The organism is Bradyrhizobium canariense (genome assembly GCF_019402665.1).
GTDB classification, from domain to species: domain Bacteria; phylum Pseudomonadota; class Alphaproteobacteria; order Rhizobiales; family Xanthobacteraceae; genus Bradyrhizobium; species Bradyrhizobium canariense.
In genome coordinates, this window is record NZ_VSST01000003.1 from 1 (window position 1) to 56435 (window position 56435).

General features: G+C 65.0%; 51 protein-coding genes and 1 tRNA gene. 26 read left to right on the plus strand and 26 right to left on the minus strand.

The window, feature by feature from the left end:
- Positions 1 to 132: 132 nt before the first annotated feature.
- From FXB41_RS01075 to FXB41_RS01090, 4 genes are read left to right on the plus strand one after another with little or no spacing between them, the layout of a single operon-like run.
- The gene (locus FXB41_RS01075; protein WP_219678797.1) at positions 133 to 618 is read left to right on the plus strand and encodes a GNAT family N-acetyltransferase; all 486 of its coding nucleotides are present in this window, start codon (positions 133 to 135) and stop codon (positions 616 to 618) included.
- Positions 615 to 1232, plus strand: a complete 618-nt coding sequence (locus FXB41_RS01080) for a DUF2585 domain-containing protein (RefSeq protein ID WP_219678799.1) — start codon at positions 615 to 617, stop codon at positions 1230 to 1232. The genes FXB41_RS01075 and FXB41_RS01080 overlap by 4 nt, the downstream gene beginning before the upstream one ends.
- Before the next feature lie 51 nt (positions 1233 to 1283).
- On the plus strand, positions 1284 to 2588 hold the full coding sequence (gene hslU / locus FXB41_RS01085) for an ATP-dependent protease ATPase subunit HslU (RefSeq protein WP_007598430.1): 1305 nt from the start codon (positions 1284 to 1286) through the stop codon (positions 2586 to 2588).
- Between the two features lie 28 nt (positions 2589 to 2616).
- Entirely contained in the window at positions 2617 to 3741 is a 1125-nt protein-coding gene (locus tag FXB41_RS01090) for a hypothetical protein (RefSeq protein ID WP_007598428.1), read from the plus strand.
- Between the two features lie 27 nt (positions 3742 to 3768).
- Here the strand turns inward: FXB41_RS01090 and FXB41_RS01095 are convergent, their stop codons facing one another.
- Together FXB41_RS01095 and FXB41_RS01100 are read right to left on the minus strand one after the other, a co-directional pair.
- A complete protein-coding gene (locus tag FXB41_RS01095; RefSeq protein ID WP_007598426.1) occupies positions 3769 to 4986 on the minus strand; it encodes a CaiB/BaiF CoA transferase family protein in 1218 nt (405 codons plus the stop codon).
- Between the two features lie 174 nt (positions 4987 to 5160).
- Positions 5161 to 5586, minus strand: coding sequence for an organic hydroperoxide resistance protein (locus FXB41_RS01100; RefSeq protein ID WP_007598424.1), 426 nt, complete (start codon positions 5584 to 5586; stop codon positions 5161 to 5163).
- A 154-nt stretch (positions 5587 to 5740) separates the two neighbouring features.
- Between FXB41_RS01100 and FXB41_RS01105 the strand changes: the two genes are divergently transcribed.
- Complete coding sequence (locus FXB41_RS01105) at positions 5741 to 6202, plus strand: MarR family winged helix-turn-helix transcriptional regulator (protein ID WP_007598419.1); 462 nt, start codon at positions 5741 to 5743, stop codon at positions 6200 to 6202.
- A gap of 16 nt (positions 6203 to 6218) precedes the next feature.
- Here the strand turns inward: FXB41_RS01105 and FXB41_RS01110 are convergent, their stop codons facing one another.
- The 3 genes from FXB41_RS01110 to FXB41_RS01120 form a co-directional block, all read right to left on the minus strand.
- A complete protein-coding gene (locus FXB41_RS01110) occupies positions 6219 to 6461 on the minus strand; it encodes a GIY-YIG nuclease family protein (protein WP_007598418.1) in 243 nt (80 codons plus the stop codon).
- 135 nt (positions 6462 to 6596) lie between these two features.
- Positions 6597 to 6672: transfer RNA gene (locus FXB41_RS01115), tRNA-Ala, on the minus strand.
- A gap of 66 nt (positions 6673 to 6738) precedes the next feature.
- Positions 6739 to 7149: a TIGR02300 family protein gene (locus tag FXB41_RS01120; protein WP_007598417.1), complete on the minus strand. Its 411-nt coding sequence runs from the start codon at positions 7147 to 7149 to the stop codon at positions 6739 to 6741.
- A 172-nt stretch (positions 7150 to 7321) separates the two neighbouring features.
- Here FXB41_RS01120 and aroA point away from each other — a divergent pair, with 172 nt between their 5' ends.
- The 12 genes from aroA (at position 7322) to FXB41_RS01180 (ending at position 19517) form a co-directional block, all read left to right on the plus strand.
- Entirely contained in the window at positions 7322 to 8659 is a 1338-nt protein-coding gene (gene aroA / locus FXB41_RS01125) for a 3-phosphoshikimate 1-carboxyvinyltransferase (protein WP_035993851.1), read from the plus strand.
- Positions 8656 to 9294 carry a (d)CMP kinase gene (gene cmk / locus FXB41_RS01130; protein ID WP_007598415.1) on the plus strand — a complete coding sequence of 213 codons (639 nt, stop codon included), beginning with the start codon at positions 8656 to 8658 and terminating at the stop codon, positions 9292 to 9294. The genes aroA and cmk overlap by 4 nt, the downstream gene beginning before the upstream one ends.
- Before the next feature lie 267 nt (positions 9295 to 9561).
- Entirely contained in the window at positions 9562 to 11268 is a 1707-nt protein-coding gene (rpsA, locus tag FXB41_RS01135; RefSeq protein ID WP_007598413.1) for a 30S ribosomal protein S1, read from the plus strand.
- A gap of 265 nt (positions 11269 to 11533) precedes the next feature.
- Positions 11534 to 12514 carry a signal peptide peptidase SppA gene (gene sppA, locus FXB41_RS01140; protein ID WP_007598412.1) on the plus strand — a complete coding sequence of 327 codons (981 nt, stop codon included), beginning with the start codon at positions 11534 to 11536 and terminating at the stop codon, positions 12512 to 12514.
- A gap of 171 nt (positions 12515 to 12685) precedes the next feature.
- Entirely contained in the window at positions 12686 to 12991 is a 306-nt protein-coding gene (locus FXB41_RS01145; protein ID WP_007598410.1) for an integration host factor subunit beta, read from the plus strand.
- 71 nt (positions 12992 to 13062) lie between these two features.
- A complete protein-coding gene (locus tag FXB41_RS01150; RefSeq protein WP_007598407.1) occupies positions 13063 to 13455 on the plus strand; it encodes a lipopolysaccharide assembly protein LapA domain-containing protein in 393 nt (130 codons plus the stop codon).
- An 81-nt stretch (positions 13456 to 13536) separates the two neighbouring features.
- The gene (locus FXB41_RS01155) at positions 13537 to 14208 is read left to right on the plus strand and encodes a phosphoribosylanthranilate isomerase (protein ID WP_219678801.1); all 672 of its coding nucleotides are present in this window, start codon (positions 13537 to 13539) and stop codon (positions 14206 to 14208) included.
- On the plus strand, positions 14205 to 15422 hold the full coding sequence (gene trpB / locus FXB41_RS01160; RefSeq protein ID WP_219678804.1) for a tryptophan synthase subunit beta: 1218 nt from the start codon (positions 14205 to 14207) through the stop codon (positions 15420 to 15422). Before FXB41_RS01155 ends, trpB begins: the two co-directional genes overlap by 4 nt.
- Positions 15419 to 16255 carry a tryptophan synthase subunit alpha gene (trpA, locus tag FXB41_RS01165; protein ID WP_219678808.1) on the plus strand — a complete coding sequence of 279 codons (837 nt, stop codon included), beginning with the start codon at positions 15419 to 15421 and terminating at the stop codon, positions 16253 to 16255. Before trpB ends, trpA begins: the two co-directional genes overlap by 4 nt.
- Before the next feature lie 137 nt (positions 16256 to 16392).
- Positions 16393 to 17334, plus strand: a complete 942-nt coding sequence (gene accD / locus FXB41_RS01170; RefSeq protein ID WP_007598402.1) for an acetyl-CoA carboxylase, carboxyltransferase subunit beta — start codon at positions 16393 to 16395, stop codon at positions 17332 to 17334.
- Positions 17331 to 18674 (plus strand): bifunctional folylpolyglutamate synthase/dihydrofolate synthase, encoded by a 1344-nt coding sequence (locus FXB41_RS01175; RefSeq protein WP_219678810.1) that lies wholly within the window; start codon positions 17331 to 17333, stop codon positions 18672 to 18674. Before accD ends, FXB41_RS01175 begins: the two co-directional genes overlap by 4 nt.
- Before the next feature lie 102 nt (positions 18675 to 18776).
- On the plus strand, positions 18777 to 19517 hold the full coding sequence (locus tag FXB41_RS01180) for a metallophosphoesterase family protein (RefSeq protein WP_219678813.1): 741 nt from the start codon (positions 18777 to 18779) through the stop codon (positions 19515 to 19517).
- A gap of 101 nt (positions 19518 to 19618) precedes the next feature.
- Here the strand turns inward: FXB41_RS01180 and FXB41_RS01185 are convergent, their stop codons facing one another.
- The 12 genes from FXB41_RS01185 to ubiE all read right to left on the minus strand — a co-directional run bounded on the left by FXB41_RS01185 (position 19619) and on the right by ubiE (position 38096).
- Complete coding sequence (locus tag FXB41_RS01185) at positions 19619 to 20632, minus strand: ATP-dependent DNA ligase (protein ID WP_219678931.1); 1014 nt, start codon at positions 20630 to 20632, stop codon at positions 19619 to 19621.
- Between the two features lie 145 nt (positions 20633 to 20777).
- Positions 20778 to 21098, minus strand: a complete 321-nt coding sequence (gene trxA, locus FXB41_RS01190) for a thioredoxin (protein ID WP_007598398.1) — start codon at positions 21096 to 21098, stop codon at positions 20778 to 20780.
- A 63-nt stretch (positions 21099 to 21161) separates the two neighbouring features.
- Complete coding sequence (gene addA / locus FXB41_RS01195; protein ID WP_219678817.1) at positions 21162 to 24671, minus strand: double-strand break repair helicase AddA; 3510 nt, start codon at positions 24669 to 24671, stop codon at positions 21162 to 21164.
- Positions 24665 to 27811, minus strand: a complete 3147-nt coding sequence (gene addB / locus FXB41_RS01200; RefSeq protein WP_007598396.1) for a double-strand break repair protein AddB — start codon at positions 27809 to 27811, stop codon at positions 24665 to 24667. Before addB ends, addA begins: the two co-directional genes overlap by 7 nt.
- A gap of 219 nt (positions 27812 to 28030) precedes the next feature.
- Positions 28031 to 28753: a nucleotidyltransferase family protein gene (locus tag FXB41_RS01205; protein WP_007598395.1), complete on the minus strand. Its 723-nt coding sequence runs from the start codon at positions 28751 to 28753 to the stop codon at positions 28031 to 28033.
- A 124-nt stretch (positions 28754 to 28877) separates the two neighbouring features.
- Positions 28878 to 29195 carry a PilZ domain-containing protein gene (locus tag FXB41_RS01210; RefSeq protein ID WP_007598394.1) on the minus strand — a complete coding sequence of 106 codons (318 nt, stop codon included), beginning with the start codon at positions 29193 to 29195 and terminating at the stop codon, positions 28878 to 28880.
- A 129-nt stretch (positions 29196 to 29324) separates the two neighbouring features.
- Entirely contained in the window at positions 29325 to 30857 is a 1533-nt protein-coding gene (gene tsaE, locus FXB41_RS01215) for a tRNA (adenosine(37)-N6)-threonylcarbamoyltransferase complex ATPase subunit type 1 TsaE (protein ID WP_219678820.1), read from the minus strand.
- Positions 30854 to 33358 carry a sensor histidine kinase gene (locus tag FXB41_RS01220; protein WP_219678823.1) on the minus strand — a complete coding sequence of 835 codons (2505 nt, stop codon included), beginning with the start codon at positions 33356 to 33358 and terminating at the stop codon, positions 30854 to 30856. Before FXB41_RS01220 ends, tsaE begins: the two co-directional genes overlap by 4 nt.
- A gap of 442 nt (positions 33359 to 33800) precedes the next feature.
- Positions 33801 to 34259: a dUTP diphosphatase gene (gene dut / locus FXB41_RS01225; RefSeq protein WP_219678826.1), complete on the minus strand. Its 459-nt coding sequence runs from the start codon at positions 34257 to 34259 to the stop codon at positions 33801 to 33803.
- The gene (gene coaBC / locus FXB41_RS01230; protein WP_219678830.1) at positions 34256 to 35707 is read right to left on the minus strand and encodes a bifunctional phosphopantothenoylcysteine decarboxylase/phosphopantothenate--cysteine ligase CoaBC; all 1452 of its coding nucleotides are present in this window, start codon (positions 35705 to 35707) and stop codon (positions 34256 to 34258) included. Before coaBC ends, dut begins: the two co-directional genes overlap by 4 nt.
- A 56-nt stretch (positions 35708 to 35763) precedes the next feature.
- Complete coding sequence (gene ubiB, locus FXB41_RS01235) at positions 35764 to 37338, minus strand: 2-polyprenylphenol 6-hydroxylase (RefSeq protein ID WP_007598375.1); 1575 nt, start codon at positions 37336 to 37338, stop codon at positions 35764 to 35766.
- Positions 37335 to 38096 (minus strand): bifunctional demethylmenaquinone methyltransferase/2-methoxy-6-polyprenyl-1,4-benzoquinol methylase UbiE, encoded by a 762-nt coding sequence (gene ubiE / locus FXB41_RS01240; protein WP_007598374.1) that lies wholly within the window; start codon positions 38094 to 38096, stop codon positions 37335 to 37337. The genes ubiB and ubiE overlap by 4 nt, the downstream gene beginning before the upstream one ends.
- Before the next feature lie 81 nt (positions 38097 to 38177).
- On the opposite strand from ubiE, the gene mutM reads away from it, so the two are divergent.
- Together mutM and FXB41_RS01250 are read left to right on the plus strand one after the other, a co-directional pair.
- Positions 38178 to 39059 (plus strand): bifunctional DNA-formamidopyrimidine glycosylase/DNA-(apurinic or apyrimidinic site) lyase, encoded by an 882-nt coding sequence (gene mutM / locus FXB41_RS01245; RefSeq protein WP_219678832.1) that lies wholly within the window; start codon positions 38178 to 38180, stop codon positions 39057 to 39059.
- A 6-nt stretch (positions 39060 to 39065) separates the two neighbouring features.
- Entirely contained in the window at positions 39066 to 39629 is a 564-nt protein-coding gene (locus FXB41_RS01250; protein WP_219678834.1) for a GNAT family N-acetyltransferase, read from the plus strand.
- A 196-nt stretch (positions 39630 to 39825) separates the two neighbouring features.
- Here the strand turns inward: FXB41_RS01250 and FXB41_RS01255 are convergent, their stop codons facing one another.
- Complete coding sequence (locus tag FXB41_RS01255) at positions 39826 to 40569, minus strand: nucleotide-binding protein (RefSeq protein ID WP_219678836.1); 744 nt, start codon at positions 40567 to 40569, stop codon at positions 39826 to 39828.
- Between the two features lie 280 nt (positions 40570 to 40849).
- Complete coding sequence (locus tag FXB41_RS01260) at positions 40850 to 42208, minus strand: serine protease (protein WP_219678839.1); 1359 nt, start codon at positions 42206 to 42208, stop codon at positions 40850 to 40852.
- Between the two features lie 250 nt (positions 42209 to 42458).
- Here FXB41_RS01260 and FXB41_RS01265 point away from each other — a divergent pair, with 250 nt between their 5' ends.
- On the plus strand, positions 42459 to 43262 hold the full coding sequence (locus FXB41_RS01265; protein WP_007598366.1) for a HesA/MoeB/ThiF family protein: 804 nt from the start codon (positions 42459 to 42461) through the stop codon (positions 43260 to 43262).
- Between the two features lie 9 nt (positions 43263 to 43271).
- On the opposite strand, the gene FXB41_RS01270 is transcribed toward FXB41_RS01265, so the two are convergent.
- Complete coding sequence (locus tag FXB41_RS01270) at positions 43272 to 44279, minus strand: aldo/keto reductase (RefSeq protein ID WP_007598364.1); 1008 nt, start codon at positions 44277 to 44279, stop codon at positions 43272 to 43274.
- Between the two features lie 115 nt (positions 44280 to 44394).
- Here FXB41_RS01270 and FXB41_RS01275 point away from each other — a divergent pair, with 115 nt between their 5' ends.
- Complete coding sequence (locus tag FXB41_RS01275; protein ID WP_219678841.1) at positions 44395 to 45303, plus strand: LysR family transcriptional regulator; 909 nt, start codon at positions 44395 to 44397, stop codon at positions 45301 to 45303.
- Positions 45304 to 45443: 140 nt separating this feature from the next.
- On the opposite strand, the gene FXB41_RS01280 is transcribed toward FXB41_RS01275, so the two are convergent.
- Positions 45444 to 46445 (minus strand): 2-hydroxyacid dehydrogenase, encoded by a 1002-nt coding sequence (locus tag FXB41_RS01280; RefSeq protein ID WP_007598360.1) that lies wholly within the window; start codon positions 46443 to 46445, stop codon positions 45444 to 45446.
- 328 nt (positions 46446 to 46773) lie between these two features.
- On the opposite strand from FXB41_RS01280, the gene FXB41_RS01285 reads away from it, so the two are divergent.
- Entirely contained in the window at positions 46774 to 47304 is a 531-nt protein-coding gene (locus tag FXB41_RS01285) for an SH3 domain-containing protein (RefSeq protein ID WP_219678843.1), read from the plus strand.
- 31 nt (positions 47305 to 47335) lie between these two features.
- Here the strand turns inward: FXB41_RS01285 and irrA are convergent, their stop codons facing one another.
- Complete coding sequence (gene irrA, locus FXB41_RS01290) at positions 47336 to 47827, minus strand: iron response transcriptional regulator IrrA (protein ID WP_018455787.1); 492 nt, start codon at positions 47825 to 47827, stop codon at positions 47336 to 47338.
- A 354-nt stretch (positions 47828 to 48181) separates the two neighbouring features.
- On the opposite strand from irrA, the gene fabA reads away from it, so the two are divergent.
- From fabA to fabI, 3 genes are all read left to right on the plus strand, one after another.
- Entirely contained in the window at positions 48182 to 48703 is a 522-nt protein-coding gene (gene fabA / locus FXB41_RS01295; protein ID WP_007598355.1) for a bifunctional 3-hydroxydecanoyl-ACP dehydratase/trans-2-decenoyl-ACP isomerase, read from the plus strand.
- A 39-nt stretch (positions 48704 to 48742) separates the two neighbouring features.
- Positions 48743 to 49966: a beta-ketoacyl-ACP synthase I gene (gene fabB / locus FXB41_RS01300; RefSeq protein WP_219678846.1), complete on the plus strand. Its 1224-nt coding sequence runs from the start codon at positions 48743 to 48745 to the stop codon at positions 49964 to 49966.
- A gap of 150 nt (positions 49967 to 50116) precedes the next feature.
- Complete coding sequence (gene fabI, locus FXB41_RS01305; RefSeq protein ID WP_219678848.1) at positions 50117 to 50917, plus strand: enoyl-ACP reductase FabI; 801 nt, start codon at positions 50117 to 50119, stop codon at positions 50915 to 50917.
- On the opposite strand, the gene FXB41_RS01310 is transcribed toward fabI, so the two are convergent.
- The 4 genes from FXB41_RS01310 to FXB41_RS01325 all read right to left on the minus strand — a co-directional run bounded on the left by FXB41_RS01310 (position 50914) and on the right by FXB41_RS01325 (position 53941).
- Positions 50914 to 51510: a glutathione S-transferase family protein gene (locus FXB41_RS01310; protein WP_219678851.1), complete on the minus strand. Its 597-nt coding sequence runs from the start codon at positions 51508 to 51510 to the stop codon at positions 50914 to 50916. The two genes, fabI and FXB41_RS01310, sit on opposite strands and share 4 nt — an antisense overlap.
- Before the next feature lie 101 nt (positions 51511 to 51611).
- Positions 51612 to 52451, minus strand: a complete 840-nt coding sequence (locus tag FXB41_RS01315; RefSeq protein WP_219678853.1) for a hypothetical protein — start codon at positions 52449 to 52451, stop codon at positions 51612 to 51614.
- A 91-nt stretch (positions 52452 to 52542) separates the two neighbouring features.
- Entirely contained in the window at positions 52543 to 53007 is a 465-nt protein-coding gene (locus FXB41_RS01320; protein WP_219678854.1) for a GNAT family N-acetyltransferase, read from the minus strand.
- 7 nt (positions 53008 to 53014) lie between these two features.
- The gene (locus FXB41_RS01325) at positions 53015 to 53941 is read right to left on the minus strand and encodes a hydrogen peroxide-inducible genes activator (RefSeq protein WP_027514694.1); all 927 of its coding nucleotides are present in this window, start codon (positions 53939 to 53941) and stop codon (positions 53015 to 53017) included.
- Positions 53942 to 54055: 114 nt separating this feature from the next.
- Here FXB41_RS01325 and katG point away from each other — a divergent pair, with 114 nt between their 5' ends.
- On the plus strand, positions 54056 to 56224 hold the full coding sequence (gene katG, locus FXB41_RS01330) for a catalase/peroxidase HPI (RefSeq protein ID WP_219678858.1): 2169 nt from the start codon (positions 54056 to 54058) through the stop codon (positions 56222 to 56224).
- The last annotated feature ends 211 nt before the right edge of the window (positions 56225 to 56435 follow it).

The following is a 56435-nucleotide window of genomic DNA, read 5'->3' on the forward strand; positions in this document are numbered from 1 at the left end:
GCCCTCGCTTGCGGGAGAGGTCGCGCCGAAGGCGCGGGTGAGGGCTCTGTCCTCTTGGGGGCTGTCCCATTGCGGACGCACCCTCTCCCCAACCCTCTCCCGTAGACGGGAGAGGGAGCGCAGCACCGCTAGATGACCCTCGCCTACACCTTCCGCCCGATGACCGCGGCCGATCTGCCGTTGATCCGGCGATGGCTCCGCGAGGTACATGTGCGGGAATGGTGGGGCGATCCGGACGAGCAGTTCGCGCTCGTGAGCGGCGATCTTGATGAGCCGGCAATGGAACAGTTCATCGTGTTGGCCGGCGACAAGCCGTTCGGCTATCTTCAATGCTACCGCCTGACAGCCTGGAATACGGGTCTTGGGCCGCAACCGGAGGCCACCCGTGGCATCGACCAGTTCATCGGCGAAGGCGACATGATCGGGCGCGGGCACGGTTCGGCATTGATCCGCCAATTCGCCGACGCGCAGTTGCGGCAGGGTCTGCCCCGCATCGTCACTGATCCTGATCCGCTCAACGCGCGCGCGGTGCGTGCCTATGAGAAGGCCGGCTTTGCCCCCGACCGCATGGTCGAGACGCCCGACGGAGCGGCGCTGCTGATGGTGCGCGAGCCATGACGCTGGCAACCACGCATGAGAGCAGGGCCGCGTTTCCACCGCTCGCCTGGGTCGGCATCGCGCTGCTGCTGCTGGCGACGCAGGCCTCGATCCTGCTCGCGATGGGACGGGTGCCGATCTGCACCTGCGGTTACGTCAAGCTGTGGCATGGCGTGGTGAGCAGCTCGGAAAATTCGCAGCACATCGCCGACTGGTACAGTTTCTCGCACATCCTGCACGGCTTCCTGTTCTATGGACTGACCTGGCTGCTGTTCGCGCGGCTGCCGTTCGTGTCGCTGTCCTGGCCCGCGCGCCTGATCGTCGCGATGCTGATCGAGGGTGCCTGGGAGATCGTCGAGAACTCGCCGTTCATCATCGAACGCTACCGCGCCGGCACGATCTCGCTGGATTATTTCGGCGACAGCATCGTCAATTCGGTTTCTGACAATTTGTCCATGATGCTGGGCTTCCTCGCCGCGCGCCTGCTGCCTGTATCGGTGACCGTCCTGCTCGGGCTCGCCTTTGAAATCATGCTGGCGCTGCATATTCGCGACAATCTGACGCTCAATATCCTGATGCTGATCCACCCGGTCGAGGCCGTGAAACAATGGCAATCGGGTCCGCCGATCATCTGATGGCAAAAAAGCGGCTTGTCCCGTCCCGCATCTGATCCTAGCTAAGGTCCCATGACAGACTTCTCCCCCCGCGAAATCGTTTCCGAACTCGACCGTTTCATCGTCGGCCAGGCCGATGCCAAGCGCGCCGTCTCGATCGCGCTGCGCAACCGCTGGCGGCGGCAGCAGCTCGAAGGCTCCTTGCGCGAAGAAGTGCTGCCGAAGAACATCCTGATGATCGGCCCGACCGGCGTCGGCAAGACCGAGATCGCGCGGCGGCTCGCCAAGCTCGCCAACGCGCCGTTTCTGAAGGTCGAGGCGACGAAATTCACCGAGGTCGGCTATGTCGGGCGCGACGTCGAGCAGATCGTGCGCGATCTCGTCGAGGTCGCGATCGCCCAGGTCCGCGAGCGCAAGCGCAAAGACGTGCAGGCACGTGCGCAGCTCGCCGCCGAGGAGCGCGTGCTCGATGCGCTGGTCGGCGCCAATTCCAGCGCGGCGACGCGGGACTCCTTCCGCAAGAAGCTGCGCGCGGGCGAGCTCAACGACAAGGAGATCGAGATCGAGACGCAAGGCGGCGGCAGCGGCTTTCCGATGTTCGAGATCCCGGGCATGCCTGGCGCGCAGATGGGCGCGGTTTCGATCGGCGACATCTTCGGCAAGCTCGGCGGACGCAGCAAGACGCGGCGGCTGACGGTGGAGAGCTCGCACGAGATCCTCATCAACGAGGAATCCGACAAGCTGCTCGACAGCGATCAGTTGACGATGGAGGCGATCAGCGCGGTCGAGAACAACGGCATCGTGTTCCTGGACGAGATCGACAAGATCTGCGCCCGCGAAGGCCGCGCCGGCGGCGACGTCTCGCGCGAGGGCGTGCAGCGCGACCTGCTGCCGCTGATCGAGGGCACCACGGTCTCGACCAAGCACGGCGCGGTGAAGACCGACCACATCCTGTTCATTGCCTCCGGCGCCTTCCATGTCGCCAAGCCGTCCGACCTGTTGCCGGAATTGCAGGGCCGCCTGCCGATCCGCGTCGAGTTGCAGGCGTTGACCCGTGACGACATGCGCCGCATCCTGACCGAGCCCGAGGCCTCGCTGATCAAGCAATATGTTGCGTTGATGCAGACCGAGGGCGTCACGCTCGACATCACCGACAACGCCATCGACGCACTTGCGGACGTCGCGGTCGCCGTGAATTCCACCGTCGAGAACATCGGCGCGCGGCGGCTGCAGACCGTGATGGAGCGGGTGCTGGACGAGATCTCCTTCACCGCCCCCGACCGCAGCGGTGAGACCGTCAGGGTCGACGCCGATTTCGTCCAGAAGCACGTCGGCGACCTCGCCAAGAACGCGGATTTGAGCCGGTTCATTTTGTAATTCCGGGCGGCCGCGCTATGGATGCGGCGTGACCGCACGCATCCTGCAAAACCCCTGGCGCGTCCTGCTCGCGATCAACGCGGCGGTCATCGTCGGCGTCTTCGTTCACAAGATCCAGCTGCCGCCTTACGTCCCCTACATCCACCTCCTCGTCGACTATCATTTCGGCTTCATCAAGCGCGCGCTGATCGGGGCGATCGTCGCGCTGTTCACCGACAAGGTGCCGGTATGGCTGGTGTTCGCGCTCGGCGGCGCGACATGGCTGGTGACGCTGGGACTGTACGCAAGACTATTTCAGAAGACGTTCGGCTTCACCACGAAGACATTGCCGCTGTTCGTCTTCATCGCGGGCTCGCCGTTCTTCCTCAAGAACTTCATGCACACGCTCGGCCATTTCGACATCTATGGCTGCGCGCTGGCGATCATCCTGCTGCTGGTGCCGGCCGGCTCGCTGCTGTTCGTGGCGCTGGCTGCGCTGTTCTCGATCGTTCTCGTCCTGATCCACCACATCCATCTCCTGATGTATGTGCCGACGATCATCACCATCGTCGTGATCAGGCACTATCTGACGCAGGGCTGCGATCGCACCAATGTCGCGTTCGGCGTCGTTGCCCTGCTTGCCGTCTCCACGCTGTTCTTCGCCGCGCAGTTTTGGGGAACGATGCCGATCGCGGAGGCGGATTTCGTTGCCTACCTGAAGAGCCGGATGGCCGATCCGTCGCGGACCGATATGTTGCAGTTTGCCTACATCTGGTATCAGCCGCTGACGAAGGAGATTTCCGACACCTGGGGCCGCCTGCCCCACAACATCCTTGGCGTGCCCGTGTTCTTGCTGCTGATCTGGCTGCACATACCGCTGTGGCGTTATTTTGCAAACCTTATCGGCGCGCTGGCAAACGACACGCATCGCCGTCTTGTGATCGCGGCGCTTGCCGGCGTCAGCCTCGCCTGCCTCGTGATGTTCGCGATGGTGTTCGACTATTCGCGCTGGATCTCGAACTGGGCGGTCTGCATGTTCCTGATCCTGCACGCGGTGAAGATGCTGCCCGCCGCACGCGAGACGCCGCTGATTCGGGCGGAGGATCAGAAGACGAATATCTTCGGCCTGATCCTTACGCTGATCCCGCGCGTCGGAATCGTCCGGCCGTTTTAGACGGTGAAGCTCGATCTTCGTCTTATCTCAGCGCTTGCGCTCGGGTCCGCAGACCGTGCCCTGCTCGACCATCGCGTCGATCTCGGACCTGGAGTAGCCGAACTCGCCCAGCACCTCGGCGGCGTGCTGGCTGAATTTCGGCGGCAGGCGACGTAGGCTCGGCTTGCTGCGATCGAGCCGGATCGGGGATGCCACGCCCTTGTACCAATCCTTCTCGATGATATCGCCGCGCGCGATCGTGTGCGGGTTGGTCAACGCTTGGTCGATCCTCTGCACGGGGCCTGCGGGCAGGCCCGCAGCGAGCAGGCGATTGCACAGCGGCTCGGCCTCGTGCTGGCTGAACACGGCGGCGAGCTCGGCCCGCAGCGCCTCGCGATTGGCGATGCGGTCCTTGTTGCGCGCAAAGCGCGGATCGGTGCCGAGCTCGGGCTTGCCGATCTCCTTGGCGAGCTTGCGGAAGGTGCCGTCATTACCGACGCCGATGAAGATGTTGTCGGTCTTGGTCGGGAAGATCGCATAGGGCACGAGGTTGGGATGCTCGTTGCCGGTGAGCGCCGGCGGCTTGCCATGCATGAAATAATTCGCGGTGTGCGGATGCATGATGGCAAGGCCGGTCTCGTACAGCGTGGTCTCCAGGAACTGGCCCTGGCCCGAGCGCTGCCGCTCCGACAACGCCATCAAGATGCCGATCGCCGCATAGAGGCCGGTGCCGATGTCGACCAGCGGCACGCCGATCCGCATCGGCCCGCTCTCGGGCGAGCCGGTCGCCGCGATCATGCCGGTCATGGCCTGGATGATGGCGTCATAGCCGGGATTGCCGCCGCGGGGACCGTCGGCGCCGAAGCCGCAGATCCGGCAATGCACGAGGCGCGGAAATTTTTCGCGCAGCACCTCGTTGCCGATGCCCCATTTCTCCAGCGTGCCCGGCTTGAAATTCTCGATCAGGACGTCGGCGCTCTCCAGCATCTTGAGCAGCACGGTCCGGCCGCCCTCGGAGGCGAGATCGAGGCCGATCGAGCGCTTGTTGCGGTTGATGCCGATGAAATAGGCTGCGTCTTCGTCGTGGAAGGGAGGGCCCCAGTCGCGCACCTCGTCGCCTGCGGGCGGCTCGACCTTGATCACGTCGGCGCCATGGTCGGCGAGGATCTGGGTGCAATAGGGCCCGCCGAGCACGCGCGTGAGATCGATGACGCGCAGGCCGCTCATTGCGCCCGTGGCGGCTCCAGAACTGGCGGCTTCAGTCATGCCTTCGCGTCCCCTGTGTCGATGTGATCACAGGCCTAACGAGGTTCGTCCGAGCGGGCAATGGCTTCCCGCGTAGGGCGTCATGCAGGCGGTCGCCGCAATCCCGCGGGATGGCAAATCAAGGGAAGCGGCTGGCCTGAGAGGGATCCCGGGTCAGCCGCTTCACCGAACCGATCAGACGACCGTCAGGCGAACGTCGACATTGCCGCGCGTCGCGTTGGAATACGGGCACACCTGGTGCGCCTTCTCGACCAGCGCCTCGGCTTCCGCGCGGGCGAGGCCCGGCAACGAGACGGCAAGGTCGATGTCGAGACCGAAGCCGCCGGCCGCGCGCGGGCCGATGCCGACGGTCGAGGTCACGGAGGCGTCGGCCGGAACCTTGGGGCCGCCCTGCGAAGACACGAACTTCATCGCGCCGATGAAGCAGGCGGCATAGCCGGCCGCAAACAGCTGCTCGGGATTGTTGCCCGCGCCGCCTCCGCCGCCGAGCTCCTTCGGCGTGGTGAGCTTGACGTCGAGCGCGCCGTCGAGGGTCGCAGCATGGCCGTCGCGGCCGCCGGTGGCCTTTGCGCTGGTCTTGTAGAGGACGTTCACTGACATTTTCGTCTCCCTGTGTGTTCGGGTGGGGTGCGATCCTTATTGCAAACAATTAGATTGTGCGCAATTGAAATTATGGCGCCTCACATTTAATTGTTCGCAATTGAATGTGGCGACGGCCGGCCCCAGAATGGAAGCAAGTCCTGTGAGATTCTCCATGCCCCGGAAACATTCGGCAGCGGACGCGCCGCTGCGCCTCGACAACCAGATCTGCTTCGCGGTCTATTCGGCCGCGCACGCCTTCAACCGCGTCTACAAGCCGCTGCTGGACCGGCTCGGCCTGACCTATCCGCAATATCTGGTGATGCTGGTGCTGTGGGAGCGCGACGACGTGCCGGTCAAGGACATCGGCGAAAAGCTGCACCTGGATTCGGGCACGCTGACGCCGCTGCTCAAGCGGCTGGAGGCGGCCCACCTCGTCAAGCGCACCCGCTCGAGCGAAGACGAACGTCAGGTGCTGATCGCATTGACGCCGCAGGGCCAGGCCCTGAAGGACAAGGCGCGCGCCGTGCCGCAATCGATCCTGGCGGCGTCGGACTGCTCGGTCTCGGAACTGGTCGCGATGAAGGATGAGATTGTGGCGCTGAGGGACCGGTTGAATGCGGTGATCGGGGAGTAGGGGAAGAGGTGCGCTCTTAGGACAGCCGCTTCTTTGTGAAGGCCCGGCCGGAGTGAGACTTCAGGTACGCTTCAAAAGCGAGCGCTTTGTACTTGTCACGGAAGGCGCAGTACCAGATCAGCTTCCAAGGCTTGAACTTGGCGGTGTGGGTGGATTTGCCAGCATTGTGCTCTGGAATCCGGCGCTTCAGATTTTCCGTGGCCCCAACGTATTCCTGCTCGGGAAATTCGATGCTGCGGAGGATGTAGACGGACCACATTGACGATTATCGCCTGGGCAGCCGCTGCGTGGGAATCTCACCAGCCCGTCTTCGCCCTTCGGGCTTCGCCGGACACCACGCTTCGCCCTTCGGGCTGTGCGCGGCTGCGCCACGCGTAGCCCGAAGGGCGAAGCGTGGTGGAGCCAGGCGGGATCGAACCGCCGACCTCTTGCATGCCATGCAAGCGCTCTCCCAGCTGAGCTATGGCCCCTTAACCGTCCGACGCGCCTTGGGCGACGCGTCGGGAAAGACCCAGAACCACAGTTCTGGAATTATCTCAAGTCTCTTCGTCACCGCCGACATCACCAATGATGTCGGTGACGTCCTCATCGCCCTCTTCGTCGTCGGCGATAAAGGTCGAATCATCGTCGTCATCGTCCTCGATGGTCTCATCGACTTCGATGTCGTCCTCGGATTCGGGCACGACGGCCTTGACCTTGCCGGTGTTCTCCTCGGCATCGGCCTCCTCGAGCGAGACCTCCTCGACCTCCGCCGGCTCCGGCGTGGCGTCGGCGGCAGCGGCTGCGTGGCGGGCTTCGGCGCCGCGGGGCGCGCGCGCCGGCGCGATGGGCGCGATCGGCACGACTTCTCCGGTATAGGGCGAGATCACCGGATTCTTGTTGAGGTCATAGAACTTTTTGCCCGTCGTCGGGCAAATACGTTTAGTTCCGAGTTCGGACTTGGCCACGGCAGAGGAATCCTGGAAATGTCTGAAAAGCGGTGCTTCACTTGGCTAGTTGGCGGCCCGCTGTCAATAGCGCATTACGGGAGAACGACATGCCCGTGACGGCGGGGAGACCGTGTGGTACCTGCCCCGCGAGTCCCGCAGGGACGTTTCGGGCCTATCCAAGGACACAAACTTGACCGATTCCGACAAGCCGACGCCGCTCCAGTCGCGCGCCAGCGGTCCCCTGACCGGGAAAGTACGGGTGCCCGGAGACAAGTCGATCTCCCACCGTGCCCTCATCCTCGGCGCGCTCGCGGTCGGAGAGACACGGATTTCGGGCCTCCTGGAGGGCGAGGACGTCCTTAACACCGCCAAATCCATGCAGGCGCTTGGCGCCAGGGTCGAGCGCACCGGAGATTTCGCCTGGAAAGTCGACGGCGTGGGTGTCGCAGGCTTCGCGGAGCCCAAAGCGCCGCTGGATTTCGGCAACTCCGGCACCGGCTGCCGGCTCGTCATGGGCGCCGTCGCCGGCTGCCCGATCTCTGCGATTTTCGACGGCGATGCCTCGCTGCGCACCCGGCCCATGCGCCGGATTCTGGACCCGCTGGAAAAGATGGGCGCGAAGGTCGTCGCCGGCGGCGAGGGCGGCCGTCTGCCGTTGACGGTCCAGGGTGCGCGCGATCCGCTGCCGATCACCTACAAGACCCCGGTCGCCTCGGCGCAGATCAAATCCGCCGTGCTGCTCGCGGGCCTGGCCGCGCCCGGCATCACCACGGTCATCGAGACCGAGGCCAGCCGCGACCACACCGAGCTGATGCTCAAGCATTTCGGCGCCGAGATCACCTCGGTGCGGGAAGGTCAGCACGGCCGCCGTATCACGCTCGTGGGGCAGCCGGAGTTACATGGCGCCAATGTCGTCGTGCCCGCCGATCCCTCATCGGCGGCGTTCCCCATCGTTGCCGCGCTGATCGTCGAAGGTTCCGAAATCGTTCTGTCCGACGTCATGACCAATCCGCTGCGCACCGGTCTTTTCACCACGCTGCGCGAAATGGGTGCCTCGATTGAGGAAAGTGAAGTTCGCAGCGACGCCGGCGAGCCGATGGCGAAGCTGCGCGTACGCGCCTCGAAATTGCGCGGTGTCGAGGTGCCGCCGGAGCGCGCACCGTCGATGATCGACGAATATCTGGTGCTGGCGGTGGCGGCCGCCTTTGCCGAGGGCACGACCATCATGCGCGGCCTCCAGGAGCTGCGCGTCAAGGAATCCGACCGTCTTGAAGCCACCGCCGCGATGCTCCGCGTCAACGGCGTCAAGGTCGAGGTCTCCGGCGACGATTTGATCGTCGAAGGCCGCGGCCATGTTCCCGGCGGCGGCGTCGTGGCCACCCACATGGACCATCGCATCGCGATGTCCGCGCTGGTGATGGGCTGCGCGTCCGACCAGCCGGTGACCGTCGACGACACCGCCTTCATCGCCACCAGTTTTCCGGATTTCATTCCGATGATGCGTTCGCTTGGGGCCGATTTTTCATGATCATCGCCATCGACGGGCCCGCGGCGTCGGGCAAGGGCACGCTCGGCAAGCGCCTCGCCCACCATTACGGCTACCGTCATCTTGATACCGGCGTGATCTATCGCGCGGTGGCCTATTCCCTGATGCAGTCCGGTCATGATCTCCGGGACGAGGCGGCGGCGGTCGCTGCGGCGCTGGAACTCGATCCCGAGAAGTTCGGCAATCCCGCCCTGAAGACCCAGAAGGCCGGCGAGGGCGCCTCCATCGTCTCGGCGATCCCAAGGGTGCGCGAAGCCCTGATCAGTTTTCAGCGGCAATTCGCCGCCGATCCGCCGGGCGCCGTGCTCGATGGGCGGGATATTGGAACCGTGATCTGCCCCCATGCCGACGTGAAGATCTTCGTCGTCGCCGACCCCAAAGTCCGCGCCCGCCGCCGGACCATGGAGGCCAAGGCGAGGGGTGAGGAGGCCGATGAGGCCGCCGTACTCGCCGACATCATCCAGCGCGACGAACGCGACAAGAACCGGGCGATCGCGCCCCTGAAGCCGGCCGCGGATGCTTACTTGCTAGATAACTCCCAACTGGATATAGAAGGCGGCGTCCGGGCCGCCATCGACATTATCGAGGCCGTCCGAGCGGGCCGGTCGCGGGGTTAAGCCGCTGCCGTCATTGGAGGAAGCGCCCGCTCCCGCTCTTTGAGGTCGATACTCTCGGTCCCTGCTTGGGGCCGACGCGATCCAGGCTCCGGACAAAAGATTTCCACGTATCGCACGCGCGGGCCTCAGCCGGCCCGCTTCCGCTGTTCCGTCCTCCAGGTCGGAGCAGCGAGCGGTCGCTCGAAGGTTCTGCGGACCTTCCGACACTGCGCGTACGATGCGCCCAAGAACCCAACGGCCGGCACGACATCCGCAACTGGAGAACAAATGGCTTCGACTTCTGCTGATACCTATAGCCCGTCGCGCGACGATTTCGCCGCGATGCTCGACGAGTCCTTCGCAGGCGGCAACCTGCAGGAAAGCTCAGTCATCAAGGGCAAGGTTGTTGCAATCGAAAAGGACATGGCCGTCATCGACGTCGGCCTGAAGACCGAGGGCCGCGTTGCCCTGCGCGAATTTTCCGGCCCCGGCCGTGACAGCGAGCTCAAGGTCGGCGACGAGGTGGAAGTGTTCCTCGATCGGATCGAGAACGCCCTCGGCGAAGCCGTGCTGTCGCGCGACAAGGCGCGCCGCGAAGAGAGCTGGGGCAAGCTCGAGAAGGCCTTCCAGAACAACGAGAAGGTCAACGGCGTCATCTTCAACCAGGTCAAGGGCGGCTTCACCGTCGACCTCGACGGTGCCGTGGCCTTCCTGCCGCGTTCGCAGGTCGACATCCGTCCGATCCGCGACGTTGCGCCGCTGATGAACAACTCGCAGCCGTTCCAGATCCTCAAGATGGACCGTCGCCGCGGCAACATCGTCGTGTCCCGCCGCACGGTTCTCGAAGAGACCCGCGCCGAGCAGCGTCAGGAGCTGGTGCAGAACCTCGAAGAGGGTCAGGTCATCGACGGCGTGGTCAAGAACATCACCGATTACGGTGCGTTCGTTGATCTCGGCGGCATCGACGGTCTGCTGCACGTCACCGATATCGCGTGGCGCCGCGTCAACCATCCGACCGAGGTGCTCTCGATCGGCCAGACCGTGAAGGTCAAGATCATCAAGATCAACCACGAGACGCACCGCATCTCGCTGGGCATGAAGCAGCTGTTGGACGATCCGTGGCAGGGCATCGAAGCCAAGTACCCGCTGGGTGCCCGCTTCACCGGTCGCGTCACCAACATCACCGACTACGGCGCGTTCGTCGAGCTCGAGCCGGGCATCGAAGGCCTGATCCACGTCTCCGAGATGTCGTGGACCAAGAAGAACATGCACCCCGGCAAGATCGTTTCGACCTCGCAGGAAGTCGAAGTGCAGGTGCTCGAAGTCGATTCCGTCAAGCGCCGCATCTCGCTCGGCCTCAAGCAGACCATGCGCAACCCGTGGGAGGTCTTCGTCGAAGGTCACCCGACCGGTTCGACGGTCGAGGGCGAAGTCAAGAACAAGACCGAGTTCGGTCTGTTCCTGGGCCTCGAGGGCGACGTCGACGGCATGGTCCATCTCTCCGACCTCGACTGGAAGCAGCCGGGCGAGCAGGTGATCGACAACTACAAGAAGGGCGACATGGTGAAGGCCGTGGTGCTCGATGTGGACGTCGAGAAGGAGCGCATCTCCCTTGGCATCAAGCAGCTCGAAGGCGACCCCTTCGCCGAGCCGGGCGACGTCAAGAAGGGCGCTGTCGTGACCTGCGAAGTGATCGACGTGAAGGAGAGCGGTATCGAGGTGAAGATCACCGGTACCGACTTCACCACGTTCGTGAAGCGCTCGGAGCTCGCCCGTGACCGCAACGATCAGCGCGCCGAACGCTTTGCCGTCGGCGAGAAGGTCGATGCCCGGGTGATCCAGTTCGACAAGAAGGCCCGCAAGGTCCAGGTGTCGATCAAGGCGCTCGAAGTCGCCGAAGAGAAGGAAGCCATCGCGCAGTACGGCTCCTCCGATTCGGGGGCGACGCTCGGCGACATCCTCGGCACCGCGCTCAAGAACCGCGACACCAAGTAAGCGAAACGCAGGTTTCGCTGCATCAAAGCCCCGGCGCAAGCCGGGGCTTTTTTGTTGTTGAGGTCGTAGCCCGGATGGAGCGAAGCGCAATCCGGGAAAGCCTCTCCGTGAGGCGAGAACCCCGGATTACGTTTGCGCTCCATCCGGGCTATGCCGCTACCGGCCTTGTTTTCTTCTAATTGCGCCGCAATTGATGTATCCAGATAAGCCAATGGTCACGCTGCGACGGCACAACGCGCCCGGCCTTTCATCTGGAGATACTGAGATGTCGCTCGATTCGGACATCATCGTCGATCGCCGCAGGATCCGCCGCAAGCTGACGTTCTGGCGCGTCTTGGCCGCGCTGATCGCGATCGCGGCGATCGCTGGCTTCGCACTGGTCGCGACGCCGGGTGCGCGCGGCACGTTCGCTTCCGCCGGCTCGATCGCGCGGGTCCAGATCGACGGCCTGATCCGCAGCGATTCTGATCGCACGCAGGCGCTCGAGCGGCTGGAGAATTCGCAGGCCGCCGCCGTCATCGTCCACATCAATTCGCCGGGCGGCACCACCGCCGGCTCCGAGCAGCTCTACGATTCGCTTGTGAGTCTGAAGGCGAAGAAGCCTCTCGTCGTGGTCGTCGAAGGCCTCGCCGCCTCCGGCGGCTACATCACCGCGATCGCCAGCGATCACATCATCGCCCAGCAGAGCTCGCTGGTCGGCTCGATCGGCGTGCTGTTCCAGTTTCCGAACGTCTCGGAGCTGTTGAAGACCGTCGGCGTCAAGGTCGAGGAGGTGAAGTCCACGCCGCTGAAGGCCGCGCCCAACGGTTTCGAGCCAACCAGCCCCGAGGCACGGGCCGCGCTCGATGCGCTGGTGAAGGATTCCTATGCCTGGTTCAAGGGATTGGTGAAGGACCGGCGTGGCATGGATGACACGCAGCTCGAGAAAGTGGTTGATGGCCGTGTCTTCACCGGACGCCAGGCCATCGATCTCAAGCTGATCGACCAGATCGGCGACGAGAAGACCGCCGTGACCTGGCTGGTCGAGCAGAAGGGCGTCAAGAAGGGGCTCTCCGTGCGCGATTACAAGCTGCAGCCGCGCTTCAGCGATCTGCCGTTCCTCAAGACGGCGGCCGCAGTGACGCTGGAAGCACTGGGTTTAGGCTCGATTGCGCATCAAATCGGACAAACCGGCGTCGCACAGGCGGTCGATCGGCTCGGAATGGATGGAATGCTCGCCTTGTGGCAGCCGGCGGCGTCGAACTGACGGAACTGGGCGAGCCCCGGAGGTTTTTCCCGTTCGGCGCGTGCAGGGCCAGCCTGCTTTTTTGGCATTTGTCACGTATTTTCACGACGCTCAACCTTCATTTAGCGTCTTGACAGATCACGGTATTTTCACGGAAATGGTCGTCCGCACGCTCCCGGGTCCTATCTCTCGATGATCAAATCCGAACTTGTTCAGCGTATCGCCGAGCACAACCCGCATCTGTACCAGCGGGATGTCGAGAACATTGTGAATGCGATTCTCGAAGAGATCGTAGCGGCTCTCGCGCGCGGTGACCGCGTCGAGTTGCGCGGCTTCGGTGCCTTCTCGGTCAAGCATCGCCCTGCACGCGCAGGGCGCAATCCGCGCACCGGCGCCCATGTGCCTGTCGATCAGAAGAGCGTTCCGTTCTTCAAGACCGGCAAGGAAATGCGCGAACGGCTGAATCGCGACCATCCGGATCCAGGCGCGCCAGACTGAGGTCCACCTCAGGGTTTCCGGCGGTCGCCACCGATGCGGCCGCAACTTTGATTCAAGGCGAGCGAGCCGAGATGCGAAAATTCCTGACCGCGCTGGTCGTGATTCCGCTGGGCCTGATCCTGATGATCTTTGCCGTCGCCAACCGGCATTTCGTCACGGTCTCGTTCGATCCCTTCGTGTCCAACGACCCGTCATTCTCGGTCACGCTGCCGCTGTTCCTGCTCCTGATCGTGGTGGCCGCGCTCGGGGTCCTCGCGGGCGGCTGTGCCGTCTGGTTCGGCCAGCGGCACTGGCGGCGTGCGGCGCGCCGGCATGACGCGGATGCCCGGGCCGCGCGAGGCGAGCTGGCCGATCTGCGGGCCCAGGCGGCCGCAGCAAGGCCCGAGTCCCAGCGCCTCCCCGTTCCCTCCGGGGTGGGGCTTTACGGGCCCGTCGGGCGAGACAAGCAGCGCGCGACGTTGTAGAAGCGGCCGCAACCGAAAAGCCCGTTTTCCGGCCGCGGACCTGCGGCCTCCATTTGCTTTGAGCCCATATCCGTCGAGAACATGTCCCTGCTCGTCAAAATCTGCGGCCTGTCCACGCCCGAGACGCTCGAAACGGCGCTCGAGGCGGGTGCCGACATGGTGGGCTTTGTGTTCTTCCCGCCGTCCCCGCGGCATTTGTCGCTGGAAGCCGGCCGGGGGCTCGGCCGGCAGGTGAAGCGGCGCGCGCTCAAGGTCGCCCTCACCGTCGATGCCGACGACGCCACGCTCGACAACATCATGGACGCGCTGTCGCCGGACATTTTCCAGCTTCATGGCACGGAAAGCGTGGCCCGGCTGCGCGACATCAAGCAGCGGTTCGGTCGCCCGGTGATGAAGGTCGTGCCGGTCGCAACGTCAGCCGATCTCGCCGTGCTGCCCGGCTACGCAGAGGTGGCCGAACGCATCCTGTTCGATGCGCGCGCGCCGAAGGACGCGACGCGGCCGGGCGGCCTCGGTGCACCGTTCGATTGGCATCTGCTCGGAAACCTGGAGCTGAACGTGCCGTATATGGTTTCGGGCGGGCTAGATGCAGGGAACGTCGCCGAAGCCGTTCGCGTCACCCGCGCCGGTGGTGTGGACGTCTCCTCCGGTGTCGAGAGCGCCCCGGGCGTGAAGGATCCCGGGATGATCAAGGCCTTCATTCGCGCCGCGCGCGCAAGCCAAGATGCAAATCAAGAGTTGAGCGTCCGATGAATGTTGTAAAACCCAATTCCTATCGCAGCGGCCCCGACGAGCGCGGCCATTTCGGCATATTCGGCGGACGCTTCGTTGCCGAAACCCTGATGCCGCTGATCCTCGATCTGGAGAAAGCCTACACCGATGCCAAGGCCGATCCGGCCTTCCAGATCGAGATGAACGGCTATCTCAAGAATTACGTCGGCCGGCCCTCGCCGCTTTATTTTGCCGAGCGTCTGACCGAACATCTCGGCGGCGCCAAAATCTATCTCAAGCGCGAAGAGCTCAACCACACCGGCTCGCACAAGGTGAACAACGTGCTCGGCCAGATCATGCTGGCGCGGCGCATGGGCAAGAAGCGCATCATCGCCGAGACCGGCGCCGGCCAGCACGGTGTCGCCACCGCGACGCTGTGCGCGCGCTTCGGCCTGGAATGTATCGTCTATATGGGCGCCGTCGACGTCGAGCGGCAGCAGCCCAACGTCATCCGCATGGAGATGCTGGGCGCAACGGTGGTCCCGGTGCAGTCGGGCACGCGCACGCTGAAGGACGCCATGAACGAGGCGCTGCGCGATTGGGTCACCAACGTGCACAACACGTTCTACTGCATCGGCACGGTCGCAGGGCCCCATCCCTATCCGACGCTGGTGCGCGACTTCCAGTCGATCATCGGCAATGAGACCAAGGTGCAGATGCAGGAGATCGAAGGCCGCCTGCCGGATTCCCTGGTCGCCTGCATCGGCGGCGGCTCCAACGCGATGGGCCTGTTTCATCCGTTCCTTGACGATTCCTCGGTCGAGATCTTCGGCGTCGAAGCTGCGGGCCACGGGCTGACGCAACTGCATGCGGCATCGATCGCGGGCGGCCGTCCCGGCGTGCTGCACGGCAACCGCACCTATCTTTTGATGGACGCGGACGGCCAGATCCAGGACGCGCATTCGATCTCCGCCGGGCTCGACTATCCCGGCATCGGCCCCGAGCATTCCTGGCTGCACGAGATCGGCCGCGTGAACTATCTCTCCGCGACCGACGACGAGGCGCTCGCAGCGTTCCAGCTGCTGTCAAAGCTGGAAGGCATCATCCCCGCGCTCGAACCGGCACATGCCATCGCCAAGGTGATGGAGCTCGGGCCGAAGCGGACAAAAGATCACCTGATGGTCGTCAACCTCTCCGGCCGCGGCGACAAGGACGTCCCGCAGGTCGGCGACATCCTGAGGGGCAAGAGCAAGTGACCACGCGTATCGACACCCGTTTCGCAGAGCTGAAGAAAGCCGGCCGCTCGGCCTTCGTCACCTTCGTGATGGCCGGCGATCCCGATCCGGCGACCTCGCTCGAGATCATCAAGGCGCTGCCGAAAGCGGGCGCCGACGTGATCGAACTCGGCATGCCCTTCACCGATCCGATGGCCGACGGTCCCTCGATCCAGGCGGCAGGCCTGCGCGCGCTCAAGGCCGGCATGACGCTGAAGAAGACGCTCGATCTCGTGCGCGGCTTCCGCAAGGACGACAACACGACGCCGATCGTGCTGATGGGCTACTACAACCCGATCTACATCTACGGCGTCGACAAATTCCTGGTCGATGCGAAAGCCGCCGGCATCGACGGCCTCATCATCGTCGATTTGCCGCCGGAAGAGGACGACGAGCTCTGCCTGCCCGCGATGAAGGCCGGCCTTAATTTCATCCGCCTGGCGACGCCGACCACCGACGACAAGCGCCTGCCGGCCGTGCTCGCCAACACCTCGGGCTTTGTCTACTACGTCGCGATTACCGGCATCACCGGTGCGGCGGCTGCGGACGCCTCCGCCGTCGGCGAGGCCGTTATCCGCATCAAGCGGCACACCAAGCTGCCGGTCTGCGTCGGATTCGGTATCCGCACGCCGGAGAATGCCCGCGCAATCGCCTCGCATGCCAATGGCGCCGTGGTCGGTACCGCGCTGGTCGACGCCCTCAAGAACAGCCTCGATGCGGACGGGCGCGCCACCGGCAAGACCGTCAACGCCGTCGCTGAGCTGACGGCGGCACTCGCCCAGGGCGTCAAAGGCGCGCAACAGGCGGCGGAATAGGCCACAATTCCGCTGCCAAGTCCGGCGAGCAAGTCCGACGAGCAAGGCCGACGATATGGCGGCTTGCCGGGCCGGGTCCCGGCCGCCATATATCTCTTCAGGCGGTCCCCAGGCGGGATCGCACATCGGAGCAAACCATGAACTGGCTTACCAATGTGGTCCGGCCGAAGATCCGCAACATGCTGCGGCGGGAGACGCCGGAGAATCTGTGGATCAAGTGCCCGGATTCCGGACAGCTCGTGTTCTACAAGGACGTCGAGGCCAACCAGTTCGTCATCCCCGGCTCGAACTATCATATGCGCATGAACGCGGTGGCGCGTCTGAAGTCGATTTTCGACAACGAGACCTGGTACGACGTCGCGCTGCCTGACGTCACGCCCGATCCGCTCAAGTTCCGTGACGAGAAGAAGTACGTGGATCGCATCAAGGATGCGCGCGCGCGAACCAACCTCAACGACGCGATCAAGGTCGGCTACGGCAAACTCGAAGGTGCCGCCGTCGTCGTCGCCGTGCAGGATTTCGACTTCATGGGCGGCTCGCTCGGCATGGCCGCGGGCGAAGCCATCGTGCGCGGGCTCGAGCTTGCGGTCGAGAAGAAATCACCCTTCATCGTGTTCGCCGCCAGTGGTGGCGCGCGCATGCAGGAAGGCATCCTGTCACTGATGCAGATGCCGCGCACCACGGTCGCGGTGCAGATGCTGCGTGAAGCGAAACAGCCCTACATCGTCGTGCTGACCAACCCGACCACCGGCGGCGTCACCGCGTCTTACGCGATGCTCGGCGACGTGCAGATCGCCGAGCCCGGTGCGCTGATCGGTTTTGCCGGCGCGCGCGTGATCGAGCAGACCATTCGCGAAAAACTTCCCGAGGGTTTTCAGCGCGCCGAATATCTCAAGGAGCACGGCATGGTCGACATGGTCGTGCATCGCCACGAATTGCGCCCGACCCTGGCGCGGCTCTGCCGCCTGTTGACCAGGGCGCCGGCGCTGGAGAGTGGATCCAAACCGGTGCAGCCGGTCGTGAGCCCGGCGCAGATCGTATCGGCTCCCGAAACGGCGCCGGCCGCGCCGCACGCGTGAACGCTTCCTCTGACAGCGCAAAGCCGCCGCTCGGCGAATTGATCGGGCGGCTGTCGGCCCTGCATCAGAAACGCATCGATCTCGGGCTGGATCGGATGCACCGCCTGCTCGAGCGGCTCGGTCACCCCGAGCGCAAGCTGCCGCCGGTGATCCACATCGCCGGTACCAACGGCAAGGGCTCGACGCTGGCTTATCTGCGCGCGACGCTGGAAGCCGCAGGCCTGCGCGTCCACGCTTACACTTCGCCCTATCTCGTTCGCATCAACGAATGTTTCCGGCTCGGCCGCGTCGGTGGCGGCGTGCTGGTCGGTGACGACGAGTTGCGCGCGGCGCTGGAAGAGGTCGAGCGTGTCAATGCCGGCGAGCCGGCCACACTGTTCGAGCTCAAGACGGCGGCTGCATTTCACCTGTTCGCGCAGAACCCGGCCGATGTGGTTCTGCTGGAGGTCGGCCTTGGGGGCCGGCTTGATTCAACCAATGTGGTTGACGCGCCGGCGGCCTGCGTGATCACGCCTATCAGCATGGACCACATGGATTTCCTCGGCGATACTTTGACGTCGATCGCCGGCGAAAAGGCTGCAATCATCAAGCAGGGCGTGCCCGTGGTGTGCGCCGAGCAGCCGGGTGAGGCGATGGCCGTGGTCGAGGCGCAGGCCAAGCGCATGCGGGCGCCGTTGTTTGCCGCGGGCGAGAGCTGGCATGTCAACGTCGAGCACGGGCGCCTGGTTTATTCCGACGAGCGCGGCTTGATGGATCTCACAGCGCCGCGCCTGTTCGGTCGCCACCAGTTCGACAATGCCGGTCTCGCCATCGCAACGCTGCGGGCCACCAACGCCTTCAAGATCAACCAAGCGGCGTTCGAGGCCGGGATCGTCGGTGCGGAATGGCCGGCACGGATGCAGCGCATCGCTTCGGGCGAGTTGCTCGCTCTCGGCCCGCAGGGCTCGGAGATCTGGCTCGACGGCGGCCACAATGCGGAAGGCGGCCGCGTTGCGGCGGCCGCGCTCGGCGATCTCGAAGAGCGGGTGTCGCGGCCGCTGGTCGTGATCGCCGGCATGATGGCCAACAAGGACGCGCAGGCTTTTCTCGCCAATTTCGCGGGTTTGACCCGTCACATCATCGCGGTGCCGATTCCCGACACCGACAACGCGATGCCGGTCGACCGCCTCACGGATGCCGCCCGCAGCCTCGGCATGCGCGTCGAGCCCGCGCCCGGCGTCGAGGCCGCACTGCGCGCCTTGGCGAAGCTCGCCTACGAAGTGCCGCCGCGCATCCTGATCACCGGCTCGCTCTATCTCGCCGGCCACGTGCTCGCCATCAACGGCACGCCTCCTGCATAGAGGTTGGGTAGCCCGGATGGAGCGAAGCGCAATCCGGGATTGTACCAAAAGCGACAAAGGCCCCGGATTACGCTTCACTCCATCCGGGCTACAGGAAGACCCATGCGTTTTGCAGCGATTGCCGACGTCCACGGAAATTACCTCGCGCTGGAAGCTGTGCTCGCCGACATCCGCGCGCAAGGCGTCTCCGACATCGTCAATCTCGGCGACATGCTGAGCGGTCCGCTCGATGCCGGCCGGACCATCGAAATCCTGATGCAGCTCGATGCCGTGCACGTGCTCGGCAATCACGACCGCTATCTGCTCGACCGTCCTCCGGAGAAGATGGGTTCGTGGGATCGTCCGGCCCATGCAGCGCTCGACGCCGCGCAACTCGACTGGCTGCGTGCCCAGCCGATGACGCGCGTCTTTCGCGAGCAGGTGTTCCTCTGCCACGCGACGCCCGACAGTGACGAAGTCTATTGGCTCGATACCGTGCATCCCGACGGCGCGGTGGCGCTGTCGCCGCTCGATCGCATCGAGCAATTTGCGCAAGGCATCACGCAATCGCTGATCCTGTGCGCCCACACCCATCTCGCCCGTGCCGTGCGACTTCGAGATGGAAGGCTGATCGTCAATCCCGGCAGCGTCGGCAGCCCCGGCTATCGCGACAAGCATCCGTTCCCGCATGTCGTGGAGGCCGGTACGCCGCACGCGCGTTACGCGATCCTCGAGCTGGCCGATGGTGCCTGGCAGGTCACGTTCCGCCATGTCGTCTACGATCATGAGGCGATGGCCGCGCTTGCTCGCCGCAACGGCCAGCCGGAGCTGGCGAACGCGCTGGCGACGGGATGGATTGCCTAGCGCCGTCGCCTCGTAGCCTGGATGGAGCGAAGCGCAATCCAGGAATCGTGCCACAAATGACGACGGCCCCGGATTACGCTGCGCTCCATCCGGGCTACCGGTTACGGCTGTTTCAACAGCTTCATCGGATCGGCCACCTTCTGCTTCAGCTGCTCGAAGCTGCATTGCCGCGGGGCCTTGTCGGGACGCCAGCGCAGAATCGAGGTGCCGTGGCGAAAGCGCTCGCCGCTGAAATGGTCGTAGCAAACCTCGATCACCAACTTCGGCTTGAGCGGACACCACTTGGCCGAGCGCTCGGTGGACCAGCGGCTCGGCCCGCCCGGCGCGTTGCCGGTGAAGCCCGGCTCGCCGATCAGCGCCTCCAGCCGATCGGTCAGATCGGGCTTGTCCGTCGCCTTGATCGCCGAGGTGAAGCCGACATGATGCAGGAGACCTTCGTCGTCATAGAGTCCGAGTAGCAGCGATCCCACCACCTTCCGGCCGGCGATCTTGTTGGTGGCATAGCGGAAGCCGCCGACCACGCAATCGGCGCTGCGGAATTTCTTGATCTTCTGCATGCCGTCGCGATTTCCCGCCTGGTAGGGCAGGTCGATGCGCTTGGCGATGACGCCGTCCGAGCCGCCGCCGGATTGCGCCAGCCATTTCCTCGCAATGGCGTAGCTCGTGGTCGCCGGTGAGAGGCGGAAGATGCTGCCTTTCAGATGGGCCTTGGCAAACGCTTCCAGCGCCGGCCGTCGTTCGCTCAGCGGCTGCTCGGCAAGTTGTTTCTCCCGGGCCGTCGCAAGCAGATCGAACGCGAGATAGAGCGCCGGCGTCTCCTCCGAGAGCTTGTTCACGCGGCTCGCTGCAGGGTGGATGCGTTGCAGGAGCGCGTCGAAGGAAAATCCCTTGCCGTGCGGCACGACGATCTCGCCGTCGAGCGTGAAGCGATCCGCCTTCAGCTTCAGCGCCGCGGCGACGATCTCAGGGAAATAGCGCGCGAGGTCTTCACCGGATTTCGAGCGCAGATCAATGCTGCCGCCGTTGCGCGACAGCAGGCAGCGGAAGCCATCCCATTTCGGCTCGTATTGCCACTCCTTGCCGCGCGGGATCTCGTCGACCGAGCGCGCCTCCATCGCCACGAGGGACGTCGATTTTCGCGCGCACTTTGCGGGAGGAGGAGGCAACAGGCGGGACTCATCATACGCTGGACATGTCCCATCAACGCAAAACGGCCGGCTTTCGCCGGCCGTTTCCAAAAATATTCTTGTGCGAGCCGGATCAGACCGCGGAAGTGATCCACTGCTGCAGCTTCGCCTTCGGCGCCGCGCCGACCTGGCGGGAGGCCATCTCGCCGCCCTTGAAGATCATCAGGGTCGGGATCGACATCACGCCATATTTCGACGCGGTCTTCGGGCTCTCGTCGACGTTGAGCTTCACGATCTTGACCTTGTCGCCCATCGCGCCGGCGATCTCGTCGAGCGCGGGTGCGATCATGCGGCAGGGGCCGCACCACTCGGCCCAGAAATCGACGACCACGGGGCCGTTTGCCTTGAGCACTTCGGCTTCGAAATCGGTGTCAGAAACCTTACCAACGGCCATGGGAGTACCTCGTACCTGAGAGAAGGGCGCGACGGGAATCGCGCCCGAGATCATGGCGTCAACCTATGAATGGCTCCTTGCCGGGTCAAGGACGCTCACACCGAGATGAAGAGATGCCAGCGCCGCGTCCAGCGCGGGAGCCGAAATCTCCATATATTCAAGGGCCTCGGTCCAGAGCAGGACGGCGCGGATCGGCTTTTGGGGATAAAGCCTCGATAGCACCGCCCGGTACAGCGCCAGCTGCCGGACATAGGCGACGGGCGCCGCGGCGGCGCTCTTGGGAGCCGCCTGATTGGTCTTGAAATCGACGATCAGGATCTCATCCGGCCGAACGACCAGCCGGTCGATCTGGCCCGACACCAGCGCTGGGGCGTGGCCCTGCCGCTCCAGCCTGCCGACGATCGCGACCTCCGCCCGGCTGCCGGCGGCAAACACCGGGGCAAACCGTGGTTCGGCGATCAAAGCGAGCACCTTGTCGGCCAGCGCGGCGCGGTCAGCCTCCGCCCAGTCCGCGGCGTTGCGTGCCATGAAGCCGAGCGCCGCCTCGCGCCGGCGCTCGATGGCGATGTCGGGGAGCGATTGCAGCAGCCGGTGCACCAGCGTGCCGCGTTGCAGCGCGAGCGCGCGGGACTGCACTGATTCGCCCGACAGCACGGTGCGACCTTCCCCGGACGGCTGGCCGGAGGGGCGCACCGGATCGTCTTCGATGGTCTCGGGCGGTACCGGCGTCCGCAGCCAGACCGGGAGCGCGGTCGTCTGGTCCAACGAGATCGCGGGCGTGCCCAGCGCCACGACATCCTCCGGTCGGGAGAAGCGCGTTACCTTTCCCAGCGGCGTCTCGATCGTCTCTTTCGCCAGGCCCGAGCCGGCGAGCCCGGTGTCGACCAGATCGTACCAGCTCAGCTTGCGGACCGTCTTCATGTTGCCGGGCATGCAGCCGCCGACGATGAGCCGGTCGGCGGCGCGCGTCATCGCGACGTAGAGCAGGCGGCGGTATTCGTCCTCGGTCTCCTCGAGCATCGCCTTGCGGGCGTCGGCGACGGGCTTGGGATCGTCCGCCTTGCGTCCGGCCCAGACCACCACCTCGCCGCCATTGCCGCGCGGGACCTGGATCAGCCGGAGCCGCTGCGAATCCGCGGGCGACGATGTGGTGTCGACCATGAACACGACCGAGGCCTCCAGGCCCTTGGCGCCGTGCACGGTCATCACCCGCACCTCGTCGCGCGAGATCTCCATGTCGCGCTTCACCTCAGTATCGGCCGAGCGCAGCCAGGCCATGAAACCCTGCAGCGAGGCCGGCGCCTTGCGCTCGTAATTCAGCGCCAGCTCCAGGAACTCATCGAGCGCGTCATTGGCCTCATGGCCGAGCCGGCGCAGCATGCGCGCGCGTCCGCCGTCGCCCCCGAGCAACCAGGCGTAAAAGGCGAACGGCGTCTCCTCGCGGGCTCGGGTTTCGCAGGCTTCGAGGCGTCGCAACGCCGCAGTGAATGTCTCGCTTGTCGGGGCATGTTCGCCGAGCGCGCGGCGAAGCGATCCCTTGCGGTCATGGGCCAGCTGGAACAGATCGTCGTCATCGAGCCCGAACAGCGGGCTCTTCAGCGCCACCGCGAGCGCGAGATCGTCCTGCGGCAGCAGCAGCGCGTCCGCAAGATTCATTAGGTCGATGATTCCGATGTGCTCAGTGAGCTTGAGCCGATCGGCGCCGGCGACCGGAACGTTGGCGTGCTTCAGCGCCTGGATCACTGCATCGAACGCGTTGCCGCGGCGGCGCACCAGGATCAGCATGTCGCCATAACGCAGGGGACGCCGCTCGCCCTCGTGGCCCGTCAGCGTGCCGCTTTCGACCAGCCGCTTGATCTCGGTCTGGATCCGGCGCGCGAGCTTCACCTCGGGGCTGGTGGCGGCGACGCCGTCGAACGGCGCGCGCCAGCCCTCGATCTCCTGCCTGTCGTCGGCTTCCGCAAGGTCCCAGAGCTCGATCACGCTGGGACCTGCATCGCCGAGAGCGTTGTGCAGGGGATGACCGGTCTCGAGCGAATGGATGCTCTTGTAGATCGCGGGCTCGCGGAAGACGTGGTCCACCGAATGCAGGATCGCGGCGCCGGAGCGGAACGAATAGGTGAAGGCGACCGGATCGAATTTCAGTCCGGCCGCCGTGAACTTGCGGTGCAGCTCGCGTCGGCGTGCGTCGAACTCCCGGGGCTGAGCACCCTGAAAGGAGAAAATCGACTGCTTCTCGTCGCCGACAGCGAAGACGGTGCGATTCAGGCCTTCGCGCGCACCATCGCCGGCGGTGAATTCCGAGATGATGTGCGCGACGATGTCCCATTGCCGCGGGCTGGTGTCCTGGGCTTCGTCGATCAGCACGTGATCGACGCCGCGGTCGAGCTTGTAATGCACCCAGCCCGAGGAAACGCGGTCGAGCATCGCCAGCGTCTTGTCGATCAAATCGTCATAGTCGAGCAGGCCGCGCTCCTGCTTCTCGCGACGGTAGTTTGCGGCGGCGGCGGTTGCGATATGCAGCAGGGCCGCGCTGCGGTCGCGCATGGTCACCGCGCGGCGCTTCTCGATCAATCCTGCCAGGCGTTGCGCCTCGTTCTCGAACAGGCGGGCGACGGATGGTTTCTGCTCGCCGAACTTCTTGGTCAGCACCGCCTTGCGCGGCAGCTTTTCGTCGGTCAGGAAGACGCAGAGATAGGCATCGACCTGCGCGGCACCGGAAAACGCCTTTGCTTCGCGGAGCCGGCTGGCCTGGTCGTTGTCGGACTTGCTGCCGTCTTCCAGCGCGAAGGCGATGTCGTCCCAGCGCGATCGCGGCAGATACGGGCCGTCGAGAATCTCCGTCTCGACATCCTCGATGCGGTCGTTTGCGTCCACGCCCAGCACGGCCGCCATCTGCGCAGCAGCGGCCTCGGCGTTGCCGGCCTCATCGGTCCAGGCCATGAAGTGGTCGCGGCTGAGACATGCCTCGCGCACGACCTCCTTGAAGATGACGTCGGCGGCGCTCGCCATCGCGGTCTGCAGCGCGCGGCCGGTGATGCTTTCAGGGTCGCGCGCGGCCTCCAGCAGCACCTTCAGATTGGCGCGCTCCATCATGTCGGTCTGGTCGCGCTCGTCGATCACGGCAAAGCGCGCGGGGACATTGGCCTCGAACGGAAACTGCTGGAGCAGGCGCGTGCACAGCGCGTGGATGGTCTGCACCTTCAACCCGCCCGGCGTCTCCAGCGCGCAGGCGAACAGCTTGCGCGCTTCGCGCCGCAGTTTTCGGTCCGGATGGGGAATGCCGACGTCACGGATCGCCGCATCGAGCGCGGTGTCGTCGAGCGTCACCCAATGCCCGAGCGTGGTGAACACGCGCTCGGCCATGTTGGCGGCAGCCGCCTTGGTGAAGGTGATGCAGAGGATCTTTTCCGGCGGCACGCCCGAGAGCAGCAGGCGGATCACGCGCTGCACCAGCACATGCGTTTTGCCCGAGCCGGCATTGGCCGACACGAAGGCCGACGCGGTCGGATCCGATGCGCGCGCCTGTCGCGCGCGCAACTCATCCGGGATGGGGCGCGGTGCCTTCACCATTCCTCGATCCCCAATCCACCGGCCGCGGACCATTCCTTGATCCGGGCGAGATCGTCATAGGCGCCGTAGCGGTTGGTCCACATCGGCAGGTTCAAGGAGGTATAGGGCTGGTTCTCGTCGTCGAAGGCGCGAATCAGCGCCTCGAGCTTGGCCCTGGCCTCAGCAGCCGCGGTGTCCGGCGGCTGCGGCTCGTCGCCTTGCCTATACTTGAGCTCGAGAACGCGCTCCTCGCCCGGCGGATTGTTGCCGCTCAGGCGAACATAGACGAGCTGGCTCACGGACGCACCAGCATCGATGTCGGGAAAACCGCCCTCGCGCAGGATCGCGGCTTCCAGCGTGAGCTGCGGCGACAGGCCCATGCGGACCTGCTTGCCGGTCGGTGGCTGGCCGGTCTTGTAGTCGAGGATAGCGTAGCCGCCGCCTTGGCGCCGTTCGATGCGGTCGGCGCGAGCGGAGAGACGGAAGCTGCGCCCATGGTCGAGCGGGATCGAGATTTCGCCGCGGGTTTCCGCGGTGATCACCTCGATCGCGCCGCGCCGCGCCGTCTCCCATTCGCCGAACCAGCGCGCGATGCGCTGGAAGCGCGGCCACCACAGCGCCCGCGCCTCGGGTCGCTCCATCAATGGCGCAAAGTATTTTTCGCCGATCGCGCGCAGCACGCGTGAGGGATCATCTGGCAGATCGGTGGCGTAGCGTTCCGTGAACTCGCCGAGCGCATCATGGATTGCCGAGCCGCGGTCGGCGGCCGACAGCGGCATGTCGACGGGATCGAGCGCGTCGAGCCGCAAAATGTGTTTTGCGTAGATCGTATAGGGATCGCGCAGCCAGTCCTCGATCCCGGTCACAGACATCCTGAGCGGCCGGGTCGCGCGGGGCGGTCGCGGCTCGGGCTGCTTGATCGGTCTCACCTCGTCGGGCTGGTCCAGCGCGGCTGCGAACCGCACGTATTTCTCGCCCGCGCGAATCGCGGCCTTCCAGTGCGCATCGCCCGCGACCGCCTCTAACCGATGCAGGAAGCGCGAGGCGACCGCCGGCGCACCGCCGGCCTTGGCGGAGTGGGTGAGGATGACCTCGTCGCCACCGAGCAGTTGCGCAAAATCGTGGGCGGAGAGGCCGATGCGGCGTTCCGGCAGATCGAGGCCGAGCTGGTGCCGCATCGGTCGGCTCAGCCACGGATCGATCCGCGGCGCCGGTGGCCAGACCCCCTCGATCAGGCCGCCAACGATGATGCGGTCGGCCTGCATCAGGCGCGATTCCAGCGGGCCGTAGATCTGCAAGCGCGCGCCCGGCCTGTCCCGCCGCCGCACCGCGCGATCGCTGAACGCGGTCTGGAAGACGTCTGCGTAGTCGGGCAGCGTGACCATCAATCCGCTGGTCGTGCCGCCGCGCAGGAGATCGTCGAAGGCGCTCGCGAGCGCGAGGCCTTCGCGCTCCTCGAACGCCAGCGGGATGCCCTGCTCGTCGCGCGACAGCTCGATCATGATCTCGCGATGCCGATGCGCGAGTTCGGCGAAGTCATATGGTCTTGATGATGCAAGACTCTCGATCGGCGCCAAGGCTTGTCGTAAGCCATCGATCAGCACCTGAATGCGATCGAGGTCTTCGGCCTTGAGACGTGCACGCGGCTCGGCCTTGTGCAGCGCGGAGACCTCGCTGCGCCACAGCTTTGCCAGTTCCTCGCGAAAGCGATTGAATTCGCGCAACAGGCCGGCGGTGCCCGCGGGCGGGCGCGTGCCGCGCAACAAAGCGAGCTCCAGGTCTTCGATCGCCGCCTTCCATGCACCAGACGCCCGGCCGATCCGGCATAGCGGATGCTTCAGCATCGCCAGCAGCGTCGGCGGCTCCAATCCCTTGGTCGCAGCCTCCGCTGTCAGTCGCGCAAAGACGCCGGCGGCGGTTTCCATCAGGACATCGCCGCCGGAATCATCGAATGCGAGATCCCATCGTGTCAGCGCAGCCATCACCCGCCGCGCCAGCGCGCGATCGGGCGTGACCAGCGCCGCGGATTTGTCGAGGTGCCGCGCCTCGCGCATCGCGATGGCGATGGCGAGCGCTTCCATTTCCGGGTTGGGGGCTTCGACAACCGCGAGGTTCTTCATGCCGCCGGTGATCTTCGCGGCCACATCCGGCTGCTTCAGCCGGTCGTGCCATATCTCGGTCTTGGCCGAGGGCCGCATCGATTCCGACGCCAGCAGATCGCGACCGCCTTCCGCCGGTGGCTGGAGACTATCGACGTCGCTGCGCTTGATGCCAAACCGATCCAGCAGCGCGTGCATGGCATATTGCGGATGGTTCGAGACCGGGTGCTCAGCGAACTTGCCGAGCGAATCGCGTACGCCGCCGATGCTGCGCCATGCATCGTCGTCGAGATCAGTGTCGAGGCCGGGCAGCACCACGGCGCCATGCGGCAGCGAGGCGACTGCATGGAGAAATCTTGCCGTGGCCGGCATCGAGCCGGTCGAACCGGCCGCGATCACGGGGCCTTGGTGATGCGCGGTCAGCCGCTTGGCTTCGGCATCGATCAGGAGGTCGCGGCGGGCAGCGGGCTCGATGCGTTTGATTTCGGCGAGATGACCCGGCCAAGCGATGCGCGCGATACGCAAAAATTCAAGCGAGTGCTGCCAGTACCGGTCGAGCATATCAGGTACGAGGCCATCGAGCGCGCTCCAGTCGACGCCGCGCGTGACCATGTCGTCGATCAGACGCGCGAGATCGGAAGCCAGCGCCAGCGTCGAGGCGGGGCCCCCGACGACCAGCGGAGACAGCACCGGGCCCTTGGCCCAGGCCGCGACGAGCTGCGCCAGTGTCAGCCGCCGTTCGAGCTCGCCGAGCCGCGGCGGAATGTCGAGCGGCGTTGCGCCGGAAAACTGTTCGCCCTCATCGGCGAAAGCGAGCTCATCCTCGTCGATGTCGCCGAGCGCGACGATGCGCGGCAGCACGACCGCATCCGCCTTCATCTCGTCGAGGAAGATCTCGCGGACGACGCGCATGGCGCGCCGTGTCGGCAGGTACAGCGTGGCGTCCGCCAGCCGCGCCGGTTCCTTGCGCGCCTCAAAGCCCTCGACCAGCCGGCCGTCGAGCAGGCTGGAGACGACGGTGCGCAGGAACGGAACTGAGATGGGAACGCTGAAAACGCGCATGAGCTGCCTGATTCGGGAATCAGGCGCCAATATAGGGAGGCGGACTCAAATGGATATGGGTGGAGGGAGATAGTCCCCGCTGTTCGCCGGACCAGAACAGGTGCCGTAGGGTGGGCAAAGGCGCAACGCGCCGTGCCCACCATGTTTCCGCGAATTTCAGCTTAGATGGTGGGCACGCTTCGCTTTGCCCACCCTACGGCACCGTGCGCGAGAGCGGCCCTACGCCACGCTCTCCAGAAACGCCTCTTCGGCCGCGTGGACGGCATCAGGCGTGCCGACATGCATCCAGACGCCGTCGAGGCGAAGGCCGAACAGCCGCTCCTGCTCGTTGGCACGGTCGAACATCTTGGTCAGCGAGAACTCGCCCGTGGGGGCATCGGCGAAGATCGACGGCGACAGGATCGCCGCGCCGGCATAGACGAACGGAACGACCTCTTTTTCCTTGCGCTTGCGCAGGGCGCCGTCCGCCAGCATGCCGTAATCGCCGCGGCCGCTATAGCCGATGCTGGTCGCCGTCGGCGCCATCAGCAGCAAAATGTCCATGCGCTCAGGGTCGAAGTTTTCGGCGAGCCGCGTCAGGTTCGAGCGCACGCCGTCGATCCACAGCGTGTCGGAATTGACGTGAAAGAACGGTGCGTCCCCGAGCAGCGGCAGTGCCTTGACCACGCCGCCACCGGTGCCGAGCACCTGGTTGCGCTCGTCCGAGATGGTCACGCGCGGATGCTGGCGGGATGCGGTGTGATCGATGATCTGGTCCGGCAGATAGTGCACGTTGACCACCGCCTCGCTCACTCCGGCGTGGGCGAGCTTGTCGAGCACGTGGTCGAGCAGCGGCTGGCCGGCCACCGGAACCATCGGTTTCGGCATCTTGTCCGTCAACGGACGCATGCGCAGGCCGAACCCTGCGGCGAGCACCATGGCTTTGGTCGGTTTGACGGACATCCTTCGCTTTCTCAGACCTACTGATTTCGCGTTCGCAGCAATCCTAACACGAGGTTCGACTGACCGCACCGCGTCTTAATCGCCTTAACCACCTGCCGTGACGCTTGTACGACGGGTGTTGCCGTTACGCCCCGATGGATGTGGAACGCGTCTTTTTCTTCTTGTCGCCGAGCTTGAGAAAGTTGACGCCGATCTGGTCGCCATTGACCCAGGCGAGCTCGCAGCGTCGGTACGCAAGTCCGGTGGACGACAGCAGCAGAAAAAACTCCTTCAGATGCAAGCCTTCGACTGAGCCGTCGATGGTCAGCTTGGCGCCGCTGTCGGAGACGTCCTCCATGGTGCAATCGCGCCGCCAGGTGCCGTCGATACCCATCATCTGGGCTGCGATCCCGCGTTCGAAAACAACCCGGCTGTTGCCGCGCTGGTCCGTCTTCACCGCCATCTGCCCTGCTCCAGCCCCGTAATCATCCGGCTGCCTCGCCGCTAGATTACCGGTGTCTTGGCTAACAGCCGGTAAATCGGGCCCCGAATCAGCCTTTTCCGCCCCTGCTAGCCTTTTCAGCCTTGGGCCTCAGCCTTGGGCCGGCCTTCGGGGTGGCGGGACATTGGCGAGATACCAGTCGCGCAGATGGGCGAGCGCGGGATGCGCCAGCGAGCGCTGGAGATAGGTCCAGATCCGCGGCTGGTGACGCAGATAATGCGGCTTGCCGTCGCGGCGGTTGAGGCGGGCGAAGGTGCCGAGCAGACGCGTGTTCCGCTGCGCCGACATGATGGCGTAGAGCTCCGCGAAGCCGGCCGCGTCGAAGCTCGCGGCGCTGGCGCGGCGCGCCTTGATGTAGCGCGACAGCAGCGTCAGTTCGATCGCCTCGGGCACATCGATGCGGGCGTCCTGGAGCAGCGACACCACGTCGTAGGATTGCGGCCCCAGCACGGTGTCCTGGAAATCGATCACGCCGACGCGTTCGATGCCGGTGCGATTCCCGAGCCAGATCAGGTTCGGCGAGTGATAGTCGCGGATGATCCACGTCTTCGGCGAGGCCTGCGGCTTCTGCAGCAGCTCGCGCCACATCGCGAAAAATTCGGCGCGCTTCCCGTCGTCCAGCGGCGCGTTGCGATCGGGCAGGTACCATTCCGGCATCAACCCAATTTCGGTCAGCAGTGCCTCGGTATCGAAGACGGGAATGGCGTAGGTCTGCCCCCCGAGCGGCAGCGTCTCCGGCAGCGTCTTGCCGTGCAGCACGGCTAGCAAATCGACGGCGGCTTCGTAGCGTTCGGTGATCGGGCGGGGCGGATCGCCCTCAATCACGCCTTCGCTGCCGAAGTCTTCGCTGACCAGGAATCCGTGGTCGAGGTCGGAATGATGGATCGCGGGCGCGGAGATTCCCTGCGCGCGCAGGCCCTCATCGATGGCGACGAAGGGTTTGATGTTTTCGGCGAGATGCACCGCGGCGCTGTAGGATTTTCCGTTGTACATCGCAGCGCCATCCGGGCGCTGCGGCGAGTTCATGAGGATGACGATCTCGTCGTCGCGCAGCAGCCGCGCATAGGAGCGCGTCGAGGCGTCGCCTGCCATCCGCTTGCGCGTTGCCTCCATGTAGCCGGATGCATCGAGGAATTCTCGCAGCGCCTTTAGCCGCGCGACGATGGCGGCAGCCTTGCCATAGCCGGTGATGTCGGCGGCGCGTGCGTTCGAGCCCAGTGCCGGCCGGTGCGTCAGCGCGATGTCGATGCGGTCTTGAGGCATCGCCGAGGGCGCGCGCTCCGGCCATTCGATCAGGACGAGGGTTGCTTCCGGCAGCGGCGACAGCCCGATCTCTTCGAGCTCGCTCTCGTCCTCGACGCGGTAGAGGTCGGCATGCATCACCGGGAATGGCGGCAGCTCGTAGCCCTGCACCAGCGTGAAGGTCGGGCTCGGCACTTCCAGTGCATCGTCGCCGGCGAGGTAGCGGATCATGGCTCGCGCCGCCGCGGTCTTGCCGGCCCCGAGATCGCCGGTGAGCGTGATGACATCGCCGGGGCCGACCAGCAGCGCGAGGTCGGCCATCAATTGCGCAGTGGCCGTCTCGTTGTGGAGCGCGACGCAGAATGTGGTTGGCGCAGTCATTCGGCGGCGTCGCGATGCGCCGCCTGGTCGGTCGGGAAATCACAGACCACGACCGTGCCCCTGCCCACGATCGAATCGACCCGGATGTTGCCGCCATGCAACTCGACGAAGGAGCGCACCAGCGACAGGCCGAGCCCGGCGCCGCGATGACGCGAGCCTTGCGAGCGGCTCTCGAACCAGTTGAACACCTTGTCCTTCATGTCGGCAGGTATTCCAGGCCCGGAATCTGTCACCGTGAAGACCACACTGCGTTCGGTGCGGCGGGCGCTGATGCCGACGGTGGAATCCGGTGGAGAAAACCCGACGGCATTGGCAAGGAGGTTATAGAGCACCTGCACCACGCGCTTCTCGTCGCCGGTGAAGCTGCCGACATCGGGCGCGATCTCGACCTTGAGGCGGATGCGGTCGGTGGCGAGCCGGTCCTGGAGACCCTCGGCGGCGAGCTCGATGGTCTTGCTGACGTCGACCGGGCCGAGTTCCAGCTTCATGGCGCCGGCGTCGATGGTGGCGAGATCCAGGATGTTGTTGGTCAGCGCCAGCAGCGCATTGGTCGATTTGGTGACGTAGTCGAGATATTCGGCCTGTTTCGGCGTCAGCGGCCCGGTCGAGGGATCGCTGAGGAAATGCGCGAAGCCGATGATGGTGGTGAGCGGCGAGCGCAGCTCGTAGGAGACGTGGTGGACGAAATCCACCTTCATCTGGTCGGCGGCCTCCAGCGCCTCGTTGCGCTCGCGCAGCGCGCGCTCGACGTTCTCGGTGTCGGTGATGTCCTGGAACGTCAGCATCGTGGCGCCGTCGTGCAGGGGCCTGATCATGCCGTCGAGCACGCTGCCGTCCTTGCGCTCCAGCTTCAGCGGAACGTCGGCGCGGCTCTCGATCGAGGTGACGGCCTCGCGGATCTGCCGCCAGACGATCGCGTCATCGAACAGCTGATGGCACCAGCCCTCGACGGTCTGGATGTGCGGCTCGTCGCGCATGGCGTCAGCGGACAGCTTCCACATCCGGACGAAGGCCGGGTTGAACAGCTGCGCCTTGCCGTTGCTGCCGAACACCGCGACGCCCTCGGCGAGGCTGTCCAGCGTCTCGCGCTGGACCCGGATCATGCCGTCGAAGCGGCGGGCAAGCTCGAGGCTCTCGGTGACGTCGTCGAACAGATAAGTGACGCCGCCTTCGGGGTTCGGCGTGGTGACGACGGAGAGCGCGCGGCCGTCGGGCAGGTACCAGGTGTCCTTGGCAGCCTCGACCGCCCGATAGGCCTCGTGCAGCTTCGCCTTCCAGGCGCGGAAGTCCGGCTGCTCCGGCAATTTGCGCGCGGCGCGGAGCTTGTCGAGCACGCTGGAATCGTCAGGGTTGGCGTCGAGGAAGGTGCGGTCGAGGTCCCACAGCTGGCGGTAGGAATCATTGTAGAAGGCAAGCCGGCGCTGGCCGTCGAACACGGCAACGCCGGAGGAGAGCTGGTCGAGCGTGCGGCGATGCGCTTCCGCCATCCGCACCAGCGCCGAGCTCAAGGCATCCGCTTCGCTGGCATCAATGGCAACGCCGACATTGCCGCCGCCGACATTGACGGCGCGCACGTCGTAGATGCGCCGCTCGCCGCCGATCACGATCGGCAGGCGCGAGGTGAAATTGGCCGTTTCCTTCAGCCCCCGCTCCATCGCGGTGCGGTCGGCGCTGTCGAGCAGCTCGAGCTTGCGCTCCTGGGCGTCGGTGATGCTGGCCGCCTCGGTCGCACGGACATAGGCGGGGTTGGCGTAAGCCAGCGCGCCGTTCTCGCCCTTGGCCCAGATCGGCCAGGGTGCGGCGGTCGCGAAGCCGCGCAGCATTTCCGTCTCGTCGGAGAGGGCCTTGTAACGCAGATTGGTCTCGGCCAGATCGCGGCGGAGCCCTGAGAGCTCGCGAATCCTGACGATGGCCTGGCCGCCGATGGCGCGGCCGATCGCCTCCAGCGTGTGGCCATGCGCGGTGGTGAGCGTCAGCTGGAACCCGTCGCCGCGGTCGCGCAGCGCATCGACCGCGTGATCCATCCGGAGCGCCGGTTCCGGCGGCAACCAGGTTCCAAACGCGAGCACGCGCTGTGGAGAGGAGTCGCGCGGCAGCACCATGGAGATGTCACCGGAGATCTGCGCGCGATTGTCGCCGGCCGGCCAGGAGATCAGGATCTGCGGCTCGGCGAACAGCAGTGCGCCGAAGCGGTCGGCCTGGAGCTGGAGTTCCCCGATCCGGGCGCGCAGCCGCGCCTCATTCTTCGCCGTGCGCACGCGCGTGCGCATCAGGAGGATCGCGGCGACCACCGAGAAGCCGAGCAAGGCCAGCGCGGTGGCCAGCACCGCGAGTTCCTGCCGGTTGAAATCCAGCAATGCTGAGAGTGTGTCGACGAGGTCGGCGGCCTCAGCCGGCGCAGCCGGCAGCAGCGCTGCGAGAGCGCTTCCCAACAAGCCGTTGCGCACGAGCGATGTGCACGACAGCAGCGTCCGACGCATCGACACGATCACGCCTGACATAGTTGCCCCAAGATCGCACGAATTTGCGCGCGGCGACCCCCGTCGCGCGCGAATCAAACGACAATACCCTCACCGTGACTCCACCGGTAAGAGTCCAGACCGTGAACGCAACGGCGACCCCAAAAAAATGCGGGGCGCGGTGTTCCGGGCCGCGTCGTTCGTCGGGATGATTCGGTTGGGATTGTCGTGCGCGAGCGACCAATGAGATGAGACTCGATTGGCGCTCCAACGGAGGTGCGTTCCCTCCCCCCCTTGTGGGGGAGGGCTAGGGAGGGGGGTAGCCTAGGAAAAGGTGCCAGTTGTCGATGATGCAATGAGGATGGGTACGCTCTCGATAGAGTCCCCGAGCGGCACCCCCCTCCCTGCCCCTCCCCCACAAGGGGGGAGGGAACGGAGAGAGCGCCGATGTCGGACTCGATTCGACTTCAGCGCGTCACCGCGCCTAGCGGCCGGTCGAGCCGAATCCGCCGGCACCGCGGTCGGTCGCTGACAGGGTCGCCACGGGAACCAGCGCGGCCTGCACCATTGGCGCGATCACCATCTGTGCGATGCGCTCGCCGCGCTTGACCACGAAGGCGGTCTGGCCGTGGTTGATCAGGATCACCTTGATCTCGCCGCGATAGTCCGCGTCGATCGTGCCCGGTGAGTTCAGCACGGTGACGCCGTGCTTGGCGGCAAGGCCGGAACGCGGCCGCACCTGCGCCTCGTACCCGGGCGGCAACGCTATCGCGAGGCCCGTCGGCACCAGCGCGTATTGGCAGGGCGCGAGCGTCAGCGGCTCGTTCTCGGGCACCGCCGCCATGAGGTCGAGACCGGCGGCATCATTGGTCTGGTAGGCCGGCAGCGGCAGCCCTTCCGCATGGGGCAGGCGCTGCAGTTCGACGGTGACTTTGGTGCTCAAGATGCGGGCTCCCGGGATTTGCCGGTCACGCTCTTTGCGATATGCGCGACCAGTTCAATGGCGACCTGTTCCTTGGTCATCGCCGGCCAGGAATCAACTGCAATCTCGCCGTTATCGGCACCATTGTTGCGGCTGATGAGGTGCACGGTGTTGCGGTCCCCGCCCATCACGCCGGTTGCGGGAGAGACGTCGTTGGCGACAATCCAATCGCAGCCCTTGCGGGCAAGCTTCGACTTCGCGTTGTCGATGAGGTGCTCGGTCTCGGCGGCAAAGCCGATCACCAGTGGCGGACGCTTGTCGGTCAGTTTCGAGATCGTCGCGAGGATATCGGGGTTCTCGACCAGCTGGAGCGGCGGCATGCCGGCCGAGGTCTTCTTCAGCTTCTGCTCGCCTTCATTGACGACCCGCCAGTCGGCGACTGCGGCGGCGAAGATCGCGATGTCAGCGGGAAGCGCGGCCTGCACCTGCTCCAGCATCTGCCGCGCCGATTCCACATACTTGACCGTCACGCCCTGGGGATCGCTGAGATCGACCGGGCCGCTGACCAGGATCACCTCGGCGCCCGCGGCCTGTGCGGCGGCGGCGATCGCAAAGCCCTGCTTGCCGGAGGATCGGTTGGCGATGTAGCGCACCGGGTCGATCGGCTCGTGGGTCGGGCCTGCGGTGATCAGCACGCGCTTGCCGGCGAGTGGGCGCGGCACCGGCGGCCGCAGCAGCCGCTCGGCGGCGGTCGCAATCTCGATCGCTTCGGACATGCGGCCGATGCCGGCTTCACCTGCTTCCGCCATCTCGCCGGAATTCGGCCCGATCAACATCACGCCGTCGCGTTGAAGCTGCGCGACATTGCGCCGCGTCGCCGCGTTGTTCCACATCAGCGGATTCATGGCCGGCGCGAGCAGGACCTTGCGGTTGGTCGCGAGCAGGATGGCGCTGGCGAGATCGTCGGCATGGCCGTTGGCCATCTTGGCCATCAAATCCGCGGTCGCAGGCGCCACCACGATCAGGTCGCACTCCCGCGCCAGCCGGATATGACCGGCGTCGAACTCGCTCTGGGGATCGAACAGGTCGGTGTAGACGCGCTCGTGCGAGAGCGCGCTCACGGCCAGCGCGGTGACGAATTGCTGCGCCGCCTTGGTCAGCACGCAGCGGACCTCGATCCGCCGCTCCTTGAGCCTTCGGATCAGGTCGAGCGATTTGTACGCCGCGATCCCGCCGCCGATGATCAGGGTGACGCTGGCTTCTGGAACGGCGCCGGTGCGTTGAGGAATCGGGGTGGTGAAGGCCGCGGGCGGCGCCGTGAACGGCGTCAGGGGCTCCTCACGGCCTTCGATCAGCTCCCCGAGGATGACCCGGACCTCTTCCTCGACCGACCTGCGGTTCTTGGCCGAGCGCAGCCTGAGGTAAGTTTTGATGCCTTCGTCGAGCTTGCGAATGGTCAGGCTCGCCATGACGCCCCTCCAGCACAAATGATAGCGATGCTAGCATCTGTGTGATTGCACTGCAATCAAAGATTCCGGACGGCGATCAGGATGCCGATGAAGGTCGCGGCAATGATCCAGAGCGCCACGGTGCGCCAACGGTTCTTGCGGCCCTCGCTGCGGCCCATCGCCGCGATGCTCTCCGGCGACAGCCGGATGCCCTCCCGGGTCATGGTCTCCAGCTGTTCGAGCACCGCAACCGAGCGCTCGGCGATGTCAGGCAGACGCATCAGGATGCGCGCGAGATCGCCGGTCCCGGAGATCGCGCCCTGGACCCGGCCGATCGGGCCGAGATTGCGCTCGATCCATTCCCGCACCACGGGGTCGGCGACCTTCCAGATGTCGAGCTTGGGATCGAAGCCGCGTGCCACGCCCTCGACCACCACCATGGTTTTCTGGAGCAGGATCAGCTCGGGCCGCGTGGTCATGTCGAACAGGCCGGTGACCTCGAGCAGCAGCGTCAGCAGCCGCGCCATCGAGATCTCTTCCGCCGTGCGGTTGTGAATGGGCTCGCCGATGGCGCGGATCGCTTGCGCGAAGTTCTCGACCGAGTGATGCGCGGGCACATAGCCCGCCTCGAAGTGCACTTCCGCGACGCGACGATAGTCGCGGGTGATGAAGCCGAGCAGGATTTCGGCGAGGAAGCGCCGCTCCTTCATGCCGAGCCGGCCCATGATGCCGAAATCAACCGCGACGAGGCGACCCGCGTCATCCAGGAACAGATTGCCCGGGTGCATGTCGGCATGGAAGAAGCCGTCGCGCAGCGCGTGGCGCAGGAAGCTCTGAATCACCTTGCGGCCGAGATCGGGCAGGTCGACCTGCGATTCTGCCAGGCGCTTGTGATCGTTCAGCGCGATGCCGTCGATCCATTCCATCGTCAGCACGTTATGCGTGGTACGGTCCCAATCGACGGTCGGTACGCGGAAATCAGGATCGTCGCGCGTGTTCTCCGCCATTTCCGACAGCGCCGCGGCCTCGAGGCGCAGGTCCATCTCCATCGCGACCGAACGCGACATGGTGTTGATGACCTCGATGAGGCGCAGGCGCCGCGCCTCGGACGAATAGGATTCGGCCTTGTATGCGACGAAGAAGAAGTCGGAGAGGTCGCGGCGGAAGCGTGCGGCCACGTTCGGCCGCAGCACTTTCACGGCGACCGCCTTGCGGATGCCGTCGCGCAGGACCTCGCCGCGATGTACCTGTGCGATCGAGGCGGCTGCGACCGGCGCACTAAGGCTCGCGAACACATCGGTCAGCGGCCGTTCCAGCGAGGTCGCGATCACGGCTTCCGCTTCGGCTTGCGAGAACGGCGGCAGGCGGTCCTGAAGGCTTTCGAGATCGCGCGCCATGATGACGCCGACGACGTCGGGGCGGGTCGCCAGAAATTGTCCAAGCTTGAGATAGGCCGGGCCCATCCGGGTCAGCGCACGCGACAGCCGCGGGCCGTGCTTCGGGCCGCGCCGCTCGATGATGCGCGCAAGCTTCAGCGCGAGCTGCCCGGGCGGCGGCACCAGGCTCGGATCGACGGCGCCGAACACGCCCTCGCGCGCAAAGACGAACGCGGCGCGCATCAGGCGCGCACTATGGGTTATGGCAGAGATCACAAACGCCAGCCCGAATGCAGTGCGACGATGCCGCCGGACAATATCTGCCAGTTCACGCGGGCGAAGCCGGCGTCACGGATCATGTCGGCGAAGGCGTTGGGTCTTGGAAACTTGCGGATCGACTCGACCAGATATTGGTAGGACTCGGCGTCACCCGTGATCATGCGGCCGAGCGGCGGGATCACCTTGAACGAGAACAGGTCATAAAGGCGATCCAGCCCGGGCATCTCGACGGTGGAGAATTCCAGGCAGAGGAAGCGGCTGCCTGGCTTGAGCACGCGATAGGCTTCGGCCAACGCGAGATCGATCCGCGGCACATTGCGAATGCCGAAAGCGATCGTATATGCGTCGAAGCTGCGGTCGGCGAAAGCGAGCGCTTCGGCATTGCCTTCGACGAAATCGACCTGGGTCTCGAGATGCCGCTTGGCGGCGCGCTCGCGGCCTACCTCCAGCATCCCGGAATTGATGTCGCAGACGGTGGCATGGAAGCCGGGGCCTGCGGCGTTGGCGGCGCGGAAGGAGATGTCGCCGGTGCCGCCGGCGACGTCGAGCAGCGCGAACGGCCGGTCGCCTCGCGGCGGGTCGAGCGCGGTGATCATGATGTCCTTCCAGACCCGATGCAGGCCGCCGGACATCAAATCGTTCATCAAATCATAGCGCGACGCCACGCTGTGAAACACATCGTTCACCAGCGTCTGCTTGTCGCCCAGGGGCACGTCCCTGAAGCCAAAATGCGTGGTTTCGCCCGGCCGATCCATTACTCTACTCCACGAGGCGGACCATAGCGCGCCCGCCGCAATGGCGCTATCACACCGCCCTCATAAGGTGAATGCCTGACCATGCCCGAATTGCCCGAAGTCGAGACCGTCCGCCGCGGCCTTCAGCCTGTCATGGAGGGCGCAAAAATCCTGGTCGCGGAGGCCCGCAGGCCCGATTTGCGCTTTCCCTTCCAGCCGGATTTCGTGGCCCGACTGAAGGGGCAGGTCGTCACGGGGCTCGGCCGCCGTGCAAAATATCTCATCGCCGATCTCGCCTCCGGCGACGTGCTGTTGATGCATCTGGGCATGTCGGGCTCGTTTCGCGTCATCAAGCCGGACAACGAGGTAGCGCCCGGCGAGTTTCACTATCCGCGAGCCAAGGACTCCACGCACGATCACGTGCTGTTTCGGATGTCCTCCGGCGCCGACATCATCTTCAACGATCCGCGCCGCTTCGGTTACATGAAAGTGATCGCGCGCAGTGCGCTCGACGACGAGCCACTGCTGCGCGGGCTCGGCCCCGAGCCGCTCGGCAACGAATTCGACGCTGCGATGCTGGCGCGATCCTGCGCAGGCAAGACCACGAGCCTGAAAGCCGCGTTGCTCGATCAGCGCGTGGTCGCCGGGCTCGGTAATATCTATGTCTGCGAAGCCCTGCATCGCTCGCATCTGTCGCCGCGCCGGATCGCGGCGACACTCTCGACCAAGAAGGGCGAGACGACGGACCACGCAAAGCGATTGGTCGGCGCGATCCACACCGTGCTGAACGATGCGATCAAAGCCGGCGGATCGTCATTGCGCGACCACCGCCAGACCTCGGGCGAGCTCGGCTATTTCCAGCACTCGTTCAAGGTCTATGACCGCGAGGGCGAGAAATGCACCACGCCGCGATGCGGCGGCATCGTCAAGCGTTTCACGCAGAACGGCCGGTCGACCTTCTGGTGTCCGAAATGTCAGAAATAGCTGCTCATGCAGACGCCGCAACTTGAAACCGAACGGCTGATCCTGCGTCCGCTCGCGCTATCCGACGCGCCGGCGATCCAGCGCCATTTCGACAACTGGAATATCATTCGGCATCTCTCCACCGTCGTACCCTGGCCGTATCCAGCCGATGGCGCAGAAGCTTTCGTCCAGCTGCAGTTCGACAAGGTCTCAGCCGGAGAGGAGATTTATCTCTGGGTGCTGGTGCTGAAGGGCGGCGATGATGAGGCGATTGGAAACATTCATTTCCGGCCCCGTGCCGAAGGCCTGAAAGGCCATCGCGGCTTTTGGCTGGCCGAGCCTTACTGGCGCCGCGGGTTGATGACGGAAGCGGTCGCCGCGGTGAACGACTTCGCCTTCATTACACTGGGCCTCGATCATTTCTACGTCTGCAACGCGGCCACCAACGAGGCCTCACGCCGGGTCAAGCAGAAGACCGGTGCAGAGTTCGTCGGCTTCGTCGAGCTCGCGCATCACGGCGGACAGTCGAAAGCAGAGAAATGGATCGTGCGGCGTGAAGCCTGGCTGCGCGATAAAGGCAATGTGCGTTAGATTGAGCCAAAGGGGCGCGATGGTGCGATCCATCCAGGCTACGAAAGCGAATTCGTTGTGCTCGCAATGCCGATGGATGGAGTCCTCTCAAAAACGCGAAGCGAAGCAATCCAGCCGGGCTGGTGGCCGGATTGCTCCGTCGCTGGGGCCCTTCCGGATGGTGAAGGGCCGGCTGGCGTCTGAGCGATTGCCCCGCTCAGGACGCCAGTGTCGTGGTCTCGTCGGCCGCTAGCTCGGCGGCCACGTGCAACATTCCGTCCGCGGCCGCGATGACCTGGTTGATCAGGACATTGGTGGTGGCGGCGAGCTCGAGCCGGGTCTCGATCCAATGCCAGAGGCCGCGGATCTCCTCGGTCGACTTGCCGTTCGGCGCGAATTCGCTCACCGCAAGGCCGCTCGCGAGCGAGTCCTGGTGGTCGTTGCGCATCCCGATCAGCGGGCGCGCGAGCACCTCGGCGAGATCGAGCGCTGCTTCCTCGGCGAGGGTGTTGGCGGCATTGTCGATGCGCTGACCGCGGATCGGAGTCTGGTTCAGGACGAAGCTGTAAGGCCGCTTCCAGGCACGCGCGACGCTCAGCGTCGAAACGGTCGCCTCGATGTCGGCGACGCTCGGGCGGGCCGGGATCAGGCAGAGATCAGAATGGCGGATCGCGGCGGTGGTCGCGGCGCTGAGGCCGGCGGCGGTATCGACGATCGCGAGCTGGAGGCCGCTGTCGGCCAGCATCTTCAGGCGCGGCTCGATGTCGGCGGCGTGATAGATCGGCTCGACGACGAGATCGTCGGTGGTGCGGCGGCGCTGCCAGTTGGACAGTGTGCCCTGCGGGTCGGTTTCGATGAGGCGAACGGTGAAGCCGGCCTGCTTGGCTGCCAGCGCGAGGCCGATGGCGAGCGTGCTCTTGCCGCTGCCGCCCTTTTGGGTGGCCAGTACGATCGTGTGCATTGAAGATCCTTTGGAGTGCTCGGGTCAGGGAAGCGCCACGCGAACGTGCATCGATCTCGATGCTGAGCTCTTCTCGCTCAGGACGTGCCGGCCCGATCCAAAGGGGATCGCGGAGGTCCGAATCAGCAGTCACGATGATGGCGGAATCGGGAATTCCAGCGAATCCGTACCATTACTGGACCCGTACTCGTACGTGTGCTGTGTGCGCTGACGAGTTGATCGCGTGCCCCGGACACAGCGCAGCGGCATCTCATGCCGCACCGCGCCCGTGACACGAGAGTTACTTGCGCACGCAGATCACGCGCACAACGGCGGCTGTCGCATCTGTGGACGTGCCGTTCGCCGCGACACCATTCGCTTTCAGGAAATCACGCACCGTCTCCGCGGAGACCATCACCGCCTGCGACGCCGGCACCGCTGTCGCGGGTCCTGCGACCATCGCCGGCTTCAACAGCGCGATGCCGCCGAATTTGCCGTCGCCGTCGATGGCGGGGCTGCCGGAGAAGCCGACAGCCGGCGGCGGTGAGAGCGGGGAATCGCCGCCACCGACAGATGCCAGCGCAGCCTTGAGGCTTGACACACCGGCGGCTCCGCCCTGGCTCTGCGGATCAGCGATACCGATGACATCGATACTCGTCTTTGCCGCGCCGGCGGCGAGGCTGAAGGGCTTCAGGCCGCGGGCACCGTAGATATGCAGCAGCGCGAGGTCGTGTTCCCGGTCCTCGGCGAGCCGGTCGGCGCTGCCATAGCCGGCGATCGTGATCGCGAGACAGGAATCGGTGACGAGGCGGTCGGTGACGATCGCGCCATCGTCGCTGACGACGAGACCGGTGCCATACTCGACGGTCTTGCGCGGCGGCGGCCCGGCTTGCGGCCCTGACGGAAACGCGTTGAACGCGCTCGACATCGCGATCACGACCGGCTCGACCGTGTTCTCGGTCGCCTGATCGTAGAGGATCGTCATGATGCGGACTTCATCACCCCGAGAAGTGCCGCGCATGTAAAATTTCTTCAGGCCCTGCAGACCCGACAGCACGAAGAAGTCGGGCTTGACCACGGTGTAGTCGACCTTGCGACCCGGCTCCTTCTTCTCCGCTTCGGCAAGCTTGGCTGTGGTCGGGCTCGCCTCCTTGCGGCGGCTGAGCAGCACCTGCACCGTGCCATTGGGCGAGGTCCATTTCGAGCCGTTGGCGTCGGTCGCCTGCTGCGGCACCAGCTTTGAGGGAATGCCAAGCCGCGCGCCGCTGGTCATTTCCGTAACGATCTTCCAGCCGACGCTGTCCTGCTTCCGCCGCGCCGTCTCGGCGAGCGCGGCGCGTTCCTGCGGATTGAGTACGCCGGTCGGCTTGCCGCCCTTGGCTTTCTGGTACTCCTTGATCGCCTCGACCAGGCGCGCGCTGACGTCACCGGTGATGGCGCCGTTGTACTGGCCAACCCAGGCAAGGTCGGACTGCAGCGACAGCCGCTCCGCCTGCGCCATGGCATCGGCCGTCGCAGCCGGCGTCTGCAATGCAGGAGGCCGGATCGGAACGGTCTGGACCGGCTTCGGCTTGGTGCCGGGCATCTGCGGTGTCGTCATCTGGGCGTTCGCGCCTGTCGCAGCCGCAAACATCAGTGTTGCCGCAAGCATCGATCTCATGACAAATCCAGCCAGCCCATTGAACGCAATGCCATTGAAGCACATCTCGTTGGTCGCGAACAATGTTGCGGTGGTTCAGGCCGGCGATAGAAGCCGTGGACTCAGGCCCTCATCCTGAGGAGCGGCCTCAAGGCCGCGTCTCGAAGGATCGCCCGCGGCGATAGCAGGGCCTGCATGGTTCGAGACGCGCGTTCCGCGCTCCTCACCATGAGGATCGACAGCGAGAGCGTAGTAGGAGAGGCGTAGGACGATGCTGAGCCCGGACGAACTCGAACGCTATGCCCGCCATATCGTGCTGCGCGATGTCGGTGGTCCCGGCCAGGCTGCGCTGAAGCGGGCCTCCGTGCTGGTGATCGGCGCCGGCGGGCTCGGTGCGCCCGCGTTGATGTATCTTGCGGCCGCCGGCATCGGTACGCTCGGCGTGGTCGATGACGATGTGGTGTCGCTGTCGAACCTCCAGCGCCAGGTCATTCACACCACGCCCGATATCGGCCGGCACAAGGTCGAGAGCGCGGCCGAACGGATCACGGCGCTCAATCCGCATGTCCGCTTCGTCGGCCACGCCACCTGGCTCAATGCCGACAATGCGCTGGCGCTGATCGGCGACTATGACCTCGTGCTTGACGGCTCCGACAATTTCTCGACCCGCTATCTGGCCTCGGACGCCTGCTTCTTCGCCAAGAGGCCGCTGATCACGGCGGCGCTCGGCACCTTCGATGGCTCGCTGACCACCATCCGTGCGCATGAGAAGAACGAGCAGGGCGAATTCAATCCGACCTATCGCTGCCTGTTCCCGGAGGCGCCGCCGCCCGGGACCGTGCCGGCCTGCGCCGAAGCCGGCGTCATGGGCGCGCTCGCGGGCGTGATGGGCTCGATGATGGCGCTGGAGGCGATCCGCGAGATCGTCGGCTTTGGCGACGGCCTGGTTGGCCGTCTCCTCATGATCGATGCGCGCGCGATGCGCTTCGAGACGCTGCGTTACGCGCGCGATCCGGCCAATCCGCTCAATGGCGATGGGCCTGTGATCACCGATCTCAGCGCCCATCGCACCTGATCGCAGCCGCTACGCCGTGGCCGGCTTCTCGCTGTCGAGATGCGCCATCTGCTCGGCCGCGTAACGCGTACCGGCGGCGACATCGGGCGGGAAGGCCTTTGCCAGCACCGCGAGATGAGCCGGCGTCAGCGTGACCTCGGCCGCACCAAGTGCCTCGCTGAGGCGGTTACGGGTGCGGGCGCCGACCAGCGGCACGATCTCCTTCCCTTGCGCCGCCACCCAGGCGATCGCGACCTGTGCCGGCGTCGCGCCAATCTCGGCGGCGATGGTGCGCAGCTGCTCCACCAGAGCCAGATTGACCTCGAGATTCGATCCCTGGAAGCGCGGCGTCATCAGCCGGTAATCCTTGCCTGCCTTGCCGGAGTCCTTCGACCAATGACCGCTGATGAGGCCGCGCGCCAACACGCCGTAAGCCGTGATGCCGATGCCGAGCTCGCGGCAGGTCGTCAGGATGTCGCGTTCGATGCCACGCTCGATCAGGGAATATTCGATCTGGAGATCGGCGATCGGGTGCACGGCATGCGCGCGGCGGATGGTGTCGGAGCCGACCTCGGACAGGCCGATATGTTTGATGTAGCCGGCCTTCACGAGATCGGCGATGCCGCCGATGGTTTCCTCGATCGGAATGTTGGGATCGAGCCGCGCCGGACGGTAGATGTCGATGTAGTCGGTGCCGAGCCGCTGCAGTGAATAGGCCAGGAAGTTCCTCGTTGCGGCCGGCCTCGTGTCCATGCCGGTGAATTCGCCGGCAGGACCGCGCAGCGCACCGAACTTGACGCTGATCTGCACCCTGTCGCGCGGCACGTCCTTGAGCGCTTCGCGCACCAGCATTTCATTGTGGCCCATGGCGTAGAAATCGCCGGTGTCGACCAGGGTGATGCCGGCATCCAGCGCCGCGTGGATCGTGGCGATGCTCTCGCCGCGATCGGCGGGGCCGTAGACCTCGGACATGCCCATGCAGCCGAGGCCGAGGCTTGAGACGGTGGGGCCGGTTGAACCGAGTTTGCGCTGTTCCATGATGGCTCTCCTCGAAAAGGCGGTGACTGCGCCGCGTGACGAGGCCAGATATGCGCCTGATCGATTACGCCGATAAGCTGGACAATCGAGAATGGCTTGTTCACAGTGGCGAACAATGCGCGAGCCCGACCTGCGTGATCTCGACGTCTTCGTGGCGGTCGCCCGCACCCGCAATTTCCGGCGTGCGGCGATCGATATTCGCGTGTCGGTGTCGAGCCTTAGCCAGCGATTGCGGGACCTGGAGGAGCGCCTCGGCGTCCGCCTGATGAACCGCACGACCCGTAGCGTCGCCCTGACCGAGGCGGGTGAGTTGCTGCTGTCGCGCGTGGCGCCGGCGCTGCGCGATGTCGGCGACGCCCTGGATCAGGTCCGGGGCCTGCGCGAGGTGGCCTCGGGCCGGCTGCGCATCAACGCGCCGCCGCCTGCGGTCGATCTCGTGCTGGCGCCGATGGTCGGGCCGTTCCTCAAGGCCTATCCGCAGGTCGACCTCGACATCGTCTCCGAGAGCGGGTTCGTCGATATCGTCAGCGCGGGCTTCGATGCCGGCGTGCGTTATGGCGAGCATCTCGCGCAGGACATGGTGGCGATCCCGCTGAGCGGCCCGCAGAGCTATGTCGTGGTCGCTTCGCCCGATTACCTCGCACGCCGCGGCAAGCCTGAGCATCCGAAGGATCTACTCGACCACGATTGCATCCGCGCCCGCTACTCCAGCGGTGTCATGCATGATCTGGAGTTCGAGAAGGCCGGTCAGCTGGTGAAAGTCGACCCGCCGGCAAAGCTGATCTCGACCAACATGGGCCTCTCCATGCGCGCGGCGCTCGACGGAGCCGGCATCTGGGCGACGCTTGATGGTTACGTCGGCGAAGCCCTGAAGTCGGGCGCGCTGGTCAGACTGCTTGAAGACTGGTGCGAGCCGTTTTCCGGACCGTTCCTGTACTATCCAAGCCGGCGCCAGACGCCGCCGGCGCTGCGGGCCTTCATCGATTTCGTCGCCGACGGGCGCAAGCGAAACGCCCGAGGATAGCAGACCCTCATGGTGAGGAGCGCGGAACGCGCGTCTCGAACCATGAAGGCCTGGATCTCGCCTGCGGCAATCCTTCGAGACGACCGCTACGCGGTCTCCTCAGGATGAGGCAGGAGAGCTTATCGCGCAGAAAGTTGAACTCAGAGCATGCTCGGCAGCACGCGATCCGGCGGCTTGTGCGCGTCGAGGAAGGTGCGGATGTTGATGATCACCTTCTCGCCCATCTCGACGCGGCCCTCGATCGTGGCCGAGCCCATATGCGGCAGCAGCGTCACCTTGCCGGCCTTGGCGAGCCGCACCAGCTTCGGGTTCACCGCGGGCTCGTGCTCGTAGACGTCGAGGCCGGCGCCGCCGATCTCGCCGCCTTCGATCAGCTTGATCAGCGTGTCCTCGTCAGTGACCCCGCCGCGCGCGGTGTTGACGATGTAGGCGTCCTTGCGGATCAGCTTCAGCCGGCGCGCCGACAGCAGATGGTAGGTCGCCGGCGTGTGCGGACAGTTCACCGAGATGATGTCCATTCGAGCCAGCATCTGGTCGAGGCTTTCCCAATAGGTCGCGCCCAGCTCTTCGGCGATCTTCGGCGCCACCGGCCGGCGGTTGTGATAGTGGATCTGCAAGCCGAAGGCGCGGGCGCGGCGTGCGACCGCCTGGCCGATGCGGCCCATGCCGATGATGCCGAGGCGCTTTCCGCCGATGCGATGGCCGAGCATCCAGGTCGGCGACCAGCCCGGCCAGGGTTTTCCTTCCGTCAGGATCGAGGCGCCTTCGATCATCCGCCTAGGCACGGCGAGGATCAGTGCCATGGTCATGTCGGCGGTGTCTTCGGTCAGAACCTTCGGTGTGTTGGTGACGGTGATGCCGCGGGCATGCGCGGCCTCGACATCGATGTTGTCGACGCCGTTGCCGAAATTCGCGATCAGTTTCAGCCTGCAGTCGGGCTGGTTGACGATGTCGGCGGAGATGTGATCGGTCACGGTCGGAACCAGCACATCGGCCGTGCGGGCGGCTTCCGCGATCTGCTCGGGCGACATCGGCGCGTCGTCGAGATTGATCCGCGCGTCGAATAGCTCGCGCATCCGGGTCTCGATCGAGTCCGGAAGCTTGCGCGTCACCACGACGAGGGGCTTTTTCTTCACCGACATGTCCTGCCCTCATGAGGCGTTGCGAGCCGCCTCTGTCGCCAAAGGCCGGCCGTTGAGGCCTCATTAACCCGGTTGTTCGACACTGCAACTGCCGTGTCGTCCCCGGCGTTTCCTTCAAGCTCTCCCGACATTTCCGGCCGGAAGATCGGGACAAACCGGTTGTTCAGATGTCCGTCCTCTCTAGCAGAAGGCCGGGCCAAGACAAGAACCACCGGGTAAAGGGCTCGGGAACACCCGCATGGGCGGGTTACAGGGGCGGCAGCGGCCTGGTTTTGGAATTTTGGGGCGAGGGCCCGGCTCGGCCGGACCTTCGACAGGAGACGGGTTGATGGCGTTGGGGCGTTTTTGTTCGGTGATGGCGCTCGTTTGCACCTGGTTGAGCGCTTCGGTCAGCCCGGGGCATTCGGCAAAGGACAGCATACCCCAGACTGCCTCGGGCCTCCCGGTGCCGCGCTACGTCAGCCTGAAATCGGATCACGTCAACGTCCGCGCCGGCCCGACCAAGGACAACGACGTCGCCTGGGTCTACACCCGCTCCGGCCTGCCGGTCGAAATCACCGCCGAGTTCGAGAACTGGCGCCGGGTCCGCGATTCCGAGGGCGCCGAGGGCTGGGTCTATCACTCGCTGCTGTCGGGCCGCCGTACCGCCGTCGTCACGATGAAGCACAAGGACGAGCTTGCGCCGATCTATGACCGCGCCGATCCCGACAGCGCGGTGGCCGCAAAGCTCCAGGCCGGCGTCGTCACGCAGGTGAAAAAGTGCACCACAAACTGGTGCCACGTCACCGGCAACGGCTTTGACGGCTGGATTCAGCAGGAGCGCCTCTGGGGCGTCTACTCGGACGAGCAGGTGAACTGACCTGGTTGTCGTCCCGGCGAAGGATTAAAGCTCAGCGCTTCTTGCGCAGCCGTACGACCATGTCGATGCGGGCGATCTCGTAACCCGCGGGCACCTCCGGCATCTTGGACAGCGCCAGATGCGGATCCTCGATGTCGACCAGCTCGTGGCTGTTCTCGAGATAATAGTGATGGTGGGTCGTTACGTTGGTGTCGAAATAGGTCTTGGTGCCGTCGACGCTGACCTGACGCAGCAGACCGGCGTCGGTGAGCTGGTTCAGCGTGTTGTAGACGGTCGCCAGTGAGACCGGCACCTTGGCCAGCGTCGCTTCCTCGTAAAGCATTTCAGCCGTGAGGTGACGTGCACCCTTGCCGAACAGGAGCCAGCCGAGCGCCATGCGCTGGCGCGTCGGGCGAAGCCCTGCGGACTGGAGCATTTCGTTGACGTCGTGCCACGGGCAACCGGTCAAAGCCGGCTGGCGGCCGGACATAAGAGCCGCCGCATGGGCCTCTTCGTCGCGATGGGGCGCGTTATTTTCGTTCATTTCCAGCTTCGGGCACGCGTGAACACTGTGATCTCCAACATATATGGAGAGATAGATGCAGATGCAAGTTTCTCGCAACTAGAGTGGTTCTAATTAGCGCGGGAACCGGCCCGGCGGCCCGTCATTTTACCTTCATGAGAGCGCTTTGCTACCCGAAATGGCCTGTGTTAGAGAGCCCGCGGTTCCGCTTAACCGATTTTGGCGCGACCCGGCATTGAAGGCCGTTCGCTATCCATCCGGGGTCCTTCGTTATTCTCGTGTGACAATGGCAACAGCTGTTGCTTTTCGAACAGGATGGGGCCCATTTTCGCCGGAAACGCCGCTCAGTCGGGGTTAGAACACAAAGGCTTCCGCATGCTGAACAGGCGCAACGGTTACGAATATGAAGATCTGCTGGCATGTGCCCGCGGCGAGATGTTCGGCCCTGGCAATGCGCAATTGCCGCTGCCGCCGATGCTCATGTTCGACCGCATTTCGGACATCAGCGAGACCGGCGGCGAATTCGGCAAGGGGGTAGTGCGTGCCGAACTCGACGTGAAGCCCGACCTCTGGTTCTTCGGCTGCCACTTCAAGAACGATCCGGTGATGCCCGGCTGCCTCGGCCTCGATGCGCTGTGGCAAATGGTCGGCTTTTATCTGGGCTGGAGCGGCGGTGAAGGTCGCGGTCGCGCGCTTGGCCTGAACGAGCTGAAGTTCAGCGGCCAGGTGCTGCCGGAGGCCCGCAAGGTTGTGTACAACATCGATATCAAGCGCGTGATGCGTTCAAAGCTGGTGCTCGGTATCGCCGACGGATGGCTTTCGGTCGATGACCAGATTATCTATCGCGCGAAGGATTTGAAGGTCGGCCTGTTCAAGCAGGGCACGAGCCTGGGCTGAGCGCATCACCACGAAGATAACGATTGAGGCGAGGCTGTCATGAGGCGGGTTGTGGTCACCGGGATGGGCATTGTCTCTTCCATCGGAAACAACACCCAGGAAGTGCTTGCGAGCCTTCACGAGGCGAAGTCGGGCATTTCGCGGGCTGAGAAATATGCCGAGCTCGGCTTCCGTTCGCAGGTGCAGGGTGCGCCGACGCTCGATCCCTCGACGGTGGTCGACCGCCGCGCCATGCGTTTCCTCGGTCAGGGCGCGGCGTGGAATCACGTCGCGATGGAACAGGCGATCCAGGATTCCGGTCTTTCGCCTGACGAAATTTCCAATATTCGCACCGGCATCATCATGGGATCCGGCGGTCCGTCCGCGCGCACCATCGTCGAGGCCGCCGACATCACCCGCACCAAGGGACCGAAGCGCGTCGGGCCGTTTGCAGTGCCGAAGGCGATGTCCTCCACGGCCTCCGCGACGCTTGCAACCTGGTTCAAGATCAAGGGCGTGAACTATTCGATCTCGTCGGCCTGCGCGACGTCGAACCATTGCGTCGGCAACGCCTATGAGACGATCCAGATCGGCAAGCAGGACGTCATCTTCGCTGGCGGCTGCGAGGAGCTGGACTGGTCGCTGTCGGTGCTGTTCGACGCCATGGGCGCGATGTCCTCGAAGTACAACGACACGCCCTCCACGGCCTCGCGTCCCTACGACGTCAACCGCGACGGCTTCGTGATTGCTGGCGGCGCCGGCGTGCTGGTGCTGGAAGAGCTCGAGCATGCCAAGGCGCGCGGCGCGCGCATTTACGGCGAGATCGTCGGCTACGGCGCGACGTCCGACGGCTACGACATGGTCGCACCATCAGGCGAGGGTGCCGAGCGCTGCATGCGCATGGCGATGTCGACCGTGAAGACCAAGGTCGACTACATCAATCCGCACGCGACATCGACGCCGGCCGGCGATCCGCCGGAGATCGACGCGCTCCGCAGGGTGTTCGGAAGCGGCGAGAAGTGCCCGCCGATCTCGGCGACCAAGGCGCTGACCGGCCACTCCCTGGGCGCAACCGGCGTGCAGGAAGCGATCTATTCGCTGCTGATGATGAACAATGGTTTCATCTGCGAGAGCGCCCACATCCAGGAGCTCGACCCCGCGTTCGCCGACATGCCGATCGTGCGCAAGCGCATCGACAACGTCAAGATCGGCACCGTGCTGTCGAACTCCTTCGGCTTCGGCGGCACCAACGCCACGCTGGTGTTCAGCCGGCTGGATGCGTGAGGTCCTTGCGGACGCGCTGGTAATTTTCTCGTCATGGCCGGGCTTGTCCCGGCCATCCACGTCTTTGCTCACGTCTTGGCCTCCGGCTTCGAAGGGCGTGGATGCCCGGGACAAGCCCGGGCATGACGAAAGCGGAAAGCGATCGAAACGATGCAGGAATTAATGAAAGGCAAGCGCGGTCTGATCATGGGCATCGCCAATGATCATTCGATCGCCTGGGGCATGGCGAAGACGCTGCATGCCCATGGCGCCGAGCTCGCCTTCACCTTCCAGGGCGAGGCGCTAGGCAAGCGCGTCAAGCCGTTGGCCGAGCAGCTTGGCGTCGACATGGTGCTGCCCTGCGACGTCGAGGACATCGCCAGCGTCGATGCCACGTTCGATGTGCTCCGCGAAAAATGGGGCAAGCTCGACTTCGTCATCCACGCGATCGGCTTCGCCGACAAGAACGAGCTCAAGGGCCGCTACGCCGACACCAGCCGCGAGAATTTTTCGCGCACCATGGTGATCTCCTGCTTCTCCTTCACGGAAGTGGCAAAACGCGCCGCCGAGCTGATGACGGAGGGCGGCAGCATGATCACGCTGACCTTCGGCGCTTCGGAACGCGCGATGCCGAACTACAACGTGATGGGCGTGGCCAAGGCGGCGCTGGAAGCCTCGGTGCGCTATCTCGCCTCCGACTTCGGACCGCGCGGCATCCGCGTCAACGCGATCTCCGCCGGCCCGATCCGCACGCTCGCCGGCTCCGGCATCGGCGAGGCGCGCGCGATGTTCGCCTTCATGCAAAAGCATTCCCCGCTCCGCCGCGGCGTCACGCTCGACGAGCTCGGCGGCTCGGCGCTGTATCTGTTGTCGGATCTCTCCGGCGGCGTGACCGGCGAGATCCACTATGTCGATAGCGGCTACAACATCGTCCTGATGCCGAGGCCGGATGATATGAAGACGCAGGACTAACCGGCCGCGATCTTCTCCGCGCGCTGGAACGCCGGCCTCGCCATGCAGCGCGCGATGTAGACGTCGAAGGCCGGGCGCGACGGCACCATCTTGAATAGGCGCACCGCAAAGTTCAGGCCCGATCCGATCGTGATGTCGGCGGCCGAAAATTCCTCGCCGAGAATCCACGGACCCTTCGCGAGTGCGGCTTCCAGCACGTCGAAGACCTGCGTCGCGCTGCCCCAGGCCGCGGTCGATGTCGGGATCTCGATCTTGGTGAAGATCTGGATGATGGCGGGTTCGATGCAGCCCGTCGAGAAGAACAGCCATTGCAGGTAACGCGCACGGCGCGGGTCCGTCACGGCTGGGGCCAGCCTGGTCTCGGGATAGCGATCGGCAATGTAGGCGCAGATGGCGGCGGCCTCGCCGAGCGCGGCATCGCCGTCGGTCAGCGCCGGAACCTTGCCCATCGGATTGACCTTTAGATAGTCCGGAGCCTTCTGCGCACCGGTCGAAATGTCGGTCAGCACGCGCTCATACGGCAGGCCACTCTCTTCCATCAGCCAGAGCGTCGTGAATGAGCGCGAGCGGGGCGACCAATAGAGCTTGATCATGGAAGCGGACCTTTCATCGGTGGCAGCCGAACAGCGCGCAACTTCATGGCGCGTCCGCAGCGAATCCGCAATGCACTACGCCAGGTATGGAATGCTCCGGCTCAATCTTCCTTGAGATAGCCGGGGAGTCCGCGGTCGAGCCTGTCTGCGACGAGTGTTCGTGTCCTCTCGCGCAGCGTCGCGTTGGCTGAAGCTGCCGCGGGCGGGTCGGGGAACATCGAGTTGTCGAGCTTGGTGAGCGGGTCTTCGGTCAATCGCATGCTTGCTGCGAAGTTCGCGCCGAAATTCACAAAGGGGCGCTTGATTTCCTCATAGCTTCTGCCGTCGATCAGGTTGATCGAGATGTTGGCGAACAAATGCGAATGCCGGATCAGATTTCCGAGCCCCTGATTGAATGTGCCGATGCCGTTTAACATCAGGCGGGTGCCCGGCAGTTCTCCCTTGTACGTGGTCGCAACCAGATAGCGAGCGCAGCTCCCGTTCGGAGTGATGCCGCGCACGATCGCTGGCAGGCGTTCGTTGGGATCGGGAATGAATCGCGATTTCGGATTGTAGAAGGGTTCGAAGGCCCCCTTGGGGTAGGCGATCCTGCGAACACCGGGATCGCCACCCGTTGCGGCTTTAACCCGCGCAAACACGAGATCGTCGAGACCCCAGTCGATGGGAATCTCGGTCTCCTCGCTCTCGAAAATGGTCAGCCCGAATTTCTGGACGGAATAGCGCTCGCCGATCACCGAGATCACGCCAAGCCGGCACGGGCCGCTCTCGACCGCGACCGGCTGCTTCGCCACCGGTTTGGCCTTCGGCGTCGCCTTCTTGGCAACCGGTTTTGCCGGCACCGCCGTCTGAGTGGGAGGCGCGGTGGTTGCGGGAGGGGTTTGCGCGGCTGCCGTAGTGAGCAGGGACAGCAACGCGATCAGCGAGACAGCAATTCGAAACATCGATTCCGGGAGACCAGGGGCAGGAGGACGGCGGATACGCCACACTAAATTGGAACCGTGACAACCGCAAGCTGCACCAGGCGACCACTGCCTATCCGGAGGGTCGCTGCCGCCGCCAACGATAATACTTCATCACGAACCCGTTCGAGGGCTCGACCGCTTGCTTCTCGAACACAAAGCCCTCGCGCTCGTACCAGCGCCAGGCTTTCTCGTTCTCGCGGACGCAGCGCAGATACATCTCGTCCGGCATTTGCGTGCGCGTGAAGGCGAGCAATTGGCGGCCGAGCGATTGGCCCTGATAGGCGGGCGCGACGAACAGCATGTCGAGATAGAGTTTTGGCAAATGCAGCGCCAGCATTGCGGCGATCGTGCCGTCGTCGTCGGCGACGAACAGGCTCCAACCGTCCTCGATCTCGCGCCGGACGCGTGCACGCAGGTTTGCGAGCAGGAATTCACTCGTCTCGCCGAGCCCGGTCGAGACCCAGCTCTCCATCCAGACGCGGCCGATCTCGTCGTATTCGTCCGCGCGGGCCGGGCGGATGATGGGATGCGACATCGAGGGCTCAAATCGGCTTGCTGCGCACGGATGGGCGCGCGCGCACCTTGCCCGCCGACAGGCACACCACCTCGGAGATTTGCAGGAGTTGCCGCGCCAGCGGGCTGGTCTTGCGCCAGACCATGCCGATGGTGCGTGACGGCTGCGGGTCGCGGAAGCGCGCGAGCGAGACCGAAGCCGATCGCGTCTCCACCGACACGGCCATCTCTGGGATCAAGGTGACGCCGATGCCGGCGCTGACCATCTGGACCAGCGTCGACAGCGAATTGGCATCCAGCATCTCGCGCGGCGGCGCCGATTGCATGTTGCAGAATGACAGCGCCTGATCGCGGAAGCAGTGCCCCTCTTCGAGCAGCAGCAGCCGCATCTCGCGCATCATCTCCCGCGACGGTGCCGGCGTTCCCTCATCTGCGCTCGGCCGCACCAGCAGGAATTTTTCCTCGAACAGGGCGACCTCGGTGAGCGAGGGCTCGGACACCGGCAACGCAACGATGGCGGTATCGAGCCGGCCTTCCACCAGTTCCTGGATCAGCCGCGGCGTCATCGTCTCGCGCACGCGGATGTCGAGCTCCGGATGCATGCGCGTCAAATTCTTGGTGATCGTCGGCAGCAGATAGGGCGCGATCGTCGGAATCATGCCGATGCGCAGCCGTCCGGAGAACCGGTCCTGCGAGGCGCGGGCGAAATCGCCGAGTTCGTCGACCGAGCGCAAAATGTCGCGGACGCGCTGCGCGAGCTCCTCGCCAAATCGGGTCAGCGCCACCTGCCGAGCGCTGCGCTCCAGCAGCAGGCCGCCAAGCGCCTCCTCCAGCTCCTTGATCTGCATTGACAGGGCCGGCTGCGAGATCGAACAGGACTCAGCCGCGCGGCCGAAATGACTGTGACGCGCCAGGGCGTCGAAATACCGGAGCTGGCGCAGCGTGAGATTTAGCATCAGAAAATCTTATCGCTGCGATCATTAAAGTCAACTTCCCCTGATCGAACGTGAAGCCTAGAGTGCTTCTACCTGGTCAATGGCGCGAGTTCGACGCCACCAGAGGAGGTATTCATGGACGACACTTCAAAGTGCCCGTTTTCGGGTGGAAAACGTGTGCCGGCGAACCGCGATTGGTGGCCGACCCAGCTCAGCATCGAGATGCTGCACAAGAATTCGGCCAAGTCCGACCCGATGGACAAGGACTTCGACTACACCAAGGAATTCAAGTCGCTCGACCTGAACGCGGTCATCAAGGACCTGACCGCTCTGATGACCGAATCGCAGGAATGGTGGCCCGCTGACTTCGGTCACTACGGCGGCCTCATGATCCGCATGGCTTGGCACAGCGCGGGCACCTACCGCATCACCGACGGTCGCGGTGGCGCCGGCGCCGGACAGCAGCGTTTCGCGCCGCTCAACAGCTGGCCCGACAACGCCAATCTCGACAAGGCACGCCGTCTGCTCTGGCCGATCAAGCAGAAATACGGCCGCAAGATTTCCTGGGCCGATCTGATGGTGCTGGCCGGCAACGTCGCGCTGGAGTCGATGGGCTTCAAGACCTTCGGCTTCGCCGGTGGCCGCGCCGACGTGTGGGAGCCGGAAGAGCTCTATTGGGGTCCCGAAGGCACGTGGCTGGGCGATGAGCGCTACAGCGGCGAACGTCAGCTCGCCGAGCCGCTCGGCGCGGTGCAGATGGGCCTCATCTACGTCAATCCGGAAGGCCCGAACGGCAAGCCGGATCCGATCGCCGCGGCAAAGGACATCCGCGAGACGTTCGCCCGCATGGCGATGAACGACGAGGAAACCGTCGCGCTGATCGCCGGCGGCCACACCTTCGGCAAGACCCATGGTGCCGGCGATCCGTCGCTGGTCGGACCGGAGCCGGAAGCGGGCGCGCTCGAGGATCAGGGCCTCGGCTGGAAGAGCAAGCACGCTTCGGGCATTGGCGGCGATTCCATCACCAGCGGCCTCGAGGTGACCTGGACGACGACGCCGACGAAGTGGAGCAACAACTTCTTCGAGAACCTGTTCAAGTACGAATGGGAGCTGACGAAGAGCCCGGGCGGTGCGCAGCAGTGGACGGCGAAGGGCGCCGAGGCGATCATTCCCGACGCCTTCGACAAGTCCAAGAAGCATCGGCCGACGATGCTGACGACCGATCTCTCGCTGCGTATGGATCCGGCCTATGAGAAGATCTCGCGCCGCTTCCTGGAGAATCCCGATCAGTTCGCGGACGCCTTTGCCCGCGCCTGGTTCAAGCTCACCCATCGCGACATGGGCCCGATCCAACGCTATCTCGGCCCCTTGGTGCCGAAGGAAACGCTGATCTGGCAGGATCCGATCCCGGCGGTGAATCACCAGCTCGCCAGCGAGCAGGATATCGCCTCGCTGAAGACCAAGATCCTGGCTTCGGGCCTGTCGGTCTCGGAGCTGGTCTCGACCGCCTGGGCGTCGGCCTCGACGTTCCGCGGCTCGGACAAGCGTGGCGGCGCCAACGGCGCGCGCATTCGCCTCGCCCCGCAGAAGGATTGGGAGGTGAACGAGCCGGCTCAGCTCTCGAAGGTCCTGGGCAAGCTCGAAGCGATTCAGAAGGACTTCAACGCGTCATCCGGTGCGAAGAAGGTCTCGCTGGCGGACCTCATCGTGCTCGGCGGCACCGCCGCGGTCGAGAAGGCTGCGAAGGATGCCGGCGTCGACGTCAAGGTCGGCTTCACGCCGGGCCGCATGGATGCCTCGCAGGAGCAGACCGACGCCGCTTCGTTTGCTCCGCTGGAGCCGCGGGCCGATGGCTTCCGCAACTTCATCGGCAAGCGGCAGCAGTTCATGATGCCCGAGGAAGCTCTGGTCGATCGTGCGCAGCTGCTCCGGCTTACCGGTCCGGAGATGACGGTGCTCGTCGGCGGTCTGCGCGTACTCGGTGCCAATGCGAACGGTTCGAAGAACGGCGTCCTCACCTCGAAGGTGGGAACGCTGAGCAACGACTTCTTCGTCAACCTGCTCGACATGAGCACGCAGTGGACGCCGGCCGGCACCGACGGCACCTATGAGGCCCGCGACCGCAAGACCAACGCGGTCAAGTGGACCGGCACGCGCGTCGACCTGATCTTCGGCGCACACTCGCAGCTTCGCGCCTACGCCGAGGTCTATGCCACGTCGGATTCCAAGGAGCAGTTCGTCAAGGACTTCGCCAAGGCTTGGGCCAAGGTGATGAACCTCGACCGCTACGACATCGCGGCTTGAGGTGTTTGACCTCTCCCGCTTGCGGGAGAGGTCGACGCGCTCCGGGCGATGCGAAGCATCGTCCCGCGCGGCGGGTGAGGGCTCTCTCCTCATTGGGAGTCTCTCTGCGGAAGCAACCCTCTCCCCGACCCTTTCCCGCAAGCGGGAGAGGGAGCGCAGATCGGCCGGAGCAGGCACAAACGAACGCAAACAAAAAGGGCGGCCGCGAGGC

Excerpts from the sequence above, each read along its gene's own strand:
- accD (WP_007598402.1), top strand. The coding sequence starts at position 16,393 with ATGAACTGGCTTACCAATGTGGTCCGGCCGAAGATCCGCAACATGCTG.
- FXB41_RS01310 (WP_219678851.1), bottom strand. The coding sequence starts at position 51,510 with ATGATCAAGCTCTATTGGTCGCCCCGCTCGCGCTCATTCACGACGCTC.
- cmk (WP_007598415.1), top strand. The coding sequence starts at position 8,656 with ATGATCATCGCCATCGACGGGCCCGCGGCGTCGGGCAAGGGCACGCTC.
- fabB (WP_219678846.1), top strand. The coding sequence starts at position 48,743 with ATGAGGCGGGTTGTGGTCACCGGGATGGGCATTGTCTCTTCCATCGGA.
- FXB41_RS01155 (WP_219678801.1), top strand. The coding sequence starts at position 13,537 with ATGTCCCTGCTCGTCAAAATCTGCGGCCTGTCCACGCCCGAGACGCTC.
- FXB41_RS01315 (WP_219678853.1), bottom strand. The coding sequence starts at position 52,451 with ATGTTTCGAATTGCTGTCTCGCTGATCGCGTTGCTGTCCCTGCTCACT.
- FXB41_RS01210 (WP_007598394.1), bottom strand. The coding sequence starts at position 29,195 with ATGGCGGTGAAGACGGACCAGCGCGGCAACAGCCGGGTTGTTTTCGAA.
- rpsA (WP_007598413.1), top strand. The coding sequence starts at position 9,562 with ATGGCTTCGACTTCTGCTGATACCTATAGCCCGTCGCGCGACGATTTC.
- ubiE (WP_007598374.1), bottom strand. The coding sequence starts at position 38,096 with ATGGATCGGCCGGGCGAAACCACGCATTTTGGCTTCAGGGACGTGCCC.
- FXB41_RS01250 (WP_219678834.1), top strand. The coding sequence starts at position 39,066 with ATGCAGACGCCGCAACTTGAAACCGAACGGCTGATCCTGCGTCCGCTC.
- coaBC (WP_219678830.1), bottom strand. The coding sequence starts at position 35,707 with ATGGCGAGCCTGACCATTCGCAAGCTCGACGAAGGCATCAAAACTTAC.
- FXB41_RS01320 (WP_219678854.1), bottom strand. The coding sequence starts at position 53,007 with ATGTCGCATCCCATCATCCGCCCGGCCCGCGCGGACGAATACGACGAG.
- FXB41_RS01275 (WP_219678841.1), top strand. The coding sequence starts at position 44,395 with ATGCGCGAGCCCGACCTGCGTGATCTCGACGTCTTCGTGGCGGTCGCC.
- FXB41_RS01105 (WP_007598419.1), top strand. The coding sequence starts at position 5,741 with ATGCCCCGGAAACATTCGGCAGCGGACGCGCCGCTGCGCCTCGACAAC.
- FXB41_RS01095 (WP_007598426.1), bottom strand. The coding sequence starts at position 4,986 with ATGACTGAAGCCGCCAGTTCTGGAGCCGCCACGGGCGCAATGAGCGGC.
- mutM (WP_219678832.1), top strand. The coding sequence starts at position 38,178 with ATGCCCGAATTGCCCGAAGTCGAGACCGTCCGCCGCGGCCTTCAGCCT.
- FXB41_RS01260 (WP_219678839.1), bottom strand. The coding sequence starts at position 42,208 with ATGAGATCGATGCTTGCGGCAACACTGATGTTTGCGGCTGCGACAGGC.
- katG (WP_219678858.1), top strand. The coding sequence starts at position 54,056 with ATGGACGACACTTCAAAGTGCCCGTTTTCGGGTGGAAAACGTGTGCCG.
- FXB41_RS01185 (WP_219678931.1), bottom strand. The coding sequence starts at position 20,632 with ATGGAGGCGCGCTCGGTCGACGAGATCCCGCGCGGCAAGGAGTGGCAA.
- FXB41_RS01325 (WP_027514694.1), bottom strand. The coding sequence starts at position 53,941 with ATGCTAAATCTCACGCTGCGCCAGCTCCGGTATTTCGACGCCCTGGCG.
- FXB41_RS01100 (WP_007598424.1), bottom strand. The coding sequence starts at position 5,586 with ATGTCAGTGAACGTCCTCTACAAGACCAGCGCAAAGGCCACCGGCGGC.
- FXB41_RS01220 (WP_219678823.1), bottom strand. The coding sequence starts at position 33,358 with ATGTCAGGCGTGATCGTGTCGATGCGTCGGACGCTGCTGTCGTGCACA.
- fabA (WP_007598355.1), top strand. The coding sequence starts at position 48,182 with ATGCTGAACAGGCGCAACGGTTACGAATATGAAGATCTGCTGGCATGT.
- irrA (WP_018455787.1), bottom strand. The coding sequence starts at position 47,827 with ATGAACGAAAATAACGCGCCCCATCGCGACGAAGAGGCCCATGCGGCG.
- FXB41_RS01145 (WP_007598410.1), top strand. The coding sequence starts at position 12,686 with ATGATCAAATCCGAACTTGTTCAGCGTATCGCCGAGCACAACCCGCAT.
- addA (WP_219678817.1), bottom strand. The coding sequence starts at position 24,671 with ATGGTGAAGGCACCGCGCCCCATCCCGGATGAGTTGCGCGCGCGACAG.
- FXB41_RS01255 (WP_219678836.1), bottom strand. The coding sequence starts at position 40,569 with ATGCACACGATCGTACTGGCCACCCAAAAGGGCGGCAGCGGCAAGAGC.
- fabI (WP_219678848.1), top strand. The coding sequence starts at position 50,117 with ATGCAGGAATTAATGAAAGGCAAGCGCGGTCTGATCATGGGCATCGCC.
- FXB41_RS01205 (WP_007598395.1), bottom strand. The coding sequence starts at position 28,753 with ATGTCCGTCAAACCGACCAAAGCCATGGTGCTCGCCGCAGGGTTCGGC.
- addB (WP_007598396.1), bottom strand. The coding sequence starts at position 27,811 with ATGCGCGTTTTCAGCGTTCCCATCTCAGTTCCGTTCCTGCGCACCGTC.
- FXB41_RS01285 (WP_219678843.1), top strand. The coding sequence starts at position 46,774 with ATGGCGTTGGGGCGTTTTTGTTCGGTGATGGCGCTCGTTTGCACCTGG.
- FXB41_RS01280 (WP_007598360.1), bottom strand. The coding sequence starts at position 46,445 with ATGTCGGTGAAGAAAAAGCCCCTCGTCGTGGTGACGCGCAAGCTTCCG.
- FXB41_RS01075 (WP_219678797.1), top strand. The coding sequence starts at position 133 with ATGACCCTCGCCTACACCTTCCGCCCGATGACCGCGGCCGATCTGCCG.
- FXB41_RS01180 (WP_219678813.1), top strand. The coding sequence starts at position 18,777 with ATGCGTTTTGCAGCGATTGCCGACGTCCACGGAAATTACCTCGCGCTG.
- hslU (WP_007598430.1), top strand. The coding sequence starts at position 1,284 with ATGACAGACTTCTCCCCCCGCGAAATCGTTTCCGAACTCGACCGTTTC.
- FXB41_RS01110 (WP_007598418.1), bottom strand. The coding sequence starts at position 6,461 with ATGTGGTCCGTCTACATCCTCCGCAGCATCGAATTTCCCGAGCAGGAA.
- FXB41_RS01270 (WP_007598364.1), bottom strand. The coding sequence starts at position 44,279 with ATGGAACAGCGCAAACTCGGTTCAACCGGCCCCACCGTCTCAAGCCTC.
- FXB41_RS01150 (WP_007598407.1), top strand. The coding sequence starts at position 13,063 with ATGCGAAAATTCCTGACCGCGCTGGTCGTGATTCCGCTGGGCCTGATC.
- trxA (WP_007598398.1), bottom strand. The coding sequence starts at position 21,098 with ATGGCCGTTGGTAAGGTTTCTGACACCGATTTCGAAGCCGAAGTGCTC.
- FXB41_RS01080 (WP_219678799.1), top strand. The coding sequence starts at position 615 with ATGACGCTGGCAACCACGCATGAGAGCAGGGCCGCGTTTCCACCGCTC.
- sppA (WP_007598412.1), top strand. The coding sequence starts at position 11,534 with ATGTCGCTCGATTCGGACATCATCGTCGATCGCCGCAGGATCCGCCGC.
- FXB41_RS01265 (WP_007598366.1), top strand. The coding sequence starts at position 42,459 with ATGCTGAGCCCGGACGAACTCGAACGCTATGCCCGCCATATCGTGCTG.
- tsaE (WP_219678820.1), bottom strand. The coding sequence starts at position 30,857 with ATGACTGCGCCAACCACATTCTGCGTCGCGCTCCACAACGAGACGGCC.
- trpB (WP_219678804.1), top strand. The coding sequence starts at position 14,205 with ATGAATGTTGTAAAACCCAATTCCTATCGCAGCGGCCCCGACGAGCGC.